At 64.4% G+C, this 55,466-nt stretch carries 51 protein-coding genes, 2 tRNA genes and 2 pseudogenes (2 of these 55 running past the window's edge); 37 read left to right on the plus strand and 18 right to left on the minus strand.

Going from position 1 to position 55,466, the window contains the following annotated elements:
* The 3 genes from HOP59_RS02160 to HOP59_RS02170 form a co-directional block, all read left to right on the plus strand.
* On the plus strand, nt 1-500 hold the final stretch of the coding sequence (locus HOP59_RS02160) for a TRAP transporter large permease (protein ID WP_234252650.1). The gene continues 826 nt to the left of window position 1, outside the view; only the last 500 of its 1,326 coding nucleotides appear in the window; the start codon falls outside the window, past its left edge; the stop codon is at nt 498-500.
* Nucleotides 501-654: 154 nt separating this feature from the next.
* Nucleotides 655-2,121 (plus strand): cache domain-containing protein, encoded by a 1,467-nt coding sequence (locus HOP59_RS02165; RefSeq protein WP_234252651.1) that lies wholly within the window; start codon nt 655-657, stop codon nt 2,119-2,121.
* Nucleotides 2,030-2,653 (plus strand): response regulator, encoded by a 624-nt coding sequence (locus tag HOP59_RS02170; protein WP_234252652.1) that lies wholly within the window; start codon nt 2,030-2,032, stop codon nt 2,651-2,653. Before HOP59_RS02165 ends, HOP59_RS02170 begins: the two co-directional genes overlap by 92 nt.
* A 6-nt stretch (nt 2,654-2,659) precedes the next feature.
* On the opposite strand, the gene nfo is transcribed toward HOP59_RS02170, so the two are convergent.
* Nucleotides 2,660-3,508, minus strand: a complete 849-nt coding sequence (gene nfo, locus HOP59_RS02175; RefSeq protein ID WP_234252653.1) for a deoxyribonuclease IV — start codon at nt 3,506-3,508, stop codon at nt 2,660-2,662.
* Between the two features lie 114 nt (nt 3,509-3,622).
* Here nfo and HOP59_RS02180 point away from each other — a divergent pair, with 114 nt between their 5' ends.
* From HOP59_RS02180 to pdxR, 4 genes are all read left to right on the plus strand, one after another.
* Nucleotides 3,623-4,246, plus strand: coding sequence for a LolA family protein (locus HOP59_RS02180; protein ID WP_010629785.1), 624 nt, complete (start codon nt 3,623-3,625; stop codon nt 4,244-4,246).
* A 25-nt stretch (nt 4,247-4,271) separates the two neighbouring features.
* On the plus strand, nt 4,272-4,757 hold the full coding sequence (locus tag HOP59_RS02185) for an SRPBCC family protein (protein WP_234252654.1): 486 nt from the start codon (nt 4,272-4,274) through the stop codon (nt 4,755-4,757).
* A gap of 93 nt (nt 4,758-4,850) precedes the next feature.
* Complete coding sequence (locus tag HOP59_RS02190; RefSeq protein ID WP_234252655.1) at nt 4,851-5,861, plus strand: GGDEF domain-containing protein; 1,011 nt, start codon at nt 4,851-4,853, stop codon at nt 5,859-5,861.
* Entirely contained in the window at nt 5,845-7,404 is a 1,560-nt protein-coding gene (gene pdxR / locus HOP59_RS02195) for a MocR-like pyridoxine biosynthesis transcription factor PdxR (RefSeq protein WP_234252656.1), read from the plus strand. Before HOP59_RS02190 ends, pdxR begins: the two co-directional genes overlap by 17 nt.
* Here pdxR and HOP59_RS02200 read toward each other — a convergent pair.
* Genes HOP59_RS02200 through HOP59_RS02210 form a run of 3 tightly spaced genes read right to left on the minus strand, consistent with a single transcriptional unit; the run spans nt 7,396 to nt 9,205 of the window.
* Nucleotides 7,396-8,121: a GNAT family N-acetyltransferase gene (locus tag HOP59_RS02200; protein ID WP_234252657.1), complete on the minus strand. Its 726-nt coding sequence runs from the start codon at nt 8,119-8,121 to the stop codon at nt 7,396-7,398. The two genes, pdxR and HOP59_RS02200, sit on opposite strands and share 9 nt — an antisense overlap.
* Nucleotides 8,118-8,729, minus strand: coding sequence for an FMN-binding negative transcriptional regulator (locus HOP59_RS02205; RefSeq protein WP_234252658.1), 612 nt, complete (start codon nt 8,727-8,729; stop codon nt 8,118-8,120). The genes HOP59_RS02200 and HOP59_RS02205 overlap by 4 nt, the downstream gene beginning before the upstream one ends.
* A gap of 11 nt (nt 8,730-8,740) precedes the next feature.
* Nucleotides 8,741-9,205 (minus strand): GNAT family N-acetyltransferase, encoded by a 465-nt coding sequence (locus tag HOP59_RS02210; protein WP_234252659.1) that lies wholly within the window; start codon nt 9,203-9,205, stop codon nt 8,741-8,743.
* 213 nt (nt 9,206-9,418) lie between these two features.
* Here HOP59_RS02210 and HOP59_RS02215 point away from each other — a divergent pair, with 213 nt between their 5' ends.
* Complete coding sequence (locus tag HOP59_RS02215) at nt 9,419-10,312, plus strand: DNA-3-methyladenine glycosylase family protein (RefSeq protein ID WP_234252660.1); 894 nt, start codon at nt 9,419-9,421, stop codon at nt 10,310-10,312.
* Nucleotides 10,313-10,332: 20 nt separating this feature from the next.
* Nucleotides 10,333-10,887 carry a methylated-DNA--[protein]-cysteine S-methyltransferase gene (gene ogt / locus HOP59_RS02220; protein ID WP_234252661.1) on the plus strand — a complete coding sequence of 185 codons (555 nt, stop codon included), beginning with the start codon at nt 10,333-10,335 and terminating at the stop codon, nt 10,885-10,887.
* Nucleotides 10,888-10,902: 15 nt separating this feature from the next.
* Here the strand turns inward: ogt and HOP59_RS02225 are convergent, their stop codons facing one another.
* Complete coding sequence (locus tag HOP59_RS02225) at nt 10,903-11,394, minus strand: MarR family winged helix-turn-helix transcriptional regulator (RefSeq protein ID WP_234252662.1); 492 nt, start codon at nt 11,392-11,394, stop codon at nt 10,903-10,905.
* Between the two features lie 69 nt (nt 11,395-11,463).
* Here HOP59_RS02225 and HOP59_RS02230 point away from each other — a divergent pair, with 69 nt between their 5' ends.
* Together HOP59_RS02230 and HOP59_RS02235 are read left to right on the plus strand one after the other, a co-directional pair.
* Nucleotides 11,464-12,405 carry a DMT family transporter gene (locus HOP59_RS02230; protein WP_234252663.1) on the plus strand — a complete coding sequence of 314 codons (942 nt, stop codon included), beginning with the start codon at nt 11,464-11,466 and terminating at the stop codon, nt 12,403-12,405.
* Between the two features lie 14 nt (nt 12,406-12,419).
* The gene (locus HOP59_RS02235; protein WP_234252664.1) at nt 12,420-13,061 is read left to right on the plus strand and encodes a nitroreductase family protein; all 642 of its coding nucleotides are present in this window, start codon (nt 12,420-12,422) and stop codon (nt 13,059-13,061) included.
* On the opposite strand, the pseudogene HOP59_RS02240 reads toward HOP59_RS02235, so the two are convergent.
* Nucleotides 13,058-13,362 (minus strand): annotated as a pseudogene (locus tag HOP59_RS02240) (cupin domain-containing protein). The gene HOP59_RS02235 and the pseudogene HOP59_RS02240 sit on opposite strands and share 4 nt — an antisense overlap.
* A 166-nt stretch (nt 13,363-13,528) precedes the next feature.
* Between HOP59_RS02240 and HOP59_RS02245 the strand changes: the two are divergent.
* From HOP59_RS02245 to HOP59_RS02260, 4 genes are all read left to right on the plus strand, one after another.
* Nucleotides 13,529-14,398 (plus strand): LysR family transcriptional regulator, encoded by an 870-nt coding sequence (locus HOP59_RS02245; protein ID WP_234252665.1) that lies wholly within the window; start codon nt 13,529-13,531, stop codon nt 14,396-14,398.
* 96 nt (nt 14,399-14,494) lie between these two features.
* Nucleotides 14,495-14,854, plus strand: a complete 360-nt coding sequence (locus tag HOP59_RS02250) for a YciI family protein (RefSeq protein ID WP_234252666.1) — start codon at nt 14,495-14,497, stop codon at nt 14,852-14,854.
* Between the two features lie 7 nt (nt 14,855-14,861).
* Complete coding sequence (locus tag HOP59_RS02255) at nt 14,862-16,109, plus strand: RNA polymerase sigma factor (RefSeq protein ID WP_234252667.1); 1,248 nt, start codon at nt 14,862-14,864, stop codon at nt 16,107-16,109.
* A 78-nt stretch (nt 16,110-16,187) separates the two neighbouring features.
* Nucleotides 16,188-16,550: a DUF1428 domain-containing protein gene (locus HOP59_RS02260; RefSeq protein WP_234252668.1), complete on the plus strand. Its 363-nt coding sequence runs from the start codon at nt 16,188-16,190 to the stop codon at nt 16,548-16,550.
* A 7-nt stretch (nt 16,551-16,557) separates the two neighbouring features.
* On the opposite strand, the gene HOP59_RS02265 is transcribed toward HOP59_RS02260, so the two are convergent.
* Entirely contained in the window at nt 16,558-17,835 is a 1,278-nt protein-coding gene (locus HOP59_RS02265; RefSeq protein WP_234252669.1) for an MgtC/SapB family protein, read from the minus strand.
* Between the two features lie 183 nt (nt 17,836-18,018).
* Between HOP59_RS02265 and HOP59_RS02270 the strand changes: the two genes are divergently transcribed.
* The 5 genes from HOP59_RS02270 (at nt 18,019) to HOP59_RS02290 (ending at nt 23,015) form a co-directional block, all read left to right on the plus strand.
* A complete protein-coding gene (locus tag HOP59_RS02270) occupies nt 18,019-18,951 on the plus strand; it encodes a CysB family HTH-type transcriptional regulator (protein ID WP_234252670.1) in 933 nt (310 codons plus the stop codon).
* Nucleotides 18,952-19,052: 101 nt separating this feature from the next.
* Nucleotides 19,053-20,108 carry a sulfate ABC transporter substrate-binding protein gene (locus tag HOP59_RS02275; RefSeq protein ID WP_234252671.1) on the plus strand — a complete coding sequence of 352 codons (1,056 nt, stop codon included), beginning with the start codon at nt 19,053-19,055 and terminating at the stop codon, nt 20,106-20,108.
* A gap of 67 nt (nt 20,109-20,175) precedes the next feature.
* The gene (gene cysT / locus HOP59_RS02280) at nt 20,176-21,009 is read left to right on the plus strand and encodes a sulfate ABC transporter permease subunit CysT (protein ID WP_234252672.1); all 834 of its coding nucleotides are present in this window, start codon (nt 20,176-20,178) and stop codon (nt 21,007-21,009) included.
* 12 nt (nt 21,010-21,021) lie between these two features.
* A complete protein-coding gene (gene cysW, locus HOP59_RS02285; protein WP_191224757.1) occupies nt 21,022-21,909 on the plus strand; it encodes a sulfate ABC transporter permease subunit CysW in 888 nt (295 codons plus the stop codon).
* Between the two features lie 26 nt (nt 21,910-21,935).
* Complete coding sequence (locus tag HOP59_RS02290; protein WP_234252673.1) at nt 21,936-23,015, plus strand: sulfate/molybdate ABC transporter ATP-binding protein; 1,080 nt, start codon at nt 21,936-21,938, stop codon at nt 23,013-23,015.
* A gap of 161 nt (nt 23,016-23,176) precedes the next feature.
* On the opposite strand, the gene HOP59_RS02295 is transcribed toward HOP59_RS02290, so the two are convergent.
* From HOP59_RS02295 to HOP59_RS02310, 4 genes are all read right to left on the minus strand, one after another.
* Nucleotides 23,177-24,025 (minus strand): hypothetical protein, encoded by an 849-nt coding sequence (locus HOP59_RS02295; protein ID WP_234252674.1) that lies wholly within the window; start codon nt 24,023-24,025, stop codon nt 23,177-23,179.
* 78 nt (nt 24,026-24,103) lie between these two features.
* Nucleotides 24,104-24,985, minus strand: coding sequence for an ABC transporter permease (locus HOP59_RS02300; RefSeq protein WP_234252675.1), 882 nt, complete (start codon nt 24,983-24,985; stop codon nt 24,104-24,106).
* Nucleotides 24,982-25,815 carry an ABC transporter ATP-binding protein gene (locus HOP59_RS02305; protein WP_234252676.1) on the minus strand — a complete coding sequence of 278 codons (834 nt, stop codon included), beginning with the start codon at nt 25,813-25,815 and terminating at the stop codon, nt 24,982-24,984. Before HOP59_RS02305 ends, HOP59_RS02300 begins: the two co-directional genes overlap by 4 nt.
* Nucleotides 25,815-26,825, minus strand: coding sequence for an ABC transporter substrate-binding protein (locus HOP59_RS02310; RefSeq protein ID WP_234252677.1), 1,011 nt, complete (start codon nt 26,823-26,825; stop codon nt 25,815-25,817). Before HOP59_RS02310 ends, HOP59_RS02305 begins: the two co-directional genes overlap by 1 nt.
* A gap of 227 nt (nt 26,826-27,052) precedes the next feature.
* Here HOP59_RS02310 and HOP59_RS02315 point away from each other — a divergent pair, with 227 nt between their 5' ends.
* From HOP59_RS02315 to HOP59_RS02330, 4 genes and pseudogenes are all read left to right on the plus strand, one after another.
* The gene (locus tag HOP59_RS02315; protein ID WP_234252678.1) at nt 27,053-27,976 is read left to right on the plus strand and encodes a TauD/TfdA dioxygenase family protein; all 924 of its coding nucleotides are present in this window, start codon (nt 27,053-27,055) and stop codon (nt 27,974-27,976) included.
* Between the two features lie 109 nt (nt 27,977-28,085).
* Nucleotides 28,086-29,459 (plus strand): chromate efflux transporter, encoded by a 1,374-nt coding sequence (gene chrA / locus HOP59_RS02320; protein ID WP_234252679.1) that lies wholly within the window; start codon nt 28,086-28,088, stop codon nt 29,457-29,459.
* Between the two features lie 93 nt (nt 29,460-29,552).
* Complete coding sequence (locus tag HOP59_RS02325; protein WP_234252680.1) at nt 29,553-30,428, plus strand: bifunctional nuclease domain-containing protein; 876 nt, start codon at nt 29,553-29,555, stop codon at nt 30,426-30,428.
* 289 nt (nt 30,429-30,717) lie between these two features.
* Nucleotides 30,718-32,100: pseudogene (locus HOP59_RS02330) on the plus strand (methyl-accepting chemotaxis protein); the annotation flags it as partial.
* 476 nt (nt 32,101-32,576) lie between these two features.
* On the opposite strand, the gene HOP59_RS02335 reads toward HOP59_RS02330, so the two are convergent.
* The gene (locus HOP59_RS02335) at nt 32,577-34,334 is read right to left on the minus strand and encodes a methyl-accepting chemotaxis protein (protein ID WP_234252682.1); all 1,758 of its coding nucleotides are present in this window, start codon (nt 34,332-34,334) and stop codon (nt 32,577-32,579) included.
* Between the two features lie 119 nt (nt 34,335-34,453).
* Nucleotides 34,454-35,269, minus strand: a complete 816-nt coding sequence (locus tag HOP59_RS02340) for an acyl-CoA thioesterase (RefSeq protein WP_234252683.1) — start codon at nt 35,267-35,269, stop codon at nt 34,454-34,456.
* 62 nt (nt 35,270-35,331) lie between these two features.
* Between HOP59_RS02340 and tadA the strand changes: the two genes are divergently transcribed.
* Complete coding sequence (gene tadA / locus HOP59_RS02345) at nt 35,332-35,823, plus strand: tRNA adenosine(34) deaminase TadA (protein ID WP_010629751.1); 492 nt, start codon at nt 35,332-35,334, stop codon at nt 35,821-35,823.
* On the opposite strand, the gene HOP59_RS02350 is transcribed toward tadA, so the two are convergent.
* Nucleotides 35,800-37,776 (minus strand): GGDEF domain-containing protein, encoded by a 1,977-nt coding sequence (locus tag HOP59_RS02350; protein WP_234252684.1) that lies wholly within the window; start codon nt 37,774-37,776, stop codon nt 35,800-35,802. The two genes, tadA and HOP59_RS02350, sit on opposite strands and share 24 nt — an antisense overlap.
* Nucleotides 37,777-37,785: 9 nt before the next feature.
* Entirely contained in the window at nt 37,786-39,255 is a 1,470-nt protein-coding gene (gene mltF / locus HOP59_RS02355) for a membrane-bound lytic murein transglycosylase MltF (protein WP_010629749.1), read from the minus strand.
* Between the two features lie 153 nt (nt 39,256-39,408).
* On the opposite strand from mltF, the gene purL reads away from it, so the two are divergent.
* Nucleotides 39,409-43,374: a phosphoribosylformylglycinamidine synthase gene (gene purL / locus HOP59_RS02360; protein WP_234252685.1), complete on the plus strand. Its 3,966-nt coding sequence runs from the start codon at nt 39,409-39,411 to the stop codon at nt 43,372-43,374.
* Between the two features lie 132 nt (nt 43,375-43,506).
* Here the strand turns inward: purL and HOP59_RS02365 are convergent, their stop codons facing one another.
* Nucleotides 43,507-43,998 carry a hypothetical protein gene (locus HOP59_RS02365; protein ID WP_234252686.1) on the minus strand — a complete coding sequence of 164 codons (492 nt, stop codon included), beginning with the start codon at nt 43,996-43,998 and terminating at the stop codon, nt 43,507-43,509.
* Between the two features lie 327 nt (nt 43,999-44,325).
* Here HOP59_RS02365 and HOP59_RS02370 point away from each other — a divergent pair, with 327 nt between their 5' ends.
* The gene (locus HOP59_RS02370; protein WP_234252687.1) at nt 44,326-45,120 is read left to right on the plus strand and encodes a crotonase/enoyl-CoA hydratase family protein; all 795 of its coding nucleotides are present in this window, start codon (nt 44,326-44,328) and stop codon (nt 45,118-45,120) included.
* A gap of 9 nt (nt 45,121-45,129) precedes the next feature.
* Nucleotides 45,130-46,998 carry a DEAD/DEAH box helicase family protein gene (locus HOP59_RS02375; RefSeq protein WP_338073318.1) on the plus strand — a complete coding sequence of 623 codons (1,869 nt, stop codon included), beginning with the start codon at nt 45,130-45,132 and terminating at the stop codon, nt 46,996-46,998.
* A 29-nt stretch (nt 46,999-47,027) separates the two neighbouring features.
* Here the strand turns inward: HOP59_RS02375 and HOP59_RS02380 are convergent, their stop codons facing one another.
* Nucleotides 47,028-47,621 (minus strand): bactofilin family protein, encoded by a 594-nt coding sequence (locus HOP59_RS02380; RefSeq protein ID WP_234252688.1) that lies wholly within the window; start codon nt 47,619-47,621, stop codon nt 47,028-47,030.
* 270 nt (nt 47,622-47,891) lie between these two features.
* Here HOP59_RS02380 and HOP59_RS02385 point away from each other — a divergent pair, with 270 nt between their 5' ends.
* The 7 genes from HOP59_RS02385 to nadA all read left to right on the plus strand — a co-directional run bounded on the left by HOP59_RS02385 (nt 47,892) and on the right by nadA (nt 52,882).
* Nucleotides 47,892-48,494 carry a bactofilin family protein gene (locus tag HOP59_RS02385; protein ID WP_234252689.1) on the plus strand — a complete coding sequence of 201 codons (603 nt, stop codon included), beginning with the start codon at nt 47,892-47,894 and terminating at the stop codon, nt 48,492-48,494.
* A 66-nt stretch (nt 48,495-48,560) separates the two neighbouring features.
* On the plus strand, nt 48,561-49,580 hold the full coding sequence (locus tag HOP59_RS02390) for a segregation and condensation protein A (RefSeq protein ID WP_234252690.1): 1,020 nt from the start codon (nt 48,561-48,563) through the stop codon (nt 49,578-49,580).
* On the plus strand, nt 49,577-50,476 hold the full coding sequence (gene scpB, locus HOP59_RS02395) for an SMC-Scp complex subunit ScpB (RefSeq protein ID WP_234252691.1): 900 nt from the start codon (nt 49,577-49,579) through the stop codon (nt 50,474-50,476). Before HOP59_RS02390 ends, scpB begins: the two co-directional genes overlap by 4 nt.
* Nucleotides 50,473-51,339 (plus strand): 23S rRNA pseudouridine(2605) synthase RluB, encoded by an 867-nt coding sequence (gene rluB / locus HOP59_RS02400; protein WP_010629738.1) that lies wholly within the window; start codon nt 50,473-50,475, stop codon nt 51,337-51,339. The genes scpB and rluB overlap by 4 nt, the downstream gene beginning before the upstream one ends.
* A gap of 111 nt (nt 51,340-51,450) precedes the next feature.
* Nucleotides 51,451-51,526: transfer RNA gene (locus HOP59_RS02405), tRNA-Lys, on the plus strand.
* Between the two features lie 31 nt (nt 51,527-51,557).
* Nucleotides 51,558-51,633, plus strand: a tRNA-Lys gene (locus HOP59_RS02410).
* A 220-nt stretch (nt 51,634-51,853) separates the two neighbouring features.
* Nucleotides 51,854-52,882: a quinolinate synthase NadA gene (gene nadA / locus HOP59_RS02415; protein ID WP_026038273.1), complete on the plus strand. Its 1,029-nt coding sequence runs from the start codon at nt 51,854-51,856 to the stop codon at nt 52,880-52,882.
* 59 nt (nt 52,883-52,941) lie between these two features.
* Here nadA and HOP59_RS02420 read toward each other — a convergent pair whose 3' ends face one another.
* A complete protein-coding gene (locus HOP59_RS02420) occupies nt 52,942-54,399 on the minus strand; it encodes a M48 family metalloprotease (protein ID WP_234252692.1) in 1,458 nt (485 codons plus the stop codon).
* Nucleotides 54,400-54,533: 134 nt separating this feature from the next.
* Here HOP59_RS02420 and HOP59_RS02425 point away from each other — a divergent pair, with 134 nt between their 5' ends.
* Together HOP59_RS02425 and HOP59_RS02430 are read left to right on the plus strand one after the other, a co-directional pair.
* On the plus strand, nt 54,534-54,782 hold the full coding sequence (locus tag HOP59_RS02425) for a sulfurtransferase TusA family protein (RefSeq protein WP_010629735.1): 249 nt from the start codon (nt 54,534-54,536) through the stop codon (nt 54,780-54,782).
* Nucleotides 54,779-55,466: the 5' portion of an AI-2E family transporter gene (locus HOP59_RS02430; protein ID WP_010629734.1), read on the plus strand. It continues 422 nt past the right edge of the window; the window shows 688 of its 1,110 coding nt (coding positions 1-688); its start codon is at nt 54,779-54,781; the stop codon falls past the right edge of the window. The genes HOP59_RS02425 and HOP59_RS02430 overlap by 4 nt, the downstream gene beginning before the upstream one ends.

The following is a 55,466-nucleotide window of genomic DNA, read 5'->3' on the forward strand; positions in this document are numbered from 1 at the left end:
TCTCCGAGACCGTGAAGACCTCGCTGCGCATCAGCTGCATGATCTTCTTCGTGCTGATCGCCTCCCAGGTCTTCGCTCTGGCCTTCCGCGGGCTGGACGGAGAGTTCCTGATCGAGGCGATGTTCGAATGGGTGCCGGGCGGCATGTACGGCACGCTGATCTTCATGCTGCTGCTGATCTTCTTCCTGGGCTTCTTCCTCGAGTGGATCCAGATCTCCTACATTGCCGTGCCGCTGTTCCTGCCGTTCCTGGCAAGCCAGGGCGACATGTCGATGGTGTGGGTCGCGATCCTGATCGCCATGAACCTGCAGACTTCGTTCCTGACGCCGCCCTTCGGCTGGTCGCTGCTGTTCATGAAGGGCGTGGCACCGCCGGGGATCACCACGGGCGACATCTACAAGGGGGCCGTGCCTTTCGTGCTGATCCAGATCCTGGCACTGGCGCTGATCATCGTCTTCCCCGATGTGGTGCTGTGGTTGCCCCGGGTGGTAGGATGGTGAGTCGGGGTTTTTACTTTAAAACTCCCTGATAAAGGCTCTGTCGACTGCATCGACCAACTGCAATAAGTGGCAGTGATTAGCCAAAAGTCGACAGGGCCGAAAAGAATAATAATTAAGTAAAGGTAACGCGCCAGTGTTCACGTTCAGAACCAAGTTGACACTGCTGACCTTGCTGCCTCTTTTGATACTCAGTGCAGGTGTGACGTTTCTTGCCATTCATCAGAGTGCGCGTTTGAGCGGGGCGCAGTCGGAAATACTCAAGGACGGATTGCTGGAAGCCAAGCGGGCTGAACTCAAGAACTACATGGAACTCGCCTACACGGCGATTCGAGACATCTATGAGGATCCCGAGCTGCCTATAGAAGTGGCGCAAGGGCTGGTAGCGGATGCCTTTCACCGTATGGAGTATGGCTCCGACGGTTACTTCTTCGTCTATGACTACGATGGGCTGAACATCGTCCACCCACGGCTCGAGCATCTGGTCGGGCAGGATCTGTGGAACTTTCGTGACGAGGATGGCAAGTTCCTGATCCAGCGGCTCATCGAGCAAGCCCAAGAAGGCGGCGGTTTCACCGAATATCGCTGGGACAAGCCTTCAGGCGGCGAATCGGTACTCAAGCTGAGCTACTCCATCGCCCTGGAGAAGTGGGGCTGGATGGTGGGCACGGGGCTCTATCTGGATGACATCGAGCAGGTGGTCGGCCAGATGGAGCATCATATGGTGGAGAACGCCCGCAGGACCATCCTGCTGATGGCCTTCTTCACCGTTTCCTGCCTGCTCGTCATCGCCGTGATCGGTCTGGCGGTCAACCTCAGCGAAGCACGGGTGGCGAATCGCCGGCTGGTCACGATGGCGCAGAAGACCTTCAGCTTCCTGGAGAAGGAGCGGCGGCGGATTTCCCGCGAGCTGCACGATGGCATCAATCAGCTGCTGGTATCGGCACGCTTCAAGCTCGAGCGCATCGACGATGCGCTGGGTCGCGGCGATCATGTCGATGCCTCATCCACCCTGGCAGCGGCAGACCGCATTCTGGAAACGGGCATTCAGGATCTGCGGCGGCTGGCCTATGACCTGCGCCCCAGCGTACTCGACGACCTCGGCCTGGTAGCGGCCTTGGAGAGCCTGTGTTCGGACCTGGTAGAGCGCAAACCCGTCCGCATTCACTTCGAGTCCAACCTCGACAGCGGCGAATGCCAGCCGGTACTGGCCACGGCGCTGTATCGCATCACTCAGGAAAGCCTGCACAACATCGAAAAGCACGCAGGTAACGTTGGCCAGGTCAGGGTGAAGCTGCGGCGCCGTCGTGGCTGGGTCTATCTCGAGATCGCCGATGACGGCGAGGGCTTCATCTGGCGCGCCGAGCAGAGCCATGAGCAGGGCGGGGCCGGTATGGGACTGCGCAACATCCAGGACCGGGTGGATCTGCTGGGCGGGCGGCTAGCGATCGAGGCGGCCCCCGGCAAGGGCGTACGCATACGCATCAAGGTGCCGTTTCAGCGTGCCACCGGAACGAGTCGGGAGAGAGTCGATGGCAGGGTCTATACGCGTACTTTTGGCGGACGACCATCCGCTGGTTCTGGAAGGGCTGCGTTACCGGCTGGAGGCGCAGCCGGGCATTGAGCTCGTCGGTGAGGCGAGTTCGGGCGAGGAGCTGCTGTCGCTGGCTCAGGCGCTGGCGCCGGACGTGGTGGTGACGGACATCACCATGCCCGGCCTGTCCGGTCTCGAAGCGTGCAAGATCCTGCATGACACCTGTCCCGAGATTCGTGTGCTGGTGCTCACCATGCACGACAACGAGGAGTACATTCGCCGCGCGGTGGCCTGTGGCGCGGCCGGCTACGTACTCAAGGACGCCTCGGCCGAGCAGATGGTGTTCGCCCTGCGCGAGGTGGCAGGCGGACGCAGCCATTTCGGCTCCGGCGTGTCCCGGGTGCTGCTGGAGGAGAAGCAGGAGCGCCTGACCCCGCGCGAGACGGCCATCCTCAAGCTGATGTTCGAGGGCATGAGCAGCCGCGACATCGGTGAGGCGCTGAGCATCAGCACCCGCACGGTGGAGTCGCATCGCAGCAACATCTACCGCAAGCTCAACACCAACTCCCTGGCAGGCCTGTTTCGTTACGCGATGCGCCATGGCCTGGTCGAGTTGGAGTGACGGCGTTCACTCTTCTTCGACCTGGGCGCGCAACCAGGCGATCTCCTCGGCCCAAATGTCGGGCTCGATGGTTTCCAACACCATCGGGATATCGTCGATGCGCGGGTCGCGCATGATGGTGGTGAAGGCGTCGAGGCCGATGTTGCCCTGACCCAGGCTGTGGTGGCGGTCGACACGGCTGGCGTATGCGCTCTTGGCGTCGTTGAGATGCATGCCGCGCAGATACTCGAAGCCGACCACCTTGCCGAACTCGTCGAGGGTGGCGGTGCAGGCCTCCGGGGTGCGCAGGTCGTAGCCGGCGGCGAAGGCGTGGCAGGTGTCAATGCATACACCGACCCGCGACTTGTCGTCGACCTGCTCGATGATCTCGGCCAGGTGCTCGAAGCGCCAGCCCAGGTTGGTGCCCTGGCCAGCGGTGTTCTCGATCACCGCGACGACGTTGCGGGTCTCGGCCAGGGCATGGTTAATCGAATCGGCGATGCGGGTCAGGCACTCGCTCTCGCTGATCTTTTTCAGGTGGCTGCCGGGGTGGAAGTTGAGCAGGGTGAGGCCGAGCTGCTCGCAGCGCTGCATCTCGTCGAGGAAGGCGGCGCGCGACTTCTCCAGTCCTGCCTTGTCCGGGTGGCCGAGGTTGATCAAGTAGCTGTCGTGGGGGAGGATCTGGCCGGGGCCAAAGCCGTGCTCCTGGCAGGCGCTGCGAAAGGCCTCGATGGTGGCGTCGTCGAGAGGCTTGGCACGCCACTGGCGCTGGTTCTTGGTGAACAGAGCAAAGGCATCGGCACCGATTTCGACGGCGCGCAGTACGGCCTGGTCGGGTCCGCCGGCGGCACTGACATGGGCGCCAAGGTATTTCATCTGTCCTCTCCGTGGGTTGGTTGACGCCACTACGATAGCACGCACGCTGCGGCTCCACCTCGCCAAGCCTGTAGGCCCTGCTAGGCTCAAATAAGAACCTGCTGGAGACACCGTATGCTGCCGCTGTTACTGCTTGCCTTGAGCGATGTACCCGGACCGGACCCTGTGGCCGAGGCGCTGGCACGCATCGACTCGCTCTCCGGCTATCGCCTGACCCTGCGCAGTCAGGGCAGCAGCGGCGAGGAGATCATCCATTACAGCTACCGGCGTCCCGGCGATGTGCGCATGGACATGGAGACGCCCTACCGCGGCGCGGTGCTGATCTATCGTCACGATACGGGCAAGGTACAGCTGTGGCCCTTCGGCTCGCCGGGCAGGCGCCCGGCACTCTCGCTGAGACCCACCAACCGCATGGTGCGCAGCTCGCAAGGTCATCGCGTGGACCAGTCGGACGTCGGCACGCTGCTGCGCAACGTCCAGCGTCTGCAGCAGCATGGCAGCACGCGTCGCCTGGAGCCGGCGACCCACGAAGGCCGCCCGGTGCAGCATGTGGTGGTGGAGGCTGAGCCCGGCCGGGCCGTGCACGAGGTGGCGCGCTACGATCTGTGGCTCGATGACGAGACCCTCTTTCCGCTGCGGGTGGCGAGCTACGACCGGCGGGGTCAGCGAATGGAGAGCGTGCTGCTGGAAGACGTGCAACTTGACCCCGACTTCCCGGCCGACCACTTCGATCCTTAGCGGCTTGGTGATTCGAGCGTGGGCCATGGCGAGTTTTGAATTCACTACCACCTGGCACTTCGAGGCGCCGGTCTTGGCGGTTTTCGACGCCTTGACCGATTCGCTGCACTGGCCCGAGTGGTGGCCCGGACTGGTGAGCGTGGAGCAGCGTGAGGCCGGTGACGAGGGCGGCATCGGTCGGGTGCAGCGCTTCGTCTGGAAGAGCCATCTGGGCTATTACCTGTGGTTCGATATCCGGATTACCCGCGTTTGCGAGCCGTGTCTGATCGAGGGCGTGGCCGATGGCGACGTGTCCGGCATCGGCCGCTGGCGGCTGTGTGAGGAGAGCGGTGGCACCCGAGTGGATTATCTGTGGCAGGTGCGTACGGAACGGCCCTGGATGAGCCTGTTGGCCCGGGTGGCACGTCCGCTGGTGGTCTGGAATCACCATGCCATGATGCGGGCCGGCGCCGTGGGCTTGTCGCGCTACCTGAGACGGTTGCCGACGCCTGGTGGGCAATTCGTGGAGTAAGGCAGTGCTGTCAACCGTTCAAACAACGTTGGTCAACTTGTGGGCCAAAAGGTATGCTTTCCATAGCTGTTTCACAACCGCCGCAGAGATGTCATGAAGGGCTCGCACAACCTTATCGATGATGGGAGCTCCCCTGAAGAGGCGCATGGCAGCGGCTCTGGCGGCGGCTCGTGTCAGCGTATTCGTCGTGAACTCGAAGAGGCGCGCGAGGAGATCGCGCACCTCAAACGCACCCTGCATCGCGTTCAGCAAATCGCCCGGCTGGGCTACTGGCGGCTGAGCCTCAAGTCCAACGAGCTTTACTGGTCCGCTGTCATCTACGACATCTTCGGCGTCGACCCCAAGACCTTCACTCCCAGTCTCCAGGCCTTCAAGGCCATGGTGTATCCCGAAGACATAGAAAGCATCGAGTCTGCCATCGTGCGCGCTCAGCAACAGGGGCAGCACGATATGGAGCATCGTATCATCAGGCCCAACGGCGAGATTCGCTGGGTGCACGAGCTGGCCGATTACATGCCCGAGGGCGACGACCAGATCCTGATCGGCACGGTGCGAGACATTACCGAGCAGAAGAGGCTCGAGCTGCGCCTGCGCCAGCTGTCGCGTACCGATGAGCTCACCGGGCTGTTCAATCGACGCTACTTCATGCAGCGCCTGCTCCAGGAGCTGGCCCGCTATCGTCGCTACGGCAGGCCGACCTCAGTGGTACTGTTCGACTTCGATCATTTCAAGCGCATCAACGACACCCATGGCCATCCCGCCGGCGACCAGGTGTTGGTCAAGGTGAGCAAGCTGCTGCGGGAGCGATTGCGCACCAACGACATTCCGGCGCGGCTGGGCGGCGAGGAGTTCGCGCTGCTACTGCCGGAAACCGATCTCGAGGAAGCCGTCGGGGTGGCGGAAAAGGTGCGCCAACTGGTGCTCGAGCAGGAGTTCACCTCGGAGGAGGGGCATCGTTTTGAAGCCTCGATCACCTGTGGCGTCTCGGCGTTTCACGGTACCGAGGAAACGGTCGAGGCGATCCTGCATCGCGCCGATCAGAATCTCTACCAGGGCAAGCGTACGGGGCGCAATCGGGTCATCGCGGATGAATGGGATAGCTGACAGAGCGCTGTCTGCCGTACCTGCCAGCCCCGGTCAGGCCGATTGGCTGGCCGATGCACTGGGCTTGGCACTGGCAGGAGGCTCGCCCCAGCCCCTGGCCACCCGTCTCTATCAGCAGCTGCGCGAGTGGATTCAGACGGGGCGCCTGGCTTGCGGCCAGCGACTGCCCTCTTCGCGTCAGCTGGCACGCGAGCTGGGGTTGGGGCGCAACACGGTGCTGGCCGCCTTCGATCAGCTGCTGGCCGAAGGCTTCCTGGTGACGCGCCATGGCTCGGGCACCTTCGTTGCCGACCTGCCTTTTCCCCACGCAACGCAGCAGCCAGCTCGACAGTCATCGCGACAGGCCGTGACGGCCGGGCTCGCTACGTCGCAGACGTTTCCGACACGAGCAGATGCGCCGCCGCTCTCCACACGCGGCACGTCGCTGCTGGCGTTCTGTCATGCCAGCCAGGAGCGCCCCATCCTGGCCCCGGGCCTGCCGGCGCTGGATCGTTTCCCCCATGGCCCTTGGCAGCGGCTGGTACGCCGCCATCAACAGCGCATGCCACGGGACTGGCTGGCCTATCAGGCCCAAGGCGGTGTGCCGGCGCTGCGTGAGGCGCTGGCCGATTATCTGCAGCTCTCGCGCTCGGTGCGTTGTCGTCCCGAGCAGATTCTCATCGTGCAGGGCGCCCAGCAGGGCTTCGAGCTGATCGCCCGGCTGCTCAGCGATCCCGGCGACAAGGTATGGATCGAGGAGCCGGGCTACCCTGGCGCTCAGGCCTGCTTCGCGGCCGCCGGACTCGATTTGCAGGCGGTGGCGGTGGACGACGAGGGGATGAGCGTTGCGGCTGCGGCGTGCGCCGAGAGCCCGAGACTGATCTATGTGACACCCTCGCATCAATACCCCAGCGGCGTGACCATGAGTCTGTCCCGCCGCTTGGCGCTGCTGGAAGCGGCGGAGCGGCACGGCGCCTGGGTCGTCGAGGACGACTACGACAGCGAGTTTCGCTATGAGCAGCGCCCCATCGCTGCCCTGCAGGGGCTCGTCGACGATGGCCGCGTCATCTACGTGGGCACCTTCAGCAAGGTGATGTATCCCGGGCTGCGCCTGGGCTATGTGGTACTGCCCGAGCCCTTGATCGAGCCGTTCCGCCGAGCCAATGCGCGGCTTCACCGCGAGGGGCAGTACCCGGTACAGGCTGCCTTGGCGGAGTTCATCGTCAACGGCCAGTTCTCACGTCACATCCGGCGCATGCGCGACTGCTACCGCCGGCGTCAGGCGCTGCTGCGCAAGGCCCTGGCCCCCGCCGTGGCGCGCGGCCTGCGCCTTTCCGATGGGCAGGCCGGCATGCACCTGGTGGCCTGGCTCGACGAGGCTGAGCATGAGCGCCAACTGCTGCGGCAGGGCATGGAGCAGGGCATCGCGCTCTCGCCGCTGTCGAGCTACTACCTCGATGCACCCGCTCGCCCCGGCCTGGTGCTGGGCTATGCCGGCACCGTGGAAGCCGAGATCGAGCGGGTCGGGCGCTGGCTGGCTCGCGAATGGCTGAACCTAGGCTGACAGCGCGGAAAGCGACGACCTCTGACGACCCTCATCATCGAAGTTCTCCGCCGCTAGCCAGCGCTCAAGCTGCGTTTCGACGGCGGGCCATTCGCCGTCGAGCAGCGAGTACCAGGCGGTGTCGCGGTTGCGTCCGTTGACCACCCGGTGCTGCCGGAATATCCCCTCGTAGCGAAAGCCCAGGCGCTCGGCGGCACGCCGCGAGGCGGCGTTGAGCGCATCGCACTTCCATTCGTAACGCCGGTAGCCTAGGGCGAAGGCATGGCGCATCATCAACAGCATGGCTTCGGTGGCCGCCGGCGTGCGTCGCAGCGCGGGCGTGAAATGGATATGCCCGACCTCGATGCTGCCATGTTCCGGCACGATGTTGAGATAGCTGGCCAGCCCCAGGGCCCGCCCGGATGCTGCTTCGACGATGGCGAAGAAGAGCGGATCCTCACTGCGCGCCCGCTCGGTCAGCCAGGCATGACACTGCTCGGCATCGGAGAACGGCATGCCGCCGGAATAGGCCCAGCGTGCTTGCGGTGTGTCGTGTGACCCCTCGCCGGGCTGCAGAAAGGCGGGGAACAGCGAATCGGCATGGCGCTCGGCCGACAGCGGTTCGAGGCGAACCCGCTCGCCCAGCAGGGAAGCGCGCTGTGGCCTGCTTGCCGGCTGCCAGTCGGGCAGGGTGGCCCCGAGGGGCCGGGCGTCTGCGGGCTGCGTGACCGTGTTCATGCTTGCCGCTCCTCGTCTGTCAGTTTCTGCATGTAGCGCCAAAGCTGGCGCGCCTGCGGGTCGGCGCTCTGTGCCAGGGCCGCTTCTACCCCTTCCTGATCGGCCCGGGAGCGTTGTCGGCCGAGCTTGGCCTTGCCCTCGAGCGCTTCGATGCGCAGGCGAAAGCCGACCACGCCGGCCTGCATCTTCTCCAGGTAGTCGTGCTCACGGCCCAGCGAATCGAGCAGGGCGGGCTCGAAGTGGGCCAGGCTGCGGTCGAGCAGCTCTCGTGTGGCCGAGGCGTCCAGCAGCTCCAGGCGCCCCGTGGCGTGCACGGCCAGGTAGTTCCAGGTGGGCACGGCAGGCTGGCTGGCGTACCAGCTCGGCGAGACATAGGCGTGAGGGCCGCTGAAGATCGCCAGCGCTCGGTTGCCGTCCAGTGCACGCCAGTGCGGATTGGCCCGGGCGAAGTGGCCGTAGAGCGCCCCGAGCTCGCCTTCGCTTCGTTCCAGCGTCAGGGGCAGGTGGGTGGCCTGCAGATCGGCGCCGACCAGCGTGGCGAAGGCGTGCCGCTCGACCAGATCCCAGGCCTGCTCACGCGATAGCCGCATCGATGGGGGAACGTACATGGTGCCTCCGCTCAGCCTTGGTCTGCCTGGGTGTCGAACAGCAGGCCGTAGTGATAGAAGGTGGTATCGCGCTGCCAGCCGAGCGATTCGTAGAGTGCCTGGGCCGTGCGGTTGTCGATCTCGGTGGCGAGCTTGAGATGGCCGACGCCATGGGCGTGGGCCAGCTCCCTGGCAGCCTGCATCAGGGCGCGCCCGACGCCGCTGCGACGAGCCACCGGGGCGACGAACAGATCGTTGAGCAGCCACAGCGGCGCCAGGCGCACGGTGGAAAGCAGAGGATAGAGCTGTACGAAGCCCTGCAGGTCTCCCTCACCGCCTGTATGGACCAGGATATGCGAATCGCCGTGCTCGAGGCGTGCCTGCAGGAACTGCCGGGCACCCTCGAGATCCGACGGCTGGCGGTAGAACTGCCGGTAGCCGTCGAGTAGCTGACTGAGTGGCTCCAGGTCGTTGCGGGTGGCTTGGCGGATGGGCATGGGTGGCTCCTCTGCGTTGCGATGGGTGAGGACCAGTGTGAAATGAATCTGGTACCTTGCTAAGAGCCATTTTTTTGTTATTCGTTAGGGCCACTTTTCGTTGGCGCGAGCGCTGCAAAAAACAGCGGACGTCTTCCATGAGCGGGCTAGAATGGAGCGATGACTCTCTCGACCGAAACGCGCCCTGTGGGCGGCGCGGCCCCAGCAGCCGAGATGACGCTGCGTTTGCCCTACCGGCCTCCCTATGACTGGCAGGCGATACTCGGCTTTCTGGCCCGGCGCGCCATTGCCGGCCTGGAACGCATCGACGGCGAGGCCTATCACCGTCTCTTCCGCGAGGCGGGGGCGATGGGCTCCGTGAGCGTTACCCACGCTCCGGCCGACACGGCGCTGCATGTCACGCTGCGTCTGCCCGAGCCTATCGATCCGTCCGCCATCGTCGCTCGGCTGCTGCGGCTCTTCGACCTGCACGCCGACCCCGAGGCAATACGCCAGGGGCTCGGTCGCGACCCCACCCTGGCGCCATTGGTCGAGCGCCGCCCGGGGCTGCGGGTGCCGGGCGGCTGGGACCCGTTCGAGATCGCCGTGCGCGCGATACTCGGTCAGCAGGTCAGCGTCGATGCCGCCACCCGGCTTGCCGGACGCCTGGTCGAACGCCTGGGCGAGCGGTTGGCAGAACCGTTCGTCCCCGGCCTGGACCGGCTGTTCCCCGCACCCGAGCGCTTCACCTTTGCGGAGATCAAGGCCCTCGGCATGCCCGGCGCACGCGCCAGCGCCCTGGCGGGACTGGCCTTGGCCTACCGTGAGCAGCCACAGCTGTTCGAGCGGCGTGGCGAGCTCGACGACAGCGTGGCGCAGCTGTGCGCGCTGCCCGGTATCGGTGCCTGGACGGCGCACTACATCGCCATGCGCGGGCTGCGGGAGAGTGATGCCTTCCTGCCCTCGGACGTGGCCGTACAGCGGGCGCTGGCGGAGCAGGGCAAACGCCCCACGCCGCGTGAGCTGCTGGCCCGCGCCGAGGTCTGGCGGCCCTGGCGTGCCTACGCCGTAATGCACCTGTGGCATGCCGATGCGGCAACCACGCAGGCAAAAGCGAGACAGGGCTAAAGCGAGACAGGAGAAAGGCGATGCAACTCTGGCTTGATCTGATGTCGTCCCCAGTGGGCGAACTGAGTCTGGTCGGCGACGAACAGGGAGCGCTGCGGGCGCTGGAGTTCGACAGCAATGACGAGCGCCTGCATCGCCTGCTGACGCGTCACTACCGCGATTATCATCTCTCCCGGGGCAGAGCACCCGTGCTCGTGCGCGAGGCCCTGGAAGCCTACTTCGCCGGCGACCCGTCCCATCTCGATGGGCTACCGGTGGCCACCGGCGGTACCGAGTTCCAGCGTCTGGTGTGGCAGGCGCTGCGCGGCATTCCATTCGGCACCACCATCAGCTACGGCGAGCTTGCCGCCAGGATAGGGCGGCCCGGTGCCAGCCGTGCCGTGGGCCTGGCCAACGGCGCCAATCCGATCTCCATCGTGGTGCCCTGCCATCGGGTGATCGGCGCCAACGGCACTCTGACCGGCTATGGCGGCGGGCTACCGCGCAAGCGCTGGCTGGTGGAGCATGAGCGGGGGCTGGTGCAGGGCGAGCTTTTCCAGGGAGGGCTGTTTCAGGGAGAGCTGACGCTTCTCTAGCCCCGCCGGGCCGGCTCAGGACTCTTCCGACAACCCTTCCAACAGCTTGCCGAGCAGTTCACCCAATGTTTGCTGCTCTTCGCGGCTCAGGGCGGCGAGCATCCTGGCTTCATTCTCGACATGCTCAGGAATCATGCGCTCCATCAGCGCCATGCCCTTCTCGGTCAGCGATACCAGCGTGCCGCGTCGATCCTCGGGATTCGGCGAGCGTACGATCAGGCCCGCCTTCTCGAGCCGATCCAGCCGACTGGTCATGCCACCCGATGAGATCATCAGCGTCTCGAACAGCTGTGTCGGCCCCAGGCGGTAGGGGGCGCCTGCGCGACGCAGCGTCGCCAGCACATCGAACTCCCCGGCCTGCAGGCCGTGTGACTTGAAAAAGACCTGCAACCGCTCCTGGGTGAGCAACTGCGTAGTCTTCAGATACCCCACCACCTCCATCGGCAGCAGGTCGAGATCGGGCATTTCCCGCTGCCATTGCGCAACGGCGTGCTTGACACGGTTCATGTGGATATTTATCTTTCCATTAAGATACTTTTCGGCAAGATTCTCGTTGCCGCGCTATAGGAGGCGATCATGACCAATTCCACGCTATCGAGCAACCGTACCGGCTGGTATGCCCTGGGTTGCCTGCTGCTGGTCGGCAGCCTGCTGGCGCTTTCGCTGGCCGTGGCCAAGCTTGCCGACGACGCCGGCGCACCGCGCCTTGGTTTCCTGATGGTGGCGGTCACCGGTGCTGGTGTGCTGCTGCTGGCGCTCGCGGCGGTGCAACGTCAGCCGATGAAGCTCGACCGGCGCATCATCGAGTACGCGCTGGTGTCGGGTGCGCTGTTCGCCTTGCCCAATGCGCTGGGTTTTCTGGCGGTACGCCACGTGGGGGCGGGCTTCGTTTCGCTCAGCTTTGCCTTTCCGATCCTCGTGACCTGGATGCTCGCGGTAGGGTTGGGCATGGAGCGCATGAACCCGCTGCGACTGAGCGGTGTGCTGCTGGGGCTATCGGGCGGGGTGCTGCTGGCGTGGGCCAAGGCGGGTGGCATGTCGGGTGCCCAGGGCTGGGTCGTGCTGGTCCTGGCGATTCCCTTGATCATCGCGCTGGGCAACATCTACCGCACCCTGCGCTGGCCCGGCGAGGCGGGGCCGGTCTATCTCGCCGCGCTGATGCTGCTGGGAGGCGCCCTGGCACTTGCCCCCTTCGTGCTGGCGTTCGAGGCGCGTCAATTCACTCAGCTGCTCGGCTCTGCCGATGTGCTCCGGCTGCTGTTCGCCGAAGTCGCCGTCTTCACCGTGCTCTACGTCTTCTACTTCGTGCTGCAGAAAATTGCCGGCCCCGTCTACCTCAGCCAGATCGGCATGGTGGCGGCGCTGGTCGGTACCCTGATCGCCGTCTTGCTGCTGGGTGAGTCGGTGCCGCCCTTCCTCGGCCTGGCGGGGGTACTGGTGGCCCTCGGTGCCGGGCTGTTCCACCGTGGTGCTTCGCACCACACCTCACCGCCGACGCTGGCCTTGGCCAAACCTTGAACCGGGAGAACATCATGTCCGTCATGGAAGCCCTGCACTGGCGCTATGCCGCCAAGCGCATGAATGGTACGAAAGTGGCGCGAAAAGCGCTGGATGACATCCTCGATGCGGCGCACCTGGCGCCATCCTCCTATGGCCTGCAGCCCTACAGCGTGCTGGTGATCGAAGAGCCGGCACTGCGCGAGCGCATCCGGCGCACTGCCTGCGATCAGCCCCAGATCAGCGAATGCTCCCATCTGCTGATCTTTGCCGCCTGGTCCGAGGTGGATGGACGGCATGTGGATGAGCTGATCGAACTGACAGCCGCCTCCCGCGGCCTCGACCCGAAAGAGCTGGAAGGGTATCGGCAGGCACTGCATGGCGCCGTCGCCGGCTTCGCCACGCCGGAGGCGCGATACCATTGGGCGGCCCGGCAGGCCTATATCGCCCTGGGCACGGCCTTGACTGCCGCCGCAGCGCAGCGAGTCGATGCCTCGCCGATGGAAGGATTCGATCCTGCCGCGCTGGACGCCCTGCTTGGGCTCGAAGAGCAGGGCTTGCGCAGTGTGGTGTTGCTGGCGCTCGGCTATCGCGATACGCAACAAGATCGCCTGGCTGGGCAGGCCAAGGTGCGCTGGCCCAGGGAGCGCTTCGTGGTGGAGTTGAGCGGAGCCTAGACGCTGCCTTCCTTCTCGACAACCAGCACCCGGGCTTCGCCGACCGGGCAGGCGACATGCTCGGTGCCTACCGAGGCATAGAAAATGTCGCCCACTTCCAGCAGTTGGCTATGTTCGACACCGTCGCGGCGATAGCGCATTTCCACCTGGCCACCACGAAGACTTCCTCACCGTCGTTGACGTGCCAGCGGTAGGGCTGGTCGGTCCAGTGCAGGCGGGTGGTGATGCCGTTCATGTTGGCGATGTCCTGGGCGCCCCAGGCACGCTCGGCGGTGAAGCCCCGGCTGCGGGTGATTTTCATGAATTGAATTCCTTGGAGTCGGTCCGAGTTTTTCAGCCGTATCGGTGCAGAGTTTAAGCGGAGTTACTGCTTCTTTCTGCTATATTTTTTGGTTGAAGATGCTGCGGTGTTTCAAAACACCTCATTAATAATAGCCGAGTCATTTTATTTATAGCGAAACTTTATAATGCTCGATCTCCTGCTGCTCCGTAGCTTCGTGTCGGTCGTCGAAGAGAGAAGCTTTACGGCTGCCGCCAATCGGCTGCACCTGACACAGCCCGCCATCAGCGGACACTTGCGCCGCCTGGAGTCCCAACTGGGCAAGGCGTTACTCGAACGAACCACCCGCAGCGTTCAGCTGACGCCGGATGGAGAACGCCTGCTGGGCTATGCGCGTGCAATTCTGGCGTTGAATCGGGATGCCATGGAAGAGGTTTCCCGCTCTGCCGAGCAGCGCAGCATTCGCTTTGGAGTGTCAGAGGATTTCGCCAATGAACGCTTGCTTACGCTATTGAAGCGTTTCATGCAGTGCCACCCTGCTGTGGATATCGAAGTCCGCGTCGGCATCCCAGGGGAGTTGCTCGGTGCCATGCGTCAGGGTTACGTCGATATGGTGCTTGGGGCGCAATGTGGCGAGCCTGTCACGGGAACCCGCCTATGGCAGGAACCCTTGGTGTGGGCCTGGAGTGAGCATGCGGAACAAGAGCTTCCTTCGCCCTTGCCTCTGGCGCTCTTCCCTGAACCCTGCCCCTATCGGGAGATTGCCTTGGCTCAACTGGCCATGGCAGGCATTGCACAGCGCACTGCCATACTGTGCATGAGTGGGGCCGGTCTGCGTGTCGCCGCCGCAACCGGATTCGCCGTCGCTCCCATGCCGGCCAGCCAATTGAAGCCGGGGCTGATTGCTTTGTCCGCAGAGCATGGGCTGCCGGAATTGCCCGCCGCGGAAATCATGCTGGTCAGCGAAGCGAGTCATTCAGAGTGGGGCCTTTTGAGGGCATTGGCGGATGCCCTGTTGGCTGGCATGCGGCCGGTTCGAGCGGTCGAGACTGCCTGATTCGTGATGTTCATTAGCACGCCCTGTCGATTCACGGCGTGCTGGTTCGATCCCTTATCAGGCAGCCATGAGGCTGCGTTTACTGGAGGAAGTCCCATGCAATACATGCTGATGTGCTGTATCGACGAGGCGCTGTGGAATGGCCTGCCCGATGCCGAGCGCGATGCCGTCATGCACGATTACAACGCCCTGATCCAGGAGATGGTTACCAGCGGACACTATCGGGGTGGGGCTCGACTGCAGTCGGTGGAGTCGGCCACCACGCTGCGCGAGCAGAACGGCAATACGGTGATGCTGGACGGCCCCTTCGCCGAGAGTCGCGAGCAACTGGGCGGCTTTCACGTGGTGGAGTGTCGCGACCTGGACGAGGCCTTGGCGCTGGCCCGGCGTATCCCGCCGCTGCGGGTCGGCGGTTCGGTGGAGGTGAGGCCGGTGGATCCCGCCTATCGATTGTGAGGACTGCGTGTCTCTGGATGAGCTGTATCGTCGCGAATATGGCCGCGTACTGGCCAGCCTGATTCGCCGCTTCGGTCACTTCGAACTGGCCGAAGATGCCGTGCAGGCGGCCTTCGAGGCGGCAATGGTGCAGTGGCCGGCCGAGGGCTGGCCGCCGAACCCGACCTCGTGGCTGATCGCCACCGCGCGCCACAAGGTGGTCGATCAGCTGCGCCACCAGCAGATGCGCGAGCGCAAGGGCGACGAGCTGCGTCAGCACCTGGAACTGCTGCTGGACAACGACCTCGAGAGCGAGCCCCTCGACAGCCTGCGCCTGATCTTCGCCTGCTGTCACCCGGCCCTGGCCCGGCCCGCCCAGGTTGCGCTGACGCTGCATACCGTGGGTGGGCTGCGCACCGAGGAGATCGCCCGCGCCTTCATGGTGCCGGTGCCGACTCTGGCCCAGCGCCTGGTACGGGCCAAGGCCAAGATTCGCGATGCCGGCATTCCTTTCGAGGTGCCCGACGACACCGCCCTGGGCGAGCGCCTGGAGCCGGTACTTGCGGTGATCTACCTGATCTTCAACGAAGGCTATGCGGCCAGCTTCGGCGACGATTGGGTACGCAGCGACCTGTGCCGCGAGGCGATTCGATTGGGACGCATGCTGGTACGACTGCTGCCGGCGGAGCGTGAGGCGCGAGGCCTGCTGGCGTTGATGCTGCTGCATCATGCCCGGCGCGATGCACGCACCGATGCGGCCGGCGATATCGTGCTGCTGGATGAGCAGAATCGCTCGCGCTGGCATGCCGATGAGATCGAAGAGGGTAGTGCCCATGTGGGTATCGCGCTGCGTGGCGGCCTGCCCGGCGGCTATGCGGTGCAGGCCGCCATCGCCGCGTTGCACGCCGAGGCGGCGACTCCCGAAGAGACCGACTGGCGGCGCATCGCCGCGCTCTACAGCCTGCTTTACGCCATTCAGCCTACGCCGGTAGTGGCGCTCAACCGGGCCGTGGCGGTGGCCATGGCCGATGGGCTGCAAGCGGGCTTGGAGCAGCTCGACAAGATCCATCTTCCCGGCTATCACCTGCTGCCCGCCACGCGCGCCGACCTGCTGCGTCGGCTGGGGCGCCCTGGCGAGGCGGCCGAGCATTACCGCCAGGCCCTGGCATTGGTGACCCAGGGCGCCGAGCGGCGCTTTCTCGAGCGGCGCCTGCGAGAGGTCACGGCAGCGCACATCACTGTCGATTTTGCCGCTGCTGAATCGAAGACCCCATGAGCTTGGCCATCCGGGCCGGCTCAATGACTCACTCCATGTCTTACTCAACAACTGACTCGACAACAGGGAGACAAGACCATGAGCTATGTCGATGGATTCGTATTACCGGTGCCGGAAGGCAATCTCGATTCCTATCTGGAGATGGCCCGAAAGGCCGGGGAGGTCTGGCGCGATCACGGCGCGCTGGAATATGTGGAGTGCGTAGCCGACGACGTCAAGCCGGGGGTGCACACTTCCTTCCCCCAGAGCGTCAAGCTCGAACCGGGGGAGACGGTGATCTTCTCATGGATTCTCTATGCTTCGCGGGAGGAGCGCGACCGCATCAATGCCAAGGTGATGGAAGACCCGCGTATGGCGGACATGATGGATCCGGCCAATCACCCCTTCGATGGCAAGCGCATGATCTGGGGCGGCTTTCGTGAGGTGGTGAGGCTGCCTTGACGCAGCGTCAGACCAGCCAGGCCACGGCGAGCCCGAGCGTGGCCGAGGCCAGCAGCGGGCCGACCAGGCAGCGCGTCAGGCGGGCATTGCCCGCGCTGAAGGTCAGCACGACCTTGAACAGGTTGTTCACCGAAGCTGCCAGCACGATACCCGTCACGGCGGTGGCGGGTGTGATGGTGTCCGCCGCCATGCGACCCAGCGACAGGGCGATGGCATGCACGTCGGCGATGCCGGCGGTGGCGGCCAGCAGGTACAGGCCGGCATCCCCAAGCCAGGCGCGTAACCATTCGCCTAACACCATGACCGCCGCCAGCAGGGCGCCTAGCAGCAGTGCGGCGCGCAGCTCCAGCGGGTTCTGGCTCATCGGACGTTCCGCCTTGAGATCGTGGCGGTGGCGGCGCCACAGCCACAGCGCAGGCAGGAAGAGGGCCAGCCCCATGGCCGCGAGCGGTGCCAGCATCTGAGGCAGCATGGCCGGGCCGACGAGGGCGGCATAGAGCAGCAAGCGGGGTAGCATGGTGCCGCAGGCCAGCAGAATGCCGGCGGCGAGCATCGGGGAGAACTGCGGTTCACGGCGCGCTTGCCGGGCATACTGAAGGGTCAGGGCGGTGGAGGAGCTCAGCCCGGCGAACAGGCCGGTGAACAGGATGCCCTTCTCGGTGCCACCGAGACGCACGGCAAAGTAACCGATGAACGAGATCGAGGCGATCAGTACCACCAGCCACCAGATCTCGTAGGGGTTGAGTACGCCGCCGGGGCCCATGTCCTCGTTGGGTAATAGCGGCAGTACCACCACGCTGATCAGCAGAAGCTTCAAGGCGGCATCCAGCTCGTTGGCATGGAGTTTGTGCAGCAGCCCGTGAATCTCGCGCTTGTTGTCGAGAATCAGCGCCGTGACCACGGCGCAGGCCGTCGCCAGGGCGATATCCACGGAAACCGCCAGGGCGCCGAAGCAGAAGGTCAGCAGCAGCCCGATCAGGCCGGTGATGCTGTAGTCGCCGCTCTTCTCCATGCTGGCTCGATAGCCGGCCAGCGCAATGCCGGCGACCGCCAGGAAGATCAATGGAAAGGCCCAGTATGTGAGTACCTCCGAGAGCAGCGCGGCCACGCCACCGAACAGGCCGATCAGCGCGTGGGTGCGCACTCCGGCCACGCGTTCGCCGGACTCCCGTTCGCGGGCGGACCAGCCTCGTTCGATACCGATCAGGGCCCCCAGCAGCAACGCCACGGCAAGCTCCATGAGTATCAGGTTATCGGCGAAAAAGTCGCTGACGAGGTCGTCCATGGCGCTTCCTTGTTCGTGGGCACGCCCTAAGAGTGGAACCTCGTCGCGTTGGCTTCAACCGCCCGCTCATGAAGGGGGAGTCTCTCCTGCTTGGCTGATATCCATATCGCATAAAATTACTTAAGAGAATAAAAAAAGGAATTTATATTCCCAAATATGATTATCTGATGCGGCAGCGAGACCATGAATTTTCAGCAATTGCGTATCATTCGCGAGACGGTGCGCCGAGGCTTCAATCTCACGGAAGCCTCAAATGCGCTCTATACCTCTCAGTCGGGGGCCAGCAAGCATATCCGCGACCTGGAAGAGGAGCTTGGCGTCGAGCTTTTCGAGCGGCGCGGCAAGCGCATCCTGGGACTGACCCAAGGCGGAGCCGCACTGGTCGAGATCATCGAGCGCATCCTGCTGGATGCCGAGAATCTCAAGCGCTCGGCGCATCAGCTCACGCACGAAGATCAAGGTAGCCTGGCCATCGCCACCACCCATACCCAGGCCCGTTATGCGCTACCGCCGATCATTGCCCGCTTCAAGCAGATCTTTCCCAAGGTCCATCTCGAGCTGCACCAGTGCGGACCCGATGAGATCGTCTCGCTGCTCAAGGCCGGCAAGGTCGATATCGGCATCGCTACCGAAGCGCTCCACGAGGAGGGGCAGCTGTTTGCCTGCTTTCCCTTCTACCACTGGTATCACGGCGTGATCGTGCCCGAGGGGCACCCCTTGGACAATGGCGAGTCCTTGACCCTCGAGCGCATCGCCGAGCACCCCATCGTGACTTACCATGAGGGTTTTACCGGGCGGGCACGTATCGATCGGGCCTTCTCCGCGGCCGAAGTGATGCCCGATATCGTGCTGACAGCACTGGATGCCGACGTGATCAAGACCTACGTGGAGCTCGGGCTCGGTGTCGGACTGATCGCCTCGATGGCTTATCACGAGGAGCGCGACCGGGGTCTGACCCTGCTCGATGCCAGTAACCTGTTGCCACGCAATACCACCTACCTGGCGTTGCGACGCGGTCATTTCCTGCGCGCTTATGCTTATCGCTTCCTTCAGCTATGCCGCGAGGATCTCGACGAGGCTACCGTGCAGTCGGTACTGGCAGGAAAGGCAGCGTAAGCACTATTCGTGATAAGCAATCCATTTTATATTCGTTAATGTGCTTAAGCCGCGAGGGTAACCTGAGCGTATCACCTCATCAATGCCTCAGGAGTAACGCCATGACCCAACAGGCCATCCGCCCCCAACGCCGCCTTCTCCCGCTGACCGCCGCCGTGCTGCTGGGCGGCGCCCTGCTCACTGGCCTCGCTGGCAGCGTTACCGCTCAGGAGCGGGTCGAGCTGCTCAACGTCTCCTACGATCCCACCCGCGAGTTCTATCGCGAGTACAACCAGGCCTTCGCCGAACACTGGCGAGAGGAGGCGGGCCAGCAGGTCAACGTGCGCCAGTCCCATGGTGGCTCCGGCTCCCAGGGGCGGGCAGTGATCGATGGCCTGGACGCCGATGTGGTGACTCTGGCGCTGGCCTACGATATCGATGCCATTCACGACCGCGCGGGTTTGATCCCCGAGGATTGGCAGTCGCGCCTGCCCAACAACAGCTCCCCCTACACCTCTACCATCGTGCTGCTGGTGCGCGACGGCAATCCCAAGAATATCCAGGACTGGGACGACCTGGTACGGGATGACGTCGAGGTGATCACCCCCAATCCCAAGACCTCCGGCGGCGCGCGCTGGAACTACCTGGCCGCCTGGGGTTACGCCCTGCAGAAGTATGACGGTGACGAAGAGCAGGCCTACGAGTTCGTGCGCGACATCTACGCCAACGTGCCGGTGCTTGACCCCGCCGCTCGGGGTGCCACCAACACCTTCGTGCAGCGGCGCATCGGCGATGTATTCATTGCCTGGGAAAACGAGGCCTTCCTCTCGGTGGAGCAACTCGGTCGGGGAGAGTACGAGATCGTGATGCCGTCGCTGAGCATCCTGGCGGAGCCGCCGGTCACCGTGGTGGACGCCAACGTCGACCGTAAAGGGACCCGCGAGGTGGCGGAGGCCTATCTGGAGTTCCTCTACACCGATGAGGCCCAGCACCTGGCCGCCAAGCACTTCTACCGGCCCAGCAATGAGGAGATCCTCGCCGAGTACGACGAGCGCTTCCCCGAGCTGGAGCTGTTCACCATCGACGACGTTTTCGACGGCTGGAAGAACGCCCAGGAGACCCACTTCAACGACGGCGGCATCTTCGATCGCATCCTCGAGGAGATCAACGCCGGCTGAATGCTTGGTACCGCCGACACATGAAGAGGCGCCCTTGCCGGGCGCCTCACGACGTTGAGGATTCATCATGTCGATTGCCTTGCCCCGCCGCCGGGTCATTCCGGGTTTCGGGTTGACCATGGGCTTCACGCTACTTTATCTAAGTTTGGTCTTCCTGATTCCGGTGGGCGCCTTCCTGCTCTACACCGCCACCATGAGCTGGGAGACCTTCTGGAACGCCGTGACCCAGCGCCAGGTCGTGGCCTCCTACAAGCTCTCCTTCGGCGGCTCGCTGATCGCCGCCACCATCAACCTGGTATTCGGCGCCCTGGTCGCCTGGGTGCTGGTCCGCTACCGCTTCCCGGGCAAGCGCCTGGTGGTTGCCCTGGTGGACCTCCCCTTCGCCCTGCCCACGGCCGTGGCCGGCATCGCCCTGGTCACCCTCTATGCCAGCAGCGGCTGGGTCGGTCAGTACCTCGACCTGTTCGGCATCCGCGTGGCCTATACCCAGCTGGGAGTGATCGTGGCGCTGACCTATATCGGCCTGCCCTTCGTGGTGCGCACCGTGCAGCCGGTACTGGAGGACCTCGAGGCCGAGTGGGAAGAGGCCTCGGCCAGCCTGGGCGCCGACCGCCTCACCACCGTTCGCCGGGTCATTCTGCCGGCGCTAATGCCGGCGCTGCTCACCGGCTACGCCCTGGCCTTCGCCCGCGCCCTTGGCGAGTACGGCTCGGTGGTCTTCATCTCGGGAAACCTGCCGTTTCGCACCGAGATCACCCCGCTGCTGATCGTTGCCAAGGCCGAACAGTACGACTACCACGGCGCCGCTGCCATTGGCACGGTGATGCTGCTGGCCGCCTTTCTCATGCTGCTGGTCATCAATGGCCTGCAGTGGTGGACCAGCCGCCGGTACGGACAATAACAGGAGCCCCTCGTGACCACTGCGACCACCGTTCTGGAAACCCAAGACACCCTCGCCAAGCGCTGGCGACGGGCCACCGAGGAGCCCGCCTGGCTGCGCCTCACGCTGATCGGCACGGCGCTCACTTTCCTGGCTCTGTTTCTGGTGCTGCCCCTCTCCGTGGTGCTGTATGGCGCCTTCGAGCAGGGACTCGGTGTGTGGTATGCCGCCATTCGCGACCCCGATGCCATGGCGGCGATTCGCCTGACCCTGCTGATCGTGGCGATCGTGGTGCCGCTCAATACCCTGTTCGGTATCGCCGCGGCCTGGGCCATCGCCAAGTTCGAGTTCCGCGGCAAACCGCTGCTGATCTCGCTGATCGACATGCCCTTCGCCATCTCACCGGTGGTGGTGGGGCTGATCTTCGTGATCCTGTTCGGCTCTCAGGGCTGGCTCGGCCCGTGGCTGTCGAGCCACGACCTGCGCATCATCTTCGCCGTGCCCGGGATCGTCATCGTGATCGCCTTCGGCACCCTGCCGTTCATTGCTCGGGAGCTGATCCCGCTGATGCAGCAGCAGGGCAAGGAGGAAGAGGAGGCCTCGCTGACGCTCGGGGCCAGCGGCTGGAAGACCTTCTGGCATGTCACCCTACCCAACATCAAGTGGGGGCTGATCTACGGCATCATTCTCTGCAACGCCCGCGCCATGGGGGAGTTCGGCGCCGTAGCGGTAGTCTCGGGCCGTATCCGCGGCGAGACCAACACCATGCCGCTGCACATCGAGGTGCTCTACAACGAGTACATGTTCACCGCGGCCTTCGCCGTCTCCTCGCTGCTCACCGGCCTTGCCCTGGTCACCATCGCCATCAAGAGCCTGGTCGAGTGGCATGACGAACGTCGTCAACGCCTCGCCGTCCTCTGACACGCACGCTTCAGGAACTCTCCGCCATGAGCATCGAGATCGATCACGTCAACAAGCACTTTCGCGACTTCGTCGCCGTCGACAACGTCAGCCTGACCTTTCGCGAGGGTGAGCTGACCGCCCTGCTCGGGCCCTCGGGGTCGGGCAAGACCACGCTGCTGCGCATCATTGCCGGCCTGGAGCAGCCCGATACCGGGCGCATTCGCTTCCACGGCGAGGACACTACCGATCTGCACGTCAGCCAGCGCGGTGTCGGCTTCGTCTTCCAGCACTATGCATTGTTCAAGCACATGACCGTGTTCCAGAACGTCGCCTACGGGCTCACCGTGCGCCCGCGCCGCGTTCGACCCGGCAAGGCCGAGATCAAGCGCAAGGTCATGGAGCTGCTGGAACTGGTCCAGCTCGACTGGACCGCCCACCGCTATCCCCATCAGCTTTCCGGCGGGCAGCGTCAGCGCATCGCTCTGGCCCGTGCCCTGGCGGTGGAGCCCAAAGTGCTGCTGCTCGATGAGCCCTTCGGTGCCCTGGATGCCAAGGTGCGTGCCGAGCTGCGGCGCTGGCTGCGTCGCCTGCACGATGAGATCCATGTCACCAGCGTCTTCGTCACTCACGACCAGGAAGAGGCGCTGGAGGTCTCGGATCGGGTAGTGGTGATGAACAAGGGGCGCGTGGAGCAGGACGGCTCCCCCGAGGAAGTCTACGATCACCCGGCCAACCCCTTCGTCTATCAGTTCCTGGGCAACGTCAACCTCTTCCATGCCCGCGTGCATGACGGCGTGGCGCGCATCGGCGACGTGGCGCTGCCCGCGCCGGAGTACGAGGGTTACCGCAACGAGCAGGGTCAGGCCTACGTGCGCCCCCACGAGATCGAGGTCTTCGCCGACGCCCAGCATCAAGATGCCCTGCACGCCAAGGTGGAGCTGGTCTCGGTGGTCGGCCCCACGGTTCGTCTGGAGCTGCGCACCGACAACAGCGAGGCATTGGTGCACGCCGAACTGCCTAAATACCGCTACCGGGCGCTGGGGCTCCAGCAGGGCGGTGATGCCTGGATTCGCCCCATTCATAGCCGGGTATTCCTGCCCGACTCGCAAGTGAGCAATGGATAAGCGCAATGGATAAACAAGGGCGCCGTCGAAGCGTTGTCCATGCCCTTTGGCATGGATGCCTGCGCTGGTGGCGAGCGCCTGGTGGGAGCCAGTGCGGCGGCAAGCCGTGGTTCGGCCCGCCGGATATCCGTGATTGGGTCGACGGGCCTTGAAACCTAGCGTCAAGCGCGTTGGCTGACTGCGCTCGCCCCCCCATCTAGCATCTCGCCCATTAAGTTGCCACTGACCAGAGTTGGCTCCAGAGGCGTGACGATACCGAGATCTCCTGGGTTGTCGACCATCGGCCACCAGACCGTCAAACCGATGGCATGCGCCTCACGATTCCACTGCGTGAGCCTTGCCCAGTGCTGGCGCCCCTGGCGGGCCAGGCTCATGGCATGGGGTTCGGGCGTGACCCACTCAACACCAGCGTCCAATAGCTGGCGCCAGGCCGAGGGCTCGGTATCCAGCGGTACTCCATGAGCCAGCAGGTGGTAGCCATGTGCGTGAAAGCTTCGGCTTGCATCATGCGCGTGAGCGTCCGTCAACAACCGTAGTGCGCTCAGGCGCAGCACGACCTGGCGTGGGTATAACCCCAGGCGAGCCAACAGCGCCTCGAAGACCGTCCCATGGGAGGCTTCCACGGCTTGGAGATGGCGCCAATGCACGTCGACGATCAGCGGGGCGGCATCGACCCCATGGCGCGAGAGGTGGTGCAAGGCATGTAATACGCGCAGGAAACGGTCCAGAAAGATCACATCCTCCCTATCCCAGCTCAGGAAATAGAGCGGGTCGGTCGTCTGTTGGGCACTATGCTGGTCAAGCAGTTGGATATGGCTGTCGTGGGCCACCGCCGAGAGACCGGCCAGCTCGAAGATAGGCTGCTGGCCTGGTTGTACGCGCTTGCCCGCCAGTTCGGCAGACACCCTGCCGTTCTCATAGAGAAAGCGGGCATGCCGACGCAGGCTGGCTTGGGGGTTGAAGGCCTCTAGATGGGCATTGAAGTAATCGATCACTTGGGTGAGGGGCATGTCGGCTCTCCTTGGCAGATGACGATCAGGGTGGGCGTGCCGCGGTCAGAAAAGAGCGCGCCCGCTTCGAGGTAGCGCTCAGTGCACCATGCCCCAGCGCTTGACGGTGATGCGTTCCAGGCTATTGAAGATCAGGTTCTCCACCAGCAGGCCGATCAGGATCACCACTACAAGTCCGGCGAAGACGTTGTCGGTATAGAGCTCGTTGCGGTTCTGGAAGATGTACCAGCCAAGCCCGCCCTGCCCGGAGGAGGCGCCGAACACCAGCTCAGCGGCGATCAGGGTGCGCCAGGCGAAGGCCCAGCCGATGCGTAACCCGGCCAGTAGAGCCGGCAGTGCGGCGGGGATCAGGATGTGGGCCACGTAGCGCAGGCCGCGTAACCCATAGTTGCGGCCGGCCATGCGCAGCGTCTCGGAGACCCCCTGGAAGCCTTGGTGAATATTGACGGCCATCGGCCACAGCACCGAGTGCACCAGCACGAAAACCAGGCTGGCCTCGCCAAGGCCGAACCACAGCAGCGCCAGGGGCAGCAAAGCGATGGCCGGCAGTGGACTGAACATGGATGTCAGACTGCTGAGCAGGTCGCGCCCCAGGCGGGTGGAGACCGCCAGCGTGGTGAGTGCAAGGGCCAGCACGGCGCCCAGGGCGTAGCCCTTGAGCAGCACCGAGAGCGACACCGCACTGCGTTGGATCAAGGTGCCGGAGACCAGCCCCTGCCAGAGAGCCGTTGCGGTATCGCTGGCACCGGGAAGCAGCAGAGGGTTGGCCTGATAGCGGGCGGCCAGCTCCCACAGGAGCACGAGTGCAAGCAGGATCATCCCTTTGCGCACGGCGCTCAGATCCCAGAGGCGTTGCCAGAGGGGGCGAGCCACCGCCAGCTCGCCGGGCTCGACAGGGGGCAGGTCGTGTATTCGGTCGGGCCGGTTGTCGCGACCGAGGCTCAGGGTATGCAGGCTCATGACGGCCTCTCGTGCTCGAACAACAGTCGGTGAATCTGCCGGGTGCGCGCCTTGGTGGCGGCGCTGCCGAGGCTCGTCAGGCTATCCGTCTCGCAGCCCAGTTCGGCGCGAACGCGTCCGGGGTGAGGTGAAAGCAGCAGCACCCGGTTGCCGACGATCTGCGCCTCCTCGATGGAGTGGGTGACGAACAGCAGGGTGAAGCGGACCTCTTCCCAGAGGGCCAGCAGCTCTTCCTGCATCTTGCGTCGGGTCAGCGCATCCAGTGCGGCGAAGGGCTCATCCATCAGCAAGATGCGCGGTTGCATGGCCAGCGCTCGGGCGATGGCTACCCGCTGCTTCATGCCGCCGGAGAGGGTGTGTGGATAGGCATCGGCGAAGGCGGTGAGGCCGACCTTTTCCAGCGTCGCCAGGGCTCTTTGTTCCGCTTCGCGGCGCCCGAGGGTGCGCGAGGCCAGCAGGGGGAACATCACGTTCTGCTTGACCGTCTTCCAGGGCGGCAACTGGTCGAACTCCTGGAATACCACCACTCGGTCGGGCCCCGGTCCGGCGACCCGCTGGCCATCGAGCCGGATCTCTCCCTCTACCGGTGAGAGAAAACCGGCCACTGCCTTGAGCAGGGTAGATTTGCCGCATCCCGAGGGACCCAGCAACACGTAGCGGTCGCCTTCCTGCACATCGAAGCTGACCCGCTGGGTGGCCTTCACCACCTGGCGGGGCGTGCGGTACTCCAGGGTGACGCCATCCACCGCCAGGCGCGGTGTGCCGGTTTGTGGGTGTGGTGTGGTGCTGGCTTGCCGCCTGGCCAGGGAAGTTGCCGTAGCTGCCGTCATCAGCTTCCCTCCCAGGCATGAGCCTCGTCGAAGAAGTACTCTTGCCAGCTTTGCGGCAAGTGGCCAATCGCCTCCACCTGATGCAGAAACTCTGCTAGGGGGTAGGTGTTGCGCGGCACCAGCGAGAAGCTCACCTGCTCGTCGGTGATCAGGGTCGTTAGAAAGTCATTGTCCAGTTGGCTGCCGGTGACGCGGCGGTATGTCTCTGCGGCGCCGGCCGGATCTTGCTCGATATAGTCGCGGGCCTCGGCCAGGGCCTCGAGAAAGACGGCATATACCTCGGGGTTCTGCTCGCGGTAGCGCTCGGTGGCATAAAGCAGTGTGGGGGAGATCGGTCCGCCGAAGATCTCGTAGGAGTCGGTCACCTTGTGGATGCCTTCTTGCTCCAGCGCCTGATACTGGAAGGGGATGGCCGAGAAGTGAGCGCTGATCTCGGTGCCGTTGGAGAGCAGGGCGGCTGTGGCATCCGGGTGCGGCAGTGAGACGGTATTGGCTTCCAGCCGGTCATAGGACTCGAGGCCGAAGGTATCGGCCACCGCTTTCTGCAGGAAGCGCGACTGCACCGACACCCCGACGGCGGGTACGGCGATGCGGTGTTCGGGGCCGAAGTCCTCGAGCGAGGACACCGCGGGATCGTTGGTCAGCAGAAAGTTGGGAAATTCGCCCAGCGAGGCCACGCCCTTGACGTTGGCGCTGCCTCGGGTGCGATCCCATACCGTGAGCAGCGGGCCCACACCGGCACTGGCAATATCGATCGCGCCGGAGAGCAGTGCGTCGTTGACCGCCGCGCCGCCGGAGAGCTGGCGCCACTCCACCTCGATGTCGAGGCCCCGTTCGGCCCCGAGCGTCTCGATCAGTTCCTGGTCGCGGATGACGTGCAGCAGCAGATAGGTAATGCCGAACTGCTCGGCGATGCGAATGCGCTCGTTTGCTTCTACGGGCTGTCCGCCGACGGTAGTGGCCAAAGCCAACAGGGCGATTGCGGCGACACGAGAGTGCTGTATTGGCATGGAAGGCTCCCAGTTCCAGAATGAGTCAAGGAACCGTCACCTTGCCGACACCGCAAAGTGCTCGCCAATGAGTTGTCCTGCTGTGCAAATCACTTAACCAGTGAAATGTTTTTCAGCTCTTGTCGAATCCGCTTATCGTGATGTGTTAAGCGGGAATTGCCATTGGGAAACTGCCATGGCCACTGCTTGTATAGGGCAACTCAATCCCTGAAATACGGAGAACTCCGATGCCCGAACAAGCGCCCAAGGTGAGGAAACTAAGCGGCCATATCGGTGCCGAGATCAGTGGCCTGGATCTGGCTAGACTGGACGACCGGGAGTTTAAACGACTGCATGACCTGTTTTTGGAGCATCAGGTCCTTGTGCTGCGCGACCAGACGCTGACTCGCGACCAGCATATCGCCCTCGGGAAGCGCTTCGGCGAACTTCATGTCCACCCTATGGCCAAGGGGCCGGAAGGCTATCCGGAAATATTCCCTATCGAGGCGGGGGCCAACTCCACCAACGATCCCAAGGCGATCCGCGCAGGCAAGAAAGCCGTCAATGGTGGGCATTGGCATTCGGATGTCTCCTGCGATCCGGAGCCGCCGTTAGGGAGTATCCTCTACCTGCGCGAGGTGCCCGAATTCGGTGGCGACACCCTGTTCTCCAGCGGTTATGCCGCCTACGAGGCGCTGTCGCCCGCCATGCAGAACTTCCTTGAGGAGCTGACCGCCGTGCACTCCGGGGAGGCCACCTACCGACTTCACTACGGCGATCAACGCGCTCAGGACCGCAGCCGCTTCGGCATCAAGAGCGAGACTCCCTACCCCGAGGCGTTGCACCCGGTGGTCCGCTGCCATCCGGAAACCGGGAGAAAGAGCCTGTTCGTCAATCGGGGGTTCACCCGTGAGATCGTCGAGCTGGGGCATGCGGAGAGCCAGGCCCTGCTGGAGTTCCTCTATCGTCATCAGGAGACACCGGAGTTCCAGGTGCGCGTGCAGTGGACTGCCAACACGGTGACTCTCTGGGACAATCGCTGCACCCAGCACCGTGCCGTCTTCGACTACGCTGGCCAGGTGCGACGGGGAGAGCGAGTGACGGTCAAGGGTGATCGCCCTGAGCCCGTGTTGCGACATGAGTCGCTGCCATGGGCGCTGGCGGGAGCCTGACAGGGCAGTCAGCTCGATAGGCAAGGAAATGCTCCTGCGGTGGTTCGCCGAGCCATAACAGGGCAGAATTCTGCTCTCGAACCGCCATTTTCGTGCTGTGAGCGTATCCATGCCCCCTGTCACTGAAACGCCCCACCAGATTCCCTTTCGCGAGGCCGTGATGGTCTGGCTGCGCGTGGCCATGCTGAGCTTCGGCGGCCCGGCTGGTCAGATCGCCGTGATGCATCGTATCCTCGTCGAGGAGAAGAAGTGGATAGGTGAGAAGCGTTTTTTGCATGCGCTCAACTACTGCATGATGCTGCCGGGGCCGGAGGCCCAGCAGCTGGCCATCTACATCGGTTGGCTGATGCACCGCACCAAGGGCGGCCTGGTGGCGGGCAGCCTGTTCGTGCTGCCCGGCTTCATCGCCATTCTGGCGCTGAGCTACCTCTATGCCGCGCTGGGCAACGTGGGCCTGGTGGAAGGCCTCTTCTTCGGCCTCAAGGCCGCCGTGCTGGCGGTGGTGCTCCACGCCGTAGTGCGTATCGGCAAGCGGGCACTGCGTAATCGGGTAATGATCGGCCTGGCGGCGGCAGCCTTCGTGGGGATTTTCTTTCTCGAACTCGCCTTCCCGCTGATCATCCTGGGAGCCGCCTTGATCGGCTTCTGGGGCGGCAAGCGCGGCATGACCGCCTTCCAGGCGGGAGGCGGTCACGGGGAAGGTGATGCTCATGGGCTGAGCGACCGTGATTCTCTGCTCGGGGAGGGGCTGCCGGCCCATGCGCGCCCAAATCGCAGCTGGTCGCTGCGCGTCTCGGCAATCTTCCTGCTGCTGTGGCTGACGCCGGTGGCGCTGCTGCTGGTCATGCTGGGGGGCGACAACGTGTTCAGTCAGATCGCCACCTTCTTCAGCAAGATGGCGGTGGTCACCTTCGGTGGCGCCTATGCCGTGCTGGGCTATGTGACCCAGGAGGCGGTGCAGAACTACGGCTGGCTGGCCCCGGGGGAGATGCTCGACGGCCTGGGCATGGCCGAGACCACGCCGGGCCCGCTGATCCAGGTGGTGCAGTTCGTCGGCTTCATGGGCGCCTATCGCGAGGCCGTCGGGCTCGACCCCATGCTTGCGGCGACCCTGGCGGCGGTACTCACTACCTGGGTGACCTTCGTGCCCTGTTTCCTGTGGATCTTCCTCGGTGCCCCCTACGTGGAGCGGCTGCGTGACAACCGCGCTCTCAGTGCTGCGCTCTCGGCCATCACCGCCGCGGTGGTGGGGGTGATCCTCAACCTGGCGATCTGGTTCGGTCTTCACGTGATCTTTGCCGAAGTCGTCGAGCGGCATCTGCTCGGGGTGCGCCTGCTGATTCCGCAGTTCGGCACGCTGGATCCTCTGGCCCTGCTGCTGGCCGCCGGCGCCATGGCCGCCATCTTCCACTTCAAGATCGGCATGCTCAAGGTACTGGGCGGCTGTGCGCTGTTGGGTGTGCTGTTCTCTTTGGTTTTCTAGATGCCAGCCGGAGCAGGAGGAGTAACGGCATGGCGGGCCGGCGCCATGGGTGCCATGCTGAACCCATGACCTGCAGCCTTGCCGGAGAAATCTATGTCGTTGCCAAAACTCGGGAGTTACCTGCTGTCGTTGCTGTGCGGTGTCGCGCTGCTGGCGGCCTCGATGGGTGCCGCCAGCGCACGGGAGCTTGCTGCCGAGATTGGCGAGATGGTCGAAGTAGAGATCGCCACGGTGGGGGTGGCCGGCTTCGGCGGCCCGCCCGTGGTGCTGCTTCGGGAGCCGGGGGCTCGCGAGGTGATCCCCATCTTCATTGGCGTCAACGAGGCTGGTGCCATCCTGCGCGGCCTCGCCGGAGAGCGTTCGCCGCGGCCCATGACTCACGACCTGCTGAGCGATGTGCTGGGTGAGATGGAAGCCACCCTGGAGCGTGTGTATGTCGATGCCATCGTCGACCACACCTTTCTCGGCATGCTCGAGCTGAGCCTGCCGGGGCGCGACGAGCGGGTGCGTATCGACAGTCGCCCCAGCGACGCCATCGCTCTGGCCATCCATGCCGGGGCGAGTATTCATGTGGCACCTCAGGTGCTCGAGGCGGCACGGGACATCGAGTACGAAGGTCTGGACGATCAGGTGGTGGTGGCGCTCGGTATCACCGTGGCGCCGGTCACTGCCGATCTGCGCGAAGCGCTGGGGTTGCCCGACCAACCTGGCGTGCTGGTCAGTGACGTGCGTGGCCCAGCGGCCGACGCCGGCCTGGAGCCGGGCGCGCTGCTGCTAGAAGTGAACGGTGAGGTGCCCGAAACGCCGCTGCGCTATCTCGAACTGGTGCGCGACACGGCCGTGGACGAAGACGCCCGGCTACGCTACTGGCAGCAAGGCGAGGAGTACGAGATCGAGGTCACCACCGACGTGCCGCCGCGTGAGCCCATGCCGAGGCCCAGGCAGGACGTGCCTGGTATTCGTACATGAGACCTTTAAAGAAACCTTTCAGGTGAATTATAATGCTCTAATTATAATTAATTAAATTCTCCTAAAGTTACTTATACTGAGGCCGTTAAGTGTATTGAGGCCGCAGTTTTCTTCATTGGATATTCCGCTCAGGTGAAGCATGAGTTAGAGCTTTTGCCCTTTGTGATGGCATCGCCAAATCAGTTGTGACGCTTGTTGCTAGAGCGCTGCCCTGAAGGAATGGCTCATTGAGGAAATTGTCGGCTGTGTGTACGACATAGACACGGAGACGGCAATGACGATTACCATAAAAGCAAGACTCATCATGTTCAGCATCATGTTTCTTGCCTTCCTGCTGCTGGTAAGTGGGTTTGGACTAAGTGGCATGAATACCAGCAATCGGGCCATCCAGACCGTATACGAAGATAGGCTCATTCCCACTATACAGCTAACTCGAATAGACGAGCTCATGCGTGAGAATCTCATTGCCATGAGCCAAATGGTGCTGAATGATCCCCGCTTGGAGCGAGGCGGTGAAGAGGCCCGTTCATTTGGCGACATACAAGCCGACATAGAAAACAATGCCGAAGAGATAGACGTCACTTGGCAAGCGTTCACCGCGCATCGACTGACAAATGAAGAACGTCAGCTCGCTGAAATGTTCGAAACCCGTCAGGGAGAATTTGTTGCCACAGGGCTCGAGCCAGCACTGGAGTATTATGCGGATGGTGATTTTTCGGCCGGTAATCGCGTATACCAGCAGCTTACGCTCCCTCTCTTCCAGGCTGCCAACGATGTGGCTCATGAATTGATCGACTTGCAAGCGGCAGTTGCTCAGGATGAATTTTCCAGCGCCCTGGATTATTACGTGTTCGAGCGAAACCTCATCATTGGCGCCTTTCTTCTCGCTTTGCTGGTTTCGGTTGGCATGAGTTGGTGGTTGATTCGCGCCATCGGGCAGCCGCTCAAGCGCATGATGGAGCATTTTTCGCTCATGGCCAAAGGCGATCTCAGCCAGCCTATCGTGACCGGCGCGAAGGACGAGGTAGGGCTTGCCTTGAGAGCACTGGCTGACATGCAGGAACAGCAGCGCGAGCTGATCGTCTCGATCCAGCAGTCGGCAGGAAACATAGCCACGGGCTCAGGGCAGATAGCCTCGGGAAATACCGATCTTTCCCAGCGAACCGAAGAGCAGGCTTCCAGTCTGCAGGAAACCGCAACCAGCATGGAGCAGGTTGCCGCTACGGTTAAGCAGAATACCGAGCATGCGGCCCAGGCTAACCAGCTGACCCGCGAGGTGAGCCAAAGTGCCGAAACCGGGGGTGAAAAGGCCGACTTGGTGGCGGGAAAGATGCGCGAGCTCAACGAGAGTTCGGAGAAGATCAGTGGCATCATCGAAGTCATAGATGGCATTGCTTTCCAAACCAATATCCTCGCCCTCAACGCCTCGGTGGAGGCGGCTCGTGCCGGCGAGCAGGGCCGTGGTTTTGCCGTCGTTGCGCAGGAAGTACGCAATCTGGCTCAGCGCTGTGCCGATGCGGCGCAGGAAATTCAGTCACGGGTGGATCAGAATGCTGGGATCGTCAAGGAAGGAAGCCTGCTGGTCGATGAGGCGGGTACGGCGATGGATGAGATCGTGACAGGCGTAAAGCGCGTGACCGAATTGATGGATGAAGTGGCACGCGGCTCTCAGGAGCAGAATGCTGCCGTCGAGCAGGTGAGTGTAGCGGTGAATCAGATGGACCAGGTGACCCAGGACAATGCGGCTCTGGTTGAGCAGACGGCCAATGCCTCGGCGTCATTGGAGCAGCAGGCGAGGGAGCTGAGCGAAGCGGTGGCGTCCTTCAAGATTCATCGACAGGACATGCGCCAGGCTGGCATCTCAGGTCGTATCGTTGCCAAGAGTAAGGCTACCCTGGTCGCGCCACCCGCTGAGAGTCATGACCCCCGGCCGAGTCAGGCGAAGCGACAGATGGAACCGGAGTGGGATAGTTTCTGACACGCTGGTAATGCGTGCTCCTCAAGATGGGAGCTCGCTTGCGCCGTTCAATGTCCTGTCGCCGCCAGAGTCTGCCAGGAACAGCCGGGAGCGGTCTTTGCGGAGCAACGGGCAGTGCAAGTGACTGGCCAGGGCGGGCATTAGCCCGCCCTGGCTGCTGTTGGACCGACTCAGAAGGTTTCCCACTCCTCATCGGCCTGGCGTGCCTGGTGCGGCTTGGGATCTGTGGCAGGGCGAGGCAGTGCGGCACGCGGCTTGGCCGCTGTGGCAGGCCGTCGCATCGCAGCTTGAGCATGACCATCTTCGCCGAGTACGAAGGTGCCAATCAGCTCGCTCAGGTGCTGAGTGTGGCGTCGCATCTCGCCGGCGGTGGTGCTGGTGTGCTGCACCATGGCGGCATTCTGCTGGGTCATGGTATCCATTTCTGCCACGGCAACGTTGATCTGGCCGATGCCGGCGTTCTGCTCCCGGGCCCCGGCGCTGATCTCGGCAATGACGTCATTGACCCTTGCGACGCTGGTAACGATCTCGCGCATGGTCTCGCCGGCACGCTGAACGATGGCGCTGCCGTCGCGGGCATGGCTCACGGAAGTGTCGATCAGAGCGCGGATTTCCCGGGCGGCTTCGCCCGAACGGCTGGCCAGTGAGCGGACTTCCTGGGCCACCACGGCAAAACCGCGACCGTGCTCACCGGCCCGTGCCGCCTCGACCGAGGCATTCAGCGCCAGAATGTTGGTCTGGAAGGCGATTCCGTCGATCAGGCCGATGATCTCGGCGATACGCTGCGAGGAGGTGTCGATGTCGCTCATGGTGCGCTCGACCTGCTGCATTGCGGCTTCCCCTTCGCGGGCGACCTGGGAGGTGGCAATGACCAACTGATTGGCCTGCTCGGCCGACTCGGCGCTGTGGTTCACCGTGGCAGTAATCTCCTCCATCGAGGCGGAGGTCTCCTGCAGGTTGGCGGCGGCCTGCTCGGTACGAGTGGCCAGCTCGTCGCTGCCCTGGGCGATTTCCTCTGCGGCCTGGTGCACGCTGGTGGTGCTGCGCCGCACGTCGCGCAGGGTCTCCTGCATGCGTGAGACGAAGGCGTTGAACTGGGCGGCCAGCTCGCCGATCTCGTCGCGGCTCTCGATTTTCAGACGACGCGTCAAATCGCCCTGGCCCTTGGCGATGTCGCGCATGGCCTCGGCGGTGCGGCGGATGGGCTGCACGGTGCGACGTACGAGCCACACCGAGACCGCTGCTACGATGATGAAGATCGCAAGTCCGGTGAGGGTGGAAATCACGATAGAGCGACGCAGCTCTGCCGCTGCCAGCACTCCGGCTTCGGCCATGGAAGCGTCGATGTCGGTGATATAGACGCCGGCACCCAGCATCCAGTCGAACTCGGGCACGTTAGTGGCATAAGAGTACTTCGGCTCGATGTCGTTGGTGCCGGGATACTCCCAAGGGTAGGCATAGAAGCCGCCACCCTGCCGCGCGACGTCGATCAGATCGCGAATGATGTAGGCGCCGTCCGGTGCCTGAACGCCGAGCATGTTGGTGCCTTCGCGGTGGGGCATGGGGGCGGTGGCGACATTGAGCCCGTCGTACTGGTAAGCGAAGACGTAGTTGTTACCTTCGAACTGGATGGCGCGCACGATTGCCGCGGCACGCTCGCGCTTCTCGCCATCGCTCAGGCTGGCATCCTGCAGGATGGGTCGTATGGCCGTGCGGGCGCTCTCGACGACGTCGCGAACGCCGGCTTGGCGAGTCTCGATCAGCAGCTGTCGCTGGCGGTCTAGCGCATCCTGGCTGCTCTGGATGCGGCTATAGGCATCCAGGGCCACCAGGCCGACGGTCGTCAAGAGCAGCGGAACAAGTACCAACAGCAGGATACGGGCCTGCAGGCCCAGCGCAGAGGAGGCTTTTATGGCCGATTCTTTCATGTTTATGATCTCGGGACTAAGTAAGGCTTGTACGGGAGGCAAGCACTTACTTACATCGGCCGAAAACCATGAAACTTGACGCTAAAATGTTCTTAACCTTAGTCGTAATGTTCTTAACTTTAGTTGTGTAGCCGGGTCAGCCCCTCCTGGGCGGTGGAGGCGACCAGCCGGCCGCTGCGGTCGTAGATACTGCCGCGGGCGAACCCTCGGGCAGCGCCGGCCCAGGGGCTGTCCATGTCGTAGAGCAGCCAGTCGTTGATCTGCACATCGTGGTGGAACCACAGCGCGTGGTCGAGGCTGGCGATCTGCAGTTTGGGGTCGCGGAAGGTGATACCGTGGGGCACCAGCGCCGTAGTCAGCAGGTTGAAGTCGGAGCTGTAGGCCAGCAGGTAGCGGTGCAGGGCAGGATCGTCGGGCAGCTCGCCGGTGAGACGGAACCACAGCCGTTTGCGTGAAGGCTGCCCCGGCTCGGCTTCGTCGCCCAGGTGCAGGAACTCGATGGGGTGACCGGGAAAGCGCTCCAGGCGGGCGCTGGGGTCCTGGGCCAGGGCCTCGGGCGTTGCCAGTTGGGGCATCGCCATCTGGTGCGCCATGCTCTCTTCGCGGCCATGAAAGGAGGCGCTGCAGAAGAAGATCGGGCGCCCCTTCTGAATGGCGGTGACACGCCGGGTGGTGAAGCTGGCGCCATCGCGTACGCTGTCGACCTGATAGACTACCGGGCGGTGAGGATCGCCTGGACGCAGGAAGTAGCCATGCAACGAATGCGCCTGGCGCGAGGCATCTACCGTGCGGGTGGCCGCCGAAAGCGCCTGGCCGAGTACCTGGCCGCCGAACAGCTGTGGCAGACCCAGGTCCTGGCTGCGGCCGCGGAACAGGTTCTCCTCGATCTCTTCCAGGCCGAGTAGGGCGACGAGCTGGTTCAGGGCGTCGGACATGTGGCTTCCTCAGGGCGTATCATACGATTGTTTCAGGCATCAGCATAACGGAGTCCACGCCGATGCGCAGTGACGAATTCTACATGCATCGGGCGCTGGACCAGGCCCGTGAAGGGCTGGCGGCCGGCGAGGTGCCGGTGGGGGCGGTGGTGGTGAGCCCGGCCGGAGAGATCGTGGGAGTGGGCTTCAATGCGCCCATCTCGGGTCACGATCCCAGCGCTCATGCCGAGATTCGTGCCCTGCGCGATGCCGCCCGGCGGCTGGGCAACTATCGTCTGGATGGGTGCACGCTCTACGTCACCTTGGAGCCCTGCCTGATGTGTACCGGGGCGATCATCCATGCGCGCATCGCCCGGCTGGTCTACGGGGCGGCGGAGCCGCGCACCGGCATGGTCGAATCGAAGGCCAACCTGTTCGCCCAGCCCTGGCACAATCATCGGGTCACGGTTGAGGGTGGCGTGCTGGCCGCGCGTGCCGCCAAGCTGCTCAAGGCCTTCTTCGAGGCCCGGCGAGAGCGTGACGAAGCGGCATCAGGCCCGCTCGGCGATCACTAGTGGCGGAGCCGCCTTGACCCGGTTGCGGCCCTCGGCCTTGGCGCGATAGAGGGCGTCGTCGGCGGCCTGCATGATGACGGCAACGTCCAACGGGCCGTCGATCAGCGTGACCACGCCTATGCTGGCGGTCAGAGGTTGGCCGTCATGGTGCAGCAACTTGGCATCCACGAGATGTCGGCGCAGCGTATCGGCGATGTCCAGCGCCTGGATGGCATCGACCTGTGGCAGGCAGGCGACGAACTCCTCGCCACCGTAACGGGCGAACAGTCCGCCTTGCGGTTCGATCAGCTCGCGCCCTATCTGGCCCAGTTCAATCAGGTAGCGATCTCCCACCAGGTGGCCCTGGTGATCGTTGATGTGCTTGAAATGATCCACATCGCAGATCAATACGCTCAGCGGACGCTGTGCTCCATTGGCCTCGAGCGCCTCCATGAACAGGCGCCGGTTGGGTAGTCGTGTCAGTTCGTCATGCCGGGCAAGCCACTCGACCTCCTCCTGAAGTTGGCTACGCATGCGAATTTCGCGCCGCAGCACCCGGTTGGTGTCGCGTACCCGCCGATGCTGGCGTGCCAGGCGGGTGTAGCCGTGCAGCACCAGGTAGAGCAGATAGGCCAGGGTAAGCCCGGTGATCAGCGTGACCACCGGGTGGCGCGGCAGGCGCTGCAGCAGCTGGGCATGACTGGGTTGGACGCTGAGCAGCAGCGGTGTGCCTGCCACGTCGAGCTGTGTCTGGTGGTGCCAGGGCGCGAGCCGTGTGTCAGGCATTCGGTTGGCCAGGATTTGCTCTCCCTGGCTGAGAACCAAGCCAAAGTGACGGCCATCTACCTCACGAAACAACGCCTCGGCCAGCATCGGTAGCCCGATGACCATGGCGACGGCGCCGAGAGTACGCTGCCCATCAGTGGGAATCGGCAGGTAATGAATGATGCCGGGTACGCCCTGCAGCAGCATGATTACGTCGGTTCGGCCGATGCGCTGTTCGAACAGCGCCCGGTTCACGGCCTCGCGCCCGGCGGGCTGTACATCGAAGAGGCGCGCACCTAGCACTTGAAGGTTGATGTCGCTGGGTGGGTAGACGCGAGTAAGGCGACTGTCGGGATCGATGAAGGCGATATTGAGCAGATAGCGAAAATCGCGATGATACAGCGTTGCCTGGCGCGACCATTCTTCCTGGCTGGGAGGCGCATCGAACAGCGTCCAGACGTTGGCGAAGCGCTCCACCGCCGTCAAATGATCCTGAATTTCACGCGTGAGGCGCTGGCCGAGCTGCCTGGCTTCCGCCGCGACGGTGCCGTGCAGCTCCCGCTCGGTCACGTTTTTCTGGTGATACCACAGCAGCAGCACGGCCAGCACGAGAGCCAGAGAGGGCACCAGAGCCCGCCTGAGTGGAGCGGCGTGAAGTCGCCAGCCCGGCAGCGCAGCCACGCTCAGACCGGCCAGCAGTAGCCCCAGGGACAGCGTGGTCCAGAGGCCGGCTGCCATTCGCAGCAGTGGCGCCTCCGGAGCGGCAGCGTCGAGCAGTCCTTGTGCACTCAGCAGCACGGCCATGACCAGCAACAGCGGGCCGCCCAGCGTGGACTGAGAGTGGGTGGCGATGAGTACGGCTACGAGAATCAGGCTCAGGGTCGTCAGTAAGGCCGGACGCCATACCTCCAGCGTCAACCCCTGGGCCAGACCGTGGCTCATGGCGTCCCAGCTTTCCAATGTCACCCAGTATTCCGGCAGGGCATAGCTGGCCAGGGCCAGGGTCAGCGGCAGCATCACGGCACCTACCACCCCCTTGGCCAGCGACCGCCCACCCAGCAGCATCATCAACTGAGCCAGGATGAGCAGTCCGGCAAGGCCCAGCGTGACGATCTCGTGCAAGGGGGCCTGGTCGCCGCCCACGCCGACGAGCCCCAGGGTAAGGGGAACGAATGCCAGGCTGGTCAACAGGGTGGCATGGCGGGACATGGGTACCCTCTACTGGTGGAGGGGGGAGATGATATCGAACAACGGGAATTCCTCATCCACGCCATTTGGCGCTTCGTTCAACTGCAGATACTGCTGCTGGCTGCGGTCGACGTACGACAGGATCTCGTAGTAGCGGCGAATGTTGCGCACGTAGATCACCGGCTCGCCGCCCCGCGCATAACCATGACGGGTCTTGCTGTGCCATTCGCGCTTCTGCAGCAGCGGTAGCGCCTCGCGTACGTCTTCCCAGCTGTTGGGGTCTCCACCCAGTTCCTCGGCGATACGGCGGGCATCGTACAGATGCCCAAGCCCGACGTTGTAGGCTGCCATGGCCATGTAGAGGCGGTCGTCTCCTTGTATCGACTCGGGCAGCCGATCCTTTAACTGACGCAGGTAGCGTGCCCCACCGTCGACGCTCTGCACCGGATCGAGGCGGTCACTCACGCCCATCTCACCGGCGGTGGGCAGGGTCAGCATCATCAGCCCCCGCACGCCGGTAGGCGAGGTGGCCTCGGGGTCCCAGTGCGACTCCTGATAGCCCAGCGCAGCCAGCAGCTTCCAATCGAAGCCCGTGTTACGCGCTGCTTCGCGAAACAGCTCGGCATAGGTGGGCAGGCGCTCGTTGAGGTGCGCGATGAAGACCCGCGCGCCGACGTACTCAAGGTAATCGTCATGGCCGAAGTGCCGGGCCACCAGTTCGTCGAGCACGCCTGCCTGTTTCAAGCCGTACAGGAAACGGTTGGCCGCCTGTTGCAGCCCCAGGCCGCCGCTGGCAGGAAAGGCCCAGGCCATGGAGAGTGGCTTGCCCAACGGAAAACCTCGCTCCACGCCGGGGAAGAAGATCCGGTTGATGCGGAACTGATGCTCGAAGACCACGGCGGCATCCAGGTAGCCACCTTCCACCTGACTCAACAGCTCGGCGACTTCCACCTCCGAGGATTCGCGCCACCCGAGCTCCGGATGTTCCGCCTGCAGCTCGCGCAGCACGCGATCGGTGCCCGAGCCGCGGATGGTGCCGATGGTCAGGCCGGCGAGAGCTTCCGGGTCTTTCACCGGCGGCAGGCCGCGACGATAGACCAGCAGCGGTTGCAGGTCGAGGATCGGGCGACTATAGATAAGGTCGGGTTGAGTCAGATCCAGTGGCAGGGCCGCCGCCGCCAGATCGCCCTCCTGACGCACCGCGTCCAGCGCGCTTTGAATGTGGTGCCGGGCATCCAGTGTCAGGCTGACGCCGAGATACTCGGCGAAACGGCGCATCAGCTCGTACTCGAATCCGGTCGGGCCGTGACGCCCCTCGTAATAGGTGGTTGGCGTATTGCGCGTATGGATGCTTATGAAGTCGCGCTCGCGCACCTCTTCCAGCAGTCCGCTGACAGGCTTGAAATGGCGGTAGGGGGTCAGGCACAGGACGACCCCCAGCAGCAGTATGGCGGCCAGGCGCAGACGGCTCAGCAATATACGATTCGCGAACTCGGGCATTCAGCTGACGATCGGCGATGAGAGCTTCACGATAACGGCCCGAGACACGGCTGTCATCCGCTGCATTTCGTCTGCCCGCTGCTTTCCAGTATCATAGCGCCTTTCTTCGCCGCCGCGCGGCCCTTCCTCCGCTTGCTTCAGAGGCTTCAAGACATGCTCGAACTTCGAGGCGCGCCTGCCCTTTCCGCTTTCCGTCACGACAAGCTGCTGGCTGCCCTGCGCGCACGGGTTCCCGAGGTCGAGTCCCTGCACGCTTCCTACGTGCACTTCGTGGATATCGACGGTGAGCTATCCGACGATGAACGGAGCCTGCTCGGCCAGTTGCTCGACTATGGCATCAAAGACGACGGCGTCAAAGACGGTGCCCAGGGAGATGCCGACGGCCAGCTGTTCCTGGTGGTGCCGCGTATCGGCACCCAGTCGCCGTGGTCGTCCAAGGCCACCGATATCGCCCGCAACTGCGGCCTGGCGCGGGTGCGCCGCCTCGAGCGGGGTGTCGCCTATCGCGTAGCGCTCAAGGCGCCGATGTCGGAAGCGGCCTTCATGGCGATCCGCGAGACTCTGCACGACCGCATGACTGAGAGCGTGCTGGTCGATGCCTCCGATGCCGCCCAGCTGTTCGCCCATCACGAGCCGGCCCCGCTGGGGCGGGTGGACATTCTCGAGGGCGGCCGGGCGGCGCTGGAGCAGGCCAACGTCGCGCTGGGTCTGGCCCTGGCCGAGGACGAGATCGACTACCTGGTCGAGGCGTTCCGCGAGCTTGCGCGCAACCCCACCGACGTCGAACTGATGATGTTCGCCCAGGCCAACTCCGAGCACTGCCGGCACAAGATCTTCAACGCCGACTGGGTGATCGACGGCGAGGCGCAGAGCCATTCGCTGTTCAAGATGATCAAGAACACCTATCAGACCTCGCCGGGCGGCATTCTCTCCGCCTACAGCGACAACGCCGCGGTGATCGAGGGCAGCGAGGCGGGGCGCTTCTTCGCCGCCCCGCTGACCGGCAAGGCCGCCGAGCGTGCCGTTTACGCCGCGCATCGCGAGCCGATCCATATCCTGATGAAGGTGGAAACCCATAACCATCCCACCGCCATCGCGCCCTATCCGGGGGCGGCCACCGGCGCCGGCGGCGAGATTCGCGACGAGGGGGCCACGGGCATCGGCTCCAAGCCCAAGGCGGGCCTGACCGGCTTCACCGTGTCCAACCTGCGCATTCCCGAGTTCGTCCAGCCCTGGGAAGCCTTCGACTACGGCAAGCCCGAGCGCATGCAGTCGGCGCTGGCCATCATGCTCGAAGGGCCCATCGGTGGGGCCTCGTTCAACAACGAGTTCGGCCGCCCCAATCTGACCGGCTACTTCCGCACCTACGAGCAGGACACCCTGGGTGCCGGCGGCATCGAGCGGCGCGGCTATCACAAGCCGATCATGCTCGCCGGCGGTTACGGCAACATTCGCGATGGCCACGTCCAGAAGGGCGAGATTCCGGTCGGCGGCAAGCTGATCGTGCTGGGCGGCCCGGCCATGCTGATCGGCCTGGGCGGCGGCGCCGCCTCGTCGATGGCCTCCGGCACCTCCAGCGCCGATCTCGACTTTGCCTCGGTACAGCGCGACAACGCCGAGATCGAGCGCCGCGCTCAGGAAGTGATCGACCGCTGCTGGGCGTTGGGCGAAGCCAACCCCATCCGCTTCATTCACGACGTCGGCGCCGGCGGGCTCTCCAATGCCTTGCCGGAGCTGGTCAAGGACGGCGGGCGCGGCGGCCTGTTCGACCTGCGTGCGGTGCCCAACGCCGAGCCGGGCATGAGCCCGCTGGAGATCTGGTGCAACGAAGCCCAGGAGCGCTACGTGCTGGCGGTGGCGCCCGAGGATCTCGACACCTTCGATGCGCTGTGTGCCCGCGAACGCTGCCCCTACGCGGTGGTCGGCGAGGCCACCGAGGCGCATCACCTGGAGGTGCGCGACGGCCACTTCGAGGCCCAGTCCATGGCCAGCAAGCCGGTCGACCTGCCGATGAGCGTGCTGTTCGGCAAGCCGCCGAAGATGCAGCGCGAGTTCCAGCGCCAGTCGCTGGAGCTGCCCGGCGTGATGCTCGACAACCTCGACCTGCGCGAGGCCATGGAGCGCGTGCTGCGCCTGCCCACGGTGGCCTCCAAGAGCTTTCTGATCACCATCGGCGACCGCTCCATCACCGGCATGGTGGCCCGCGACCAGATGGTCGGTCCGTGGCAGGTGCCGGTGGCCGACGTCGCCGTGACCACGGCGAGCTACGACACCCATGCCGGCGAGGCGATGGCCATGGGCGAGCGCCCGCCGGTAGCGCTGATCGATCCGGGCGCCAGCGCCCGCCTGGCGGTAGCCGAGACCATCACCAACCTGGCAGCCGCGCCGATCGCCAAGCTGTCCGACATCAAGCTTTCCGCCAACTGGATGAGTGCCGCGGATCACGTCGGTGAGAACCAGGCGCTGTTCGATGCCGTTCACGCCGTAGGCATGGAGCTGTGCCCGCAGCTCGGCATTGCCATTCCGGTGGGCAAGGATTCCATGTCCATGCGCACCGCCTGGCAGGCCGAGAGCGACAAGGGCGAGAGCGAAGAGAAGAGCATCACCGCACCGCTGTCGCTGGTGGTCACCGGCTTCGCCCCGGTCACCGATGCGCTGAAGACCCTGACGCCGCAGATCAACCTGGAGCAGGACGAATCCGATCTGATCCTGATCGATCTGGGCGGCGGCAAGAACCGTCTGGGCGGCTCGGCGCTGGCGCAGGTCTACGGTCAGCTCGGCAACGAGTGCCCCGACCTCGACGATCCCGAGGATCTCAAGGCGTTCTTCGCCGTGATCCAGGGGCTCAACGCCGACGGCAAGCTGCTGGCCTACCACGACCGCAGCGACGGCGGCCTGCTGGTCACGCTGCTGGAGATGGCTTTCGCCGCCCATGCCGGTCTCGAGATCAAGCTCGATTGGCTGATCGACGAGCCGACCCAGGCGGTGGATGCGCTGTTCGCCGAGGAGCTCGGTGCGGTGATCCAGGTCAATCGTCAGTACACCGAAGAGGTGTTGGCCCAGTTCGCCGCTGCGGGTATCGAGACCTGTGGCGTCATCGCCCGGCCGCGCTACGATGACCAGGTACGCGTGACCCTGTTCGAGGAGCCGCTGCTCGAGACCACCCGGCTGCTGGCCCAGCGTACCTGGGCCGAGACCAGCTATCGCATGCAGGCGCTGCGCGACAACCCCGACTGCGCCAAGAGCGAGTTCGACGGCCTGCTCGACGGTCGCGACCCGGGCCTCTCGGCGAGCCCCGCCTTCGACGTGAACGAGGATGTCGCGGCACCCTTCGTCAACACTGCACGCCCGGCAGTGGCCATTCTGCGCGAGCAGGGGGTCAATGGCCACCTGGAGATGGCCTGGGCCTTCCACCACGCCGGCTTCGAGTCGGTGGACGTGCACATGAGCGACATCCTCGCTGGACGTGTCGATCTCGCCTCGTTCAAGGGGCTCGTCGCCTGCGGTGGCTTCTCCTATGGCGACGTGCTGGGAGCTGGTGGCGGCTGGGCCAAGTCGGTGTTGTTCAACCCGCGGGCGCGGGAGCAGTTCGCGGCATTCTTCGAGCGCGACGACAGCTTCGGCCTCGGCGTGTGCAATGGCTGCCAGATGTTCTCCCAACTGAAGGAGCTGATTCCCGGCGCCGACAGCTGGCCGCGCTTCGTGCGTAACGAATCCGAGCAGTTCGAGGCTCGGGTGGCGATGGTTCAGGTGGAGCAGAGTCCCTCGATCCTGCTTGCCGGTATGGAAGGCTCGCGGCTGCCGATCGCCGTGGCTCACGGCGAAGGGCGCGCCGAGTTCCGCGACAGCGCCCACCTGCGCAGCATGCAGGGCAGTGCCCAGGTTGCCCTGCGCTATGTCGACAACTATGGCCAGGTTACCACCCACTATCCGTCCAACCCCAACGGCTCGCCTTCCGGCATCACCGGACTCACCACGCCGGATGGACGGGTGACCATCATGATGCCGCACCCCGAGCGTGTGGTACGGGCGGTCACCAACTCCTGGCGGCCTGCGGAATGGACCCGCGACGGGGCCTGGATGCGGCTGTTCCGCAATGCCAGGATATGGCTGGGCTGATCTTGCCCCGGTCTCGAATGGGAATCGAGGCGGGCAAATGAAAGAGGCGGCCTCGGGCCGCCTCTTTGCTTCATGCTGTTCTGGCTGATCCCTGCCTTGGCCTCACAACTCCGAGGGGCGGGATTGACGCCCTCAGGCGCGCTGTTCCATCTGCCTCGGTTCGCTGCGTGAGGCGACGAAGCCCTCCAGTACCACATGCTCTGCCTGCTTCTGCTTGATGATCGCTGTCTGCGCCGGGTACAGCGCCGTCACGGTGCTGGCTTCGCGCAGATGCTTGTGGAAATGCAGAGAGTGCTCGGCATCGATGATCGCCTGGGTCAGGGTCTCGTGTGCCTGAAGCGGTGTATCGATGAACAAGGGCGGTGACATGACCTGTGCTGCCTGTTTGGCAGGGTCGTCCGGCAGGCCCAGTTGATGCGAAAGACGGCGCAGCTCCTCGACACGCATTTCGCACTGGATGCCGAGTGAGGCCATCAGGCGGCTCACGGAGGTGTCGAAGGGTAGAAAGCTGAAGGCAAGCCTTCGGTACCGGGTCACCTCGGCGCGTTCATGGGCATCGGCGAGTGCCAACAGCTCATCCAGCACCAGGGTCCGCCTGGCGATCGTTATTGGTTTTTCTGGCATGGCAGTGTCCTCTTGTCGGAGGCTGAGCATCGGCTGCATCCCTGCTGATTCCGCAGCGCTGGAATGATGCTCGGATAGTGCCCCCAGTTTGCATGACCTTCATCAAGTTTCGCGACGTTTAGGTCTGAAGAACCAGTGATTCCATCCACCGGTGTGACGCGAACCACCCGTATCCCCATCGCCCTTGGGTGGTCTCGTCCGACACGGCACTGAGTTTTCACTATAGTCGAACTACGGAAGAATCCATCGAAGAAAAATGAAACGAAGGTTTGACAACTGTAGCCGTCGCGCCAGACTGCCGGGACCAACGACAAGAGGCTGCGAGGCATGACCAGAGAAGTCTTTCATGAGCGGGTGACGCTGGAATTTCAGGATCATGTCGCCGAGGTGACGTTGGTGCGACCCCGTGAGCACAACGGCCTCGATTGGGCGATGATCGACGCCCTGCTGGCGGCGCAGCAGTACCTGGCCGAACTCGAGGGGCTGCGCGCCGTCGTGCTGCAGGGCGAGGGGGAGAGCTTCTGCGCCGGGCTCGACATGGCCACCATCATGTCTCGTCCCGAACGGCTGCCCTCGCTGCTGGCACCCGATGAGCACGGCATCAATCCGGTACAGCGTCTGGCGCTGGGTTGGCGCGATGCCGGCGTGCCGGTGATCGCTGCACTGCAAGGACACGTCTACGGCGGCGGGCTGCAGATCGCCCTGGCCGCCGATGTTCGCGTGGTGCATCCCGAGGCCCGGCTGGCACTGCTGGAGATCGTCTGGGGCATCATTCCCGATATGGGCATCAGCGTGACAGGCGAGACGATTCGTAGCGACGTGCTGCGAGAGCTGGCCTGGACCGGGCGCAAGGTGAGCGCTGAGGAAGCCGTTGCGCTGGGTCTCGCCACGCGTCTGGCCGATGACCCGCGGCGTACCGCGCGAGACATCGCCACGGCGGTGGCGGCGCGCTCGCCCAGAGCGGTGGCTGCAGCGCGAGAGCTCTTCATCCGCGCCCCCGCCATGTCAGAGCGCGAGCGCCTGGCGCTGGAGGCCAGCCTGCAGCGCGGCCTGCTCGGCGGCGAGGAGCAACTGGAAGCGGTGGCGGCCAGGATGGCCGGCCGCGAGCCGCGCTTCACCTGACCTGAGCACGTGACAACCGCCACTCCACCTGACACTGCCGCCCCTTCGCTGCGCCCCTACCAGCAGGAGGCGGTGCGCCGCGTGGTGACCCATTTCCGTACCAGCGACGAGCCGGCGGTGGTGGTGCTACCCACCGGCAGCGGCAAGTCGCTGGTCATCGCCGAGCTGGCGCGGCTCGCCCGCGGGCGGGTGCTGGTGCTGGCCCACGTGCGCGAGCTGGTGGAGCAGAACCATGCCAAGTACCTGGCCTATGGCCACGAGGCGGACATCTTCAGTGCCGGCCTGGGGCGCAAGGAGAGCACCCGCCAGGTGGTGTTCGGTTCGGTACAGTCGGTAGTGCGCAACCTGGGGTTGTTCGACGACAGTAATTTCACTCTGCTGGTGATCGATGAGTGCCACCGCGTCGCGCCGGACAAGGACGCCAGCTATCGTCGCGTGATCGAAGCGCTCAGGCAGGCCAATCCGCGGCTCAAGGTGCTGGGCCTCACTGCCACGCCCTATCGCCTGGGCCAAGGCTTCATCTATTACCGTCACCACCACGGCATGGTGCGGGGTGACGACGACTGCTTCTTTCGCGACTGCGTGTTCGAGCAGCCGCTGCGGCTGATGGTCAAGCAGGGCTATCTGGCCGAACCCAGGCGCGTGGATGCCGCCGTCGAGCGCTACGACTTTTCCGCGCTGGTGCCGGGGGCGGGCGGTTTGTTCCGGGAAGAGGAGCTCAACCGGGTGGCGGCGGGCAATCGCGCCACGCCGGGTATCGTCGCCGAAATCGTCGAGCGTGCCCGCAGCCGTCAGGGCGTGATGCTGTTCGCCGCCAGCGTGGCCCATGCCGAGGAGGTGCTTGGCTATCTGCCGGCCGCCGAGGCAGCGCTGATCACCGGCGAAACGCCATTGCGGGAGCGCGAGCGCATCATCGCCGCCTTCAAGGCCCGTGAGCTCAAGTACCTGGTCAACGTGGCGGTGCTCACCACCGGCTTCGACGCGCCACATGTCGATCTGATCGCCATTCTGCGGCCCACCGAGTCGGTGAGTCTCTACCAGCAGATCGTCGGTCGCGGCCTGCGCCTAGCCCCTGGCAAGCGCGACTGTCTGATCCTCGATTACGCCGGCAACCCGTGGGATCTCTACGCGCCGGAAGTGGGCAGCCCGCGCCCGGCCTCGGACACCGAGCCGGTACAGGTCGAATGCCCCGCCTGCGGCCACGCCAACCTGTTCTGGGGCCGCAAGGAGGGCGAGATCGTCATCGAGCACTTCGGGCGGCGCTGTCAGGGGCTCGTTGAACGCGAAAAAACAGCAACGACAGCGGATGGCGCTGATAGAAAGCATGGCGCGGCTTCGGGCGCCGATAGAAAGCAGGGCGCGGCTTCGGGCGCCTGTAAACAGTATCAGTGCTCGTTTCGCTTCCGCTTCAAGGTGTGCGGCGAGTGTGGTGCCGAGAACGACATTGCCGCGCGGCGCTGCCACGGCTGCCAGACCCTGCTGGTCGACGCCGACGACAAGCTCAAGGAGGCGCTGCGCCTCAGGGATGCCCGGGTGCTGCGGGTGGCCGGCATGCAGCTCGAGGCCACCGTCAACGGCCGCGGGTTGCCGCGGCTCAAGGTCACCTACCACGACGAGGACGGGACGAGCCTGAGCGAGTGGTTCGCCCTGGAAACCCGGGCTCAGCGCGCCGCCTTCGCTGCGGTGTTCCTGCGCCATCACCTGCGTGCGCCAGGCACGCGCTGGCAGCCGCTGAGCGCCGAGGAGGTCATCGCCGAGCGTCGGCGCCTGCGCCATCCCGATTTCGTGGTGGGGCGCAAGGTGGGGCGCCACTGGCAGGTGCGCGAAAAGCTGTTCGACTATACCGGGCGCTATCGCAAGGCCGAGGAGGTGGAGTGAGGCCGGCACTCACGCCGCGGAAGGCGCGATCAGGTCGAGCTTTCCGCCTGCCGGGCATCGTCCGCCAGCTCCGGGGCGCTGTAGGGCTCATCGGCGACGCTTGCCGCTGCGCCGCCTTCATCGATCTTGAGCGATGGGGTGGAGCGAGGCTGTCGGCTGGCGGCGGGCTCGCCGAATGCTCTCTTGAGCAGCTCGTGCTCGGGATCCATGTCGATACTGCCCTGGAAGGTGCTGCCGTCTTCGAGCATCAGGCATGGCGCGACGATCATGCCTCTGACACTGGCGCCCTTGTGAACCGTGGCGCGATGCGACGCCACGAGGTTGCCCTCGACTTCGCCTGAAACGTGCAGCGTGTGGGCGTAAACGTCACCGTTGACGCAACTACCGCTCCCCAGGGTGACGGTGTTCTGCTTGCAGGTGATGGTTCCCTGCACGTATCCCGCCACGGTCAGATCCTCATCGGCATCGATGTCGCCGTGCACGCGGGTGTGGCTACCGATGACCGACACGCTGGAGCGTGTCGTCGAGGTCTCCTGCCGAGCTGAGAGAGATTGGCCGCTGGCGGAGGCGACGACGTCCGCCGCGACGGCTTCCGGTTGACGAGTCTTTGTCTTGTGGAACACGCAAACCTCCTGGAGGTGAGAGTCTCGATACCCGGCGCCGTGAATCACGCTGCCCCTGGGTTCGGTATTTCCCCTATACTCGACCGATTCTCGTTCGTCGTCGTACCGAGCCCTTGGCGGGCATGGGGGCTGATCGAACATGGGTCGAACGAGCCTACCTCGCTTTCGGTGTCGGCAAAGCGTGGAGCTGGGCGGGATCCAAGGGGTATTTTTCGCTACCGTCCCCGCGGGCGGGGATCTATAAGAAAGCTCCAAGGTATGGAGAAGGGCATGGGCATTCAGACATGGTTCATCTTTCTCGGCGTGGCCGCCATGACGCTGATCGTCTGGGATGGCAGACGGCGCAAGGGCCGGCGCCGTGCAGCGGACGCCGGCTCGTCGACGGAGCTCGCAGCGCCCCTGCCGGTTGTTCAGGCAAACCAGCAGGCGGCTGTACCGGTGAGCGAACCGACGGACGGGGCGGTCAGGGCCGAGGTGCGGAGAACGGTCGTGCCGCATGTTGAAGAGGGCAGCCGCATCGGCATGGCAACTCGTGTGCTGGGCAATCTTATCGCTCGCGAGCCGGTCGTGATCAAGGGCAGCATAGAGGGCGCCGTCATCGCCCAGGACCATCATGTCATGGTGACGATGAGCGGCAGGGTATCCTCACACTTGGAAGGTCGCGAGGTCAGCGTCGATGGGCAGGTGGCGGGCGTGGTCAAGGCCGGGGACAAGCTCACGCTGCTGTCGCGGGCTCGCGTCGAGGGGAGCCTGGCGGCCGAGCGTCTCGAGTGCCTCGCCGGTGCCCACATCCGAGGGGAAGTCGCGGCGCTGGGGCTGTCCGGTGGGGCAACGCTGGTGGCCTGTGCCCAGGCCGAGCCGGGCTTACCCTGATCCTGCACTCTTGCTAGACTGAGTGATCGACCTTCAGACCAGCCCAGCCGAGAGGCCAGCCCCCGCGTGAGCGAGACGCCCCCCACGGCTGTTGCCGAGCAGCCGGCCGCGAGCGACGCCGAGACCCAGTCGGCGGTGATGGCGCGGCTGTTCGACGAGCCGATCACCGAGCTTCCCGAGGATCTCTACATCCCGCCGGAGGCGCTGCGCATCTTCCTCGAAGCGTTCGAGGGGCCGCTCGACCTGTTGCTCTATCTCATTCGCCGCCAAAATCTGGATATCCTGGCCATCGACGTGGCAGCCATCACGCGCCAGTACATCGAGTACGTGGAGCTGATGAAGGCGATGGAGATCGAACTGGCAGGGGAGTACCTGCTGATGGCGGCGATGCTGGCCGAAATCAAGTCGCGCACCTTGCTGCCGCGCCCCCCGAAAGAGGGGGGCGACGAGGCGGAGGAGGACCCCCGCGCCGAATTGATCCGCCGCCTGCAGGAATACGAGCAGCTCAAGAGTGCTGCCGAGGCGCTGGCCGAGCTGCCGCGGGTGGGGCGCGACTGGTTCCCGGCGCGGGCGGCGCTGCCGCCATTGCAGGCCCGGGTGATCCATCCCGAGGTGGAGCTCGACGAGCTGCTCGGTGCGCTGGCCGGCATCCTGCGTCGTGCCGAGCTCAACCAGGCTCACCAGGTGGGGCGCGAAGTGCTCTCGACCCGGGAGCGCATGTTGGCCATCATGGATCGCCTGAACCACGAACACTACACCCCCTTCGAGGCACTGTTCACGCTGGAGGAGGGGCGCGCGGGGGTGATCGTCACCTTCATGGCCATACTCGAGCTGGCCAAGGAAGCAATGATCGAGATCGTGCAGAATGCGCCGCTGTCGCCGATCCACGTGCGCGCCCGGGCGCCGCGGGAGTACAGCGAGGAAGCGGCCTTTGACGACGATGGGGCCGACGTCGAAAGTCCCTTTGCCGAAAGTCCTTTTGTCGAGAGTCCCTGTGCCGAAGGGCCCGATTTTGAGGAGCCCGGTTTTGAAGAGTCAGGCGCCGAAAGGGAGGAGAGCATGTCCCGGGGAGATGACCGCTCATGACCGCCATGGAGCTGCCCGACAGCCTCGATGAAATTCTCGAGGCGGCACTGCTGGCAGCGGCCGAGCCGCTGTCGCTGGAGCGGCTCGAGGGTCTGTTCGACGACCATGAGCGGCCTCAGCGGCGCAGCCTGCGCGAGGCGCTCGAGCGGGTGGGGCTGCGCCACGAGCGGGGGGCGCTCGAGCTGATCGAAACCGCTTCTGGCTACCAGTTGCGCATTCGTCCACGGCTTTCGCCCTGGGTGTCGCGGCTGTGGGATGAGCGCCCGCAGCGCTATTCCCGGGCGCTGCTGGAGACTCTGGCGCTGATCGCCTATCGTCAGCCGGTGACCCGCGGCGATATCGAGGAGGTGCGCGGTGTGGCGGTGAGTAGTTCGATCATGCGCACCCTGGCCGAACGCGGCTGGATTCGCGTGGTCGGACAGCGTGACGTGCCCGGGCGGCCGGCGGTTTACGCCACCACGCGGCAGTTCCTCGACGACTTCGGTCTCAAGACCCTGGACGAGCTGCCGCCCATGCATGAACTCAAGGGCATGGCCGAGCCGCTGTTCGAGGACGAGGCGCCGCCACCGCCCAGCCCCCTGCTGGAGCAGGCCGGCGAGGCGGCGAGCGGTGACGAGGATGAAACCGAGGACGTTACGCTCGACGACATCGAAGACGATTCGTTCGACGACGAGGCGTTCGACGACGAACCCATGGACGAGCGTATCGCCGCAGAGGCTACGCTTGACCCAACGACGGCCGGGATGGCCGACGAAACACACGCCGGGAAGGCGTCCGACAGGCCGGGACTGAGCTTCGCCGATCTCGAAGCGCGCCTGGCCGAACGTGCCCGCACCAGCGTCGACGATGACGGCGGAGCGGGGGCGGAATCCACCGTAGACGAGAAGTCAGAATGACGAGCAACACGGAAAAACTGCAGAAGGTTCTGGCCCGCGCCGGACTGGGCTCGCGCCGCGAGATGGAAGCGGCCATTGAGGCCGGTCGCGTCAAGGTCAACGGCAAGGTCGCCACTCTCGGCGACCGCATCGAGATGCGCGACCGCGTCAGCTTCGACGACCGCCCGGTGACCCTGCGCGGGGCCGAGGAGACGCCGCGCCGCGTGATCATGTACAACAAGCCGGAAGGCGAGCTGTGCACGCGCAAGGATCCGGAAGGCCGCCGCACGGTGTTCGAACGCCTGCCGCGCCTGAAGGGCGAGCGCTGGATCGCCATCGGCCGTCTCGACATCAACACCAGCGGCCTGCTGCTGTTCACCACCGACGGCGAGTTGGCCAACCGGCTGATGCATCCCAGCACCCAGGTCGAGCGCGAGTACGCCGTGCGCGTGATGGGGGAGGTGCGCAAGGAGCACGTGGTGGCCATGGTCGAGGGCGTGATGCTCGAAGACGGGCCGGCGCGTTTCACCGACGTCCAGGAGTTCGGCGGCGAAGGTATCAATACCTGGTTCCACGTGGTGATCACGGAAGGGCGCAACCGTGAGGTGCGGCGGCTGTGGGAGTCCCAGGGACTGACGGTGAGCCGGCTCAAGCGGGTGCGCTACGGCAACATCTTCCTCGACAAGCGGGCCAAGGCGGGGGAGTGGGTTGAGCTGTCCCAGGACGAGATCGACGACCTGGCGCTCTCCGCCGGCATGGAACCGCGCAAGGTGCCCGAGCTCACCCCGGATGAGAAGAACCGCTGGAGCCGCGACAAGAACAAGCGGCGCCCGGTGCAGGCGATGCGTAAGCCCAAGAGCACCAAGAGCCCCAAAGGGCGTTAGGCCTTGCATGAGAGCATGCCCGCGCTTTCCCGGCGCGGGCATGCTCGCCTAAAGTCAAAAAAGTCCTTGCCAGTGAAGGGTGTGATCAGTAATATCTGCACCCGTTCGGAAGGGTCGTTAGCTCAGTTGGTAGAGCAGTTGGCTTTTAACCAATTGGTCGTAGGTTCGAATCCTACACGACCCACCATTCCGGACCTGGAAGCTTGTTTGCAAGTGCTGGGTCGTTAGCTCAGTTGGTAGAGCAGTTGGCTTTTAACCAATTGGTCGTAGGTTCGAATCCTACACGACCCACCAGATTCCACGCCCCTGGCTCTTCGAGTCGGGGGCGTTTTTGTCATGGCTCTACCCTCGATAGTGTGATGTAAGCCAAGAGGTGGTGTAGAATAATAGGATGGGCTGCGATGGCGAGAGACGCCGACGACAGCCTCAGGCGCATCGCCCGTACGGAGCGTACGGTTCACGGTGCACCCGGTACACGCAGGGGGAGCCCCTGCCAGTCACGGTGGTAGACACGATGACGATCATGACTTCCCGAATCGAGGTGCGTGAACACCTCGCCCGCGCCTACTGTCCGACCCGTATTCCGGCCGAGGACGAGGCCCGTATCGACGAGATCAAGCGCCTGCTCGAGCTGCACAACGCGGTGCTCGTCGCTCATTACTATACCGACGATGCGATTCAGCAGCTGGCCGAGGAGACCGGCGGCTGCGTGGCCGACTCGCTGGAGATGGCCCGCTTCGGCGCGCGTCACGACGCCGACACCCTGGTGGTGGCCGGTGTGCGTTTCATGGGCGAGACAGCCAAGATCCTGTCGCCCGAGAAGCGTGTGCTGATGCCCACCCTGGAAGCGACCTGCTCGCTCGACATCGGCTGCCCGGCCGACGAGTTCAGCGCCTTCTGCGACCAGCACCCCGATCGTACCGTGGTGGTCTATGCCAACACCTCGGCGGCGGTGAAGGCACGTGCCGACTGGGTGGTGACCTCCTCCATCGCAGTGGACGTCATCGAGCATCTGCAGGCGCGCGGCGAGAAGATCCTGTGGGCACCGGACAAGCACCTGGGTGGCTACATCCAGCAGAAGACCGGTGCCGACATGCTGCTGTGGGACGGTGCCTGTATCGTCCACGAGGAGTTCAAGGCCAAGGGCATCGAGGACCTCAAGGCCCTCTATCCCGAAGCCGCCGTGCTGGTACATCCCGAGTCGCCGGCTTCGGTGGTGGCGCTGGCCGACGTGGCCGGTTCGACCTCGCAGCTGATCAAAGCGGCCAAGGAGCTGCCGAACGACAAGCTGATCGTGGCCACCGACCGCGGCATCTTCTTCAAGATGCAGCAGATGGTGCCCGAGAAGACCCTGTTCGAGGCGCCTACCGCCGGCAACGGCGCGACCTGCAAGAGCTGCGCCCACTGCCCGTGGATGGCGATGAATGCCCTCGACAACCTGGCCGGCGCCCTGCGCGAGGGCAGCGGCGAGATCTTCGTCGACGCCGAGCTGCGCCGGGCCGCGCTCAAGCCGCTGGAGCGCATGCTCAACTTCCAGAAGTAAAAAGAGGCAGCGTTCTACCTTACGACCTCGAGGCCCGCGCACCAGCGCGGGCCTTTTTGTTACCTGAATTTTTCCATTGTCTCGCGATACCCAACAAAGGCCTCGCGCCGCTGCTCGATGCGCGCCAGGGCGTTGCTGTCGCCGCTTTGCTCGGCAACCTGACGCGCCACGTCGAGCTGGCGAATGGCGCGCTGGATGTCCCCGGTGAGCTGCATGTGCTCGGCCCGGGCCAGATGCCCCCAGGCCTCACGTCCGCTACGCCCGGCGGCTTCGGCAAGCAGGGCGAAGACCTGCGGATCCTCGGAGCGACGCTCGGAGAGGTCGCGCAGGATGCGATAGGCTTCGTTGGGGTCATGCTGCAGCAGCGCCTCGCCCAGGGTGCGGGTGGCCGGCATGTGGCCCGGCATCAGTCGCAGGATGCGTCGGCTGCGCTCGATGGCGTCTTCGTAGCGACCGGCCTGGAAGGCCACGTCGGCGGCGCTGGCAGGGATGATGGCCAGGTCGGGCAACTCCCGGGCGATGGCATCGAGCTGGCTGAGGGCGGTATCGGTCTGACCGTTGTGGGCGGCGATCAGTGCGTCCAGGTAGCGCCGCACAGCTTGGGGGGCGTCGCCCTGGGCCAGGCGGGTCGCCGCCTGCTGCGGATCGCGCTGATTCACCGCCAGCAGAGCCCTGGCGCGCACCAGGTGGTAGCTTGGGTCGCCCTCGCGAGGGCGGATGGCCTCGAGCTGCGAGGCGCGGGCTTCGGCGTCGCTGATACGCGATTCGGTCAGCGGGTGGGTGAGCAGGAACTCCGGCGGATTGCCGCCTTGCAGGCTCACCTGACGCTGCATGGCGCGGAACATCCTGACCATGGCTTCGGGGTCGAAGCCGGCCTGAGCCATGGTCTGCAGGCCGAGGCGGTCGGCCTCCTGCTCGAAGCGCCGCGAGTAGGCCAATTGATCTTGAATGAAGGCGGCCTGAGAGCCCATGGCGGCAGCGATGCCGGCATCGCCGCCGCCGCTGGCAGCGATCAGCATGCCGGCCAGCATCGCGGCCATGGCTGGCAGTTGGGTCTGCTCGGCGCGGGCCTGGCCGCGGGCATAGTGACGCTGCGACAGGTGGCCCAGCTCGTGGGCCAGCACCGAGGCGACTGCATCCTCCTCATCGGCGAAGGCGAACAGGCCGGCATTGACGCCGATCACCCCGCCCGGCACGGCGAAGGCATTGAGCGTCCGGCTGTCCACCAGTACCACCACCGAGCGAGTATCGGACAGGCCGCTGTGGGGCATCAGCCGGCCCAGCAGTGTTTCCACGTATTCCTGGGCGATGGGGTCTTGCCAGATAGGCGCCCGGGCATGGAACTGGCGCAGCCAGGCGCGACCCAGGCGAAACTCCTCGCCGGTCATGGCCTGGCTGGTGCCGGTCAGGCTGGGTAGACCATAGTCGTCCGTAGCAGTGGCAGGAGCGCCCAGGGTCAAGGCCAGCGTCAGGGCGGCAGCGCCAGCGGTCAGGCAGGTTCGGGTCTTGCGCAGCATGTGCCAGTCTCGTTCGAAGCGTCGGTCGGTTTCTCTCCGACATTGATTCGGCCTGCAAAGTGCCTTTAAATCTCAAGGGTTTTACGCTTTCCTGCAAGGCAGCGTGAACCATCGGCATTTTCCCGGGAGACGACATGGCTGTGCAACCTGATGATGTACTCGATGCCTGCGGCCTACCTTGTCCGCTGCCTCTGCTCAAGGCGAAGCAGGCGCTGGCCCGGCTGAAGCCCGGCCAGGTGCTCGAGATCATGGCGACCGATGCCGGCTCCTGGCGCGACTTCGAGACCTTTGCCGACAACAGTATTCATGAACTGTTGCAGCGCGAAGAGCGCGGCGAGGTTTACCACTACTGGCTGCGCAAGGGCGAGGAGCTCGCTTCATGACCTTGCGTGAGGTGTTCAAGGGCTGGATCGAGCACTACTTCTCGGACGAGGAAGCGGTGATCCTGTTGGTCCTGCTGGTGCTCGGCTTCGCCGTGGTGATCCTGTTCGGCCGCATGCTGGCGCCCTTCCTCACGGCGCTGGTGATCGCCTTTCTGCTGCAGGGCGGGGTCAATGCCCTGACCCGACAAGGCGTGCCCCATCTGCTGGCCGTGACGCTGATCTTCCTGGCCTTCATCGGGGTATTGCTGGCCCTGGCGTTCATCCTGATGCCGTTGATATGGAACCAGCTCGTGGGGCTGGTGCAGGAGACGCCACGTATCGTGGCCAGCGGGCAGCGCTGGCTCGATGACGTTCAGGAGCGTTATCCCACCCTGGTCACGCCGGATCAGGTGCAGGAGTGGATCGCGGTGGCGGGGCGTGAGCTGACCCAGTTCGGTCAGCGTGCCCTGACGCTTTCGCTGGCCTCGCTGGGCAACGTGCTGGCGCTGATCATCTACCTGGTACTGGTGCCGATTCTGGTGTTCTTCCTGCTCAAGGATCGCGAGCAACTGGTCGACTTCACGCTCTCGCTGCTGCCGCAGCAGCGTACGCTGATGACGCGCATCTGGCAGGAGATGGATACCCAGATCGCCAACTACGTACGCGGCAAGTTCGTCGAGATCATCATCGTCGGCACGGTGTCGT

The organism is Billgrantia aerodenitrificans, from assembly GCF_021404405.1.
Lineage (GTDB): Bacteria > Pseudomonadota > Gammaproteobacteria > Pseudomonadales > Halomonadaceae > Halomonas > Halomonas aerodenitrificans.

Bases quoted from the DNA above. Each gene is read 5' to 3' on its own strand.
- HOP59_RS02300 (WP_234252675.1), bottom strand. From the start codon at position 24,985: ATGAGCCTGCATACCCTGAGCCTCGGTCGCGACAACCGGCCCGACCGA.
- HOP59_RS02235 (WP_234252664.1), top strand. From the start codon at position 12,420: ATGTCCGTCATGGAAGCCCTGCACTGGCGCTATGCCGCCAAGCGCATG.
- HOP59_RS02210 (WP_234252659.1), bottom strand. From the start codon at position 9,205: ATGCCCATCCGCCAAGCCACCCGCAACGACCTGGAGCCACTCAGTCAG.
- HOP59_RS02315 (WP_234252678.1), top strand. From the start codon at position 27,053: ATGCCCGAACAAGCGCCCAAGGTGAGGAAACTAAGCGGCCATATCGGT.
- mltF (WP_010629749.1), bottom strand. From the start codon at position 39,255: ATGCCCGAGTTCGCGAATCGTATATTGCTGAGCCGTCTGCGCCTGGCC.
- HOP59_RS02245 (WP_234252665.1), top strand. From the start codon at position 13,529: ATGCTCGATCTCCTGCTGCTCCGTAGCTTCGTGTCGGTCGTCGAAGAG.
- rluB (WP_010629738.1), top strand. From the start codon at position 50,473: ATGACGAGCAACACGGAAAAACTGCAGAAGGTTCTGGCCCGCGCCGGA.
- HOP59_RS02200 (WP_234252657.1), bottom strand. From the start codon at position 8,121: ATGAACACGGTCACGCAGCCCGCAGACGCCCGGCCCCTCGGGGCCACC.
- chrA (WP_234252679.1), top strand. From the start codon at position 28,086: ATGCCCCCTGTCACTGAAACGCCCCACCAGATTCCCTTTCGCGAGGCC.
- HOP59_RS02305 (WP_234252676.1), bottom strand. From the start codon at position 25,815: ATGACGGCAGCTACGGCAACTTCCCTGGCCAGGCGGCAAGCCAGCACC.
- HOP59_RS02290 (WP_234252673.1), top strand. From the start codon at position 21,936: ATGAGCATCGAGATCGATCACGTCAACAAGCACTTTCGCGACTTCGTC.
- purL (WP_234252685.1), top strand. From the start codon at position 39,409: ATGCTCGAACTTCGAGGCGCGCCTGCCCTTTCCGCTTTCCGTCACGAC.
- HOP59_RS02270 (WP_234252670.1), top strand. From the start codon at position 18,019: ATGAATTTTCAGCAATTGCGTATCATTCGCGAGACGGTGCGCCGAGGC.
- HOP59_RS02350 (WP_234252684.1), bottom strand. From the start codon at position 37,776: ATGTCCCGCCATGCCACCCTGTTGACCAGCCTGGCATTCGTTCCCCTT.
- HOP59_RS02325 (WP_234252680.1), top strand. From the start codon at position 29,553: ATGTCGTTGCCAAAACTCGGGAGTTACCTGCTGTCGTTGCTGTGCGGT.
- HOP59_RS02275 (WP_234252671.1), top strand. From the start codon at position 19,053: ATGACCCAACAGGCCATCCGCCCCCAACGCCGCCTTCTCCCGCTGACC.
- HOP59_RS02170 (WP_234252652.1), top strand. From the start codon at position 2,030: ATGGCAGGGTCTATACGCGTACTTTTGGCGGACGACCATCCGCTGGTT.
- HOP59_RS02260 (WP_234252668.1), top strand. From the start codon at position 16,188: ATGAGCTATGTCGATGGATTCGTATTACCGGTGCCGGAAGGCAATCTC.
- cysT (WP_234252672.1), top strand. From the start codon at position 20,176: ATGTCGATTGCCTTGCCCCGCCGCCGGGTCATTCCGGGTTTCGGGTTG.
- tadA (WP_010629751.1), top strand. From the start codon at position 35,332: ATGCGCAGTGACGAATTCTACATGCATCGGGCGCTGGACCAGGCCCGT.
- HOP59_RS02225 (WP_234252662.1), bottom strand. From the start codon at position 11,394: ATGAACCGTGTCAAGCACGCCGTTGCGCAATGGCAGCGGGAAATGCCC.
- HOP59_RS02420 (WP_234252692.1), bottom strand. From the start codon at position 54,399: ATGCTGCGCAAGACCCGAACCTGCCTGACCGCTGGCGCTGCCGCCCTG.
- HOP59_RS02180 (WP_010629785.1), top strand. From the start codon at position 3,623: ATGCTGCCGCTGTTACTGCTTGCCTTGAGCGATGTACCCGGACCGGAC.
- HOP59_RS02365 (WP_234252686.1), bottom strand. From the start codon at position 43,998: ATGCCAGAAAAACCAATAACGATCGCCAGGCGGACCCTGGTGCTGGAT.
- pdxR (WP_234252656.1), top strand. From the start codon at position 5,845: ATGAATGGGATAGCTGACAGAGCGCTGTCTGCCGTACCTGCCAGCCCC.
- HOP59_RS02340 (WP_234252683.1), bottom strand. From the start codon at position 35,269: ATGTCCGACGCCCTGAACCAGCTCGTCGCCCTACTCGGCCTGGAAGAG.
- HOP59_RS02205 (WP_234252658.1), bottom strand. From the start codon at position 8,729: ATGTACGTTCCCCCATCGATGCGGCTATCGCGTGAGCAGGCCTGGGAT.
- HOP59_RS02335 (WP_234252682.1), bottom strand. From the start codon at position 34,334: ATGAAAGAATCGGCCATAAAAGCCTCCTCTGCGCTGGGCCTGCAGGCC.
- HOP59_RS02215 (WP_234252660.1), top strand. From the start codon at position 9,419: ATGACGCTGCGTTTGCCCTACCGGCCTCCCTATGACTGGCAGGCGATA.
- HOP59_RS02190 (WP_234252655.1), top strand. From the start codon at position 4,851: ATGAAGGGCTCGCACAACCTTATCGATGATGGGAGCTCCCCTGAAGAG.
- nadA (WP_026038273.1), top strand. From the start codon at position 51,854: ATGACGATCATGACTTCCCGAATCGAGGTGCGTGAACACCTCGCCCGC.
- ogt (WP_234252661.1), top strand. From the start codon at position 10,333: ATGCAACTCTGGCTTGATCTGATGTCGTCCCCAGTGGGCGAACTGAGT.
- HOP59_RS02370 (WP_234252687.1), top strand. From the start codon at position 44,326: ATGACCAGAGAAGTCTTTCATGAGCGGGTGACGCTGGAATTTCAGGAT.
- HOP59_RS02230 (WP_234252663.1), top strand. From the start codon at position 11,464: ATGACCAATTCCACGCTATCGAGCAACCGTACCGGCTGGTATGCCCTG.
- HOP59_RS02385 (WP_234252689.1), top strand. From the start codon at position 47,892: ATGGGCATTCAGACATGGTTCATCTTTCTCGGCGTGGCCGCCATGACG.
- HOP59_RS02310 (WP_234252677.1), bottom strand. From the start codon at position 26,825: ATGCCAATACAGCACTCTCGTGTCGCCGCAATCGCCCTGTTGGCTTTG.
- nfo (WP_234252653.1), bottom strand. From the start codon at position 3,508: ATGAAATACCTTGGCGCCCATGTCAGTGCCGCCGGCGGACCCGACCAG.
- HOP59_RS02250 (WP_234252666.1), top strand. From the start codon at position 14,495: ATGCAATACATGCTGATGTGCTGTATCGACGAGGCGCTGTGGAATGGC.
- scpB (WP_234252691.1), top strand. From the start codon at position 49,577: ATGACCGCCATGGAGCTGCCCGACAGCCTCGATGAAATTCTCGAGGCG.
- HOP59_RS02185 (WP_234252654.1), top strand. From the start codon at position 4,272: ATGGCGAGTTTTGAATTCACTACCACCTGGCACTTCGAGGCGCCGGTC.
- HOP59_RS02425 (WP_010629735.1), top strand. From the start codon at position 54,534: ATGGCTGTGCAACCTGATGATGTACTCGATGCCTGCGGCCTACCTTGT.
- HOP59_RS02265 (WP_234252669.1), bottom strand. From the start codon at position 17,835: ATGGACGACCTCGTCAGCGACTTTTTCGCCGATAACCTGATACTCATG.
- HOP59_RS02295 (WP_234252674.1), bottom strand. From the start codon at position 24,025: ATGCCCCTCACCCAAGTGATCGATTACTTCAATGCCCATCTAGAGGCC.